General features: G+C 41.5%; 43 protein-coding genes and 1 riboswitch (1 of these 44 running past the window's edge). Of the genes, 10 read left to right on the top strand and 33 right to left on the bottom strand.

What is annotated here, in order from left to right; all coding sequences use genetic code 11:
* From BLV55_RS09140 to BLV55_RS09165, 6 genes are all read right to left on the bottom strand, one after another.
* Nucleotides 1-673, bottom strand: a 673-nt coding sequence (locus tag BLV55_RS09140; RefSeq protein WP_330386602.1) for a hypothetical protein, incomplete at its 3' end; no start/stop codon positions are given.
* Between the two features lie 64 nt (nt 674-737).
* Complete coding sequence (locus tag BLV55_RS09145) at nt 738-2549, bottom strand: glycosyl hydrolase family 18 protein (RefSeq protein WP_093313649.1); 1812 nt, start codon at nt 2547-2549, stop codon at nt 738-740.
* 243 nt (nt 2550-2792) lie between these two features.
* A complete protein-coding gene (locus BLV55_RS09150) occupies nt 2793-4730 on the bottom strand; it encodes a flavocytochrome c (protein ID WP_093313651.1) in 1938 nt (645 codons plus the stop codon).
* Nucleotides 4731-4916: 186 nt separating this feature from the next.
* A complete protein-coding gene (locus BLV55_RS09155; RefSeq protein WP_176968344.1) occupies nt 4917-5744 on the bottom strand; it encodes a MerR family transcriptional regulator in 828 nt (275 codons plus the stop codon).
* Nucleotides 5745-5829: 85 nt separating this feature from the next.
* A complete protein-coding gene (locus tag BLV55_RS09160; RefSeq protein ID WP_093313655.1) occupies nt 5830-6324 on the bottom strand; it encodes a Gx transporter family protein in 495 nt (164 codons plus the stop codon).
* Entirely contained in the window at nt 6324-6692 is a 369-nt protein-coding gene (locus BLV55_RS09165; protein WP_176968345.1) for a NusG domain II-containing protein, read from the bottom strand. Before BLV55_RS09165 ends, BLV55_RS09160 begins: the two co-directional genes overlap by 1 nt.
* 349 nt (nt 6693-7041) lie before the next feature.
* Between BLV55_RS09165 and BLV55_RS09170 the strand changes: the two genes are divergently transcribed.
* Nucleotides 7042-7941: a patatin-like phospholipase family protein gene (locus BLV55_RS09170; RefSeq protein WP_242870086.1), complete on the top strand. Its 900-nt coding sequence runs from the start codon at nt 7042-7044 to the stop codon at nt 7939-7941.
* A 254-nt stretch (nt 7942-8195) separates the two neighbouring features.
* Here BLV55_RS09170 and BLV55_RS09175 read toward each other — a convergent pair whose 3' ends face one another.
* Entirely contained in the window at nt 8196-10004 is a 1809-nt protein-coding gene (locus BLV55_RS09175; RefSeq protein WP_093313659.1) for a flavocytochrome c, read from the bottom strand.
* 240 nt (nt 10005-10244) lie between these two features.
* Between BLV55_RS09175 and BLV55_RS09180 the strand changes: the two genes are divergently transcribed.
* Nucleotides 10245-10868 (top strand): TetR/AcrR family transcriptional regulator, encoded by a 624-nt coding sequence (locus BLV55_RS09180; RefSeq protein ID WP_242870087.1) that lies wholly within the window; start codon nt 10245-10247, stop codon nt 10866-10868.
* An 84-nt stretch (nt 10869-10952) separates the two neighbouring features.
* On the opposite strand, the gene BLV55_RS09185 is transcribed toward BLV55_RS09180, so the two are convergent.
* The 7 genes from BLV55_RS09185 to BLV55_RS09220 all read right to left on the bottom strand — a co-directional run bounded on the left by BLV55_RS09185 (nt 10953) and on the right by BLV55_RS09220 (nt 20819).
* On the bottom strand, nt 10953-11750 hold the full coding sequence (locus tag BLV55_RS09185) for a DNA alkylation repair protein (RefSeq protein ID WP_207646065.1): 798 nt from the start codon (nt 11748-11750) through the stop codon (nt 10953-10955).
* Between the two features lie 133 nt (nt 11751-11883).
* The gene (locus tag BLV55_RS09190) at nt 11884-12591 is read right to left on the bottom strand and encodes a LiaI-LiaF-like domain-containing protein (RefSeq protein ID WP_143033185.1); all 708 of its coding nucleotides are present in this window, start codon (nt 12589-12591) and stop codon (nt 11884-11886) included.
* Between the two features lie 576 nt (nt 12592-13167).
* The gene (locus BLV55_RS09200; protein WP_093313663.1) at nt 13168-14937 is read right to left on the bottom strand and encodes a hypothetical protein; all 1770 of its coding nucleotides are present in this window, start codon (nt 14935-14937) and stop codon (nt 13168-13170) included.
* Nucleotides 14938-15118: 181 nt separating this feature from the next.
* Nucleotides 15119-16504: an MAE_28990/MAE_18760 family HEPN-like nuclease gene (locus tag BLV55_RS09205; protein WP_093313665.1), complete on the bottom strand. Its 1386-nt coding sequence runs from the start codon at nt 16502-16504 to the stop codon at nt 15119-15121.
* A 159-nt stretch (nt 16505-16663) separates the two neighbouring features.
* Nucleotides 16664-17368 carry a DUF4145 domain-containing protein gene (locus BLV55_RS09210; protein WP_093313667.1) on the bottom strand — a complete coding sequence of 235 codons (705 nt, stop codon included), beginning with the start codon at nt 17366-17368 and terminating at the stop codon, nt 16664-16666.
* A gap of 185 nt (nt 17369-17553) precedes the next feature.
* Nucleotides 17554-19095, bottom strand: coding sequence for a UvrD-helicase domain-containing protein (locus BLV55_RS09215; RefSeq protein WP_176968346.1), 1542 nt, complete (start codon nt 19093-19095; stop codon nt 17554-17556).
* Nucleotides 19086-20819, bottom strand: a complete 1734-nt coding sequence (locus tag BLV55_RS09220) for an ATP-dependent nuclease (protein ID WP_176968347.1) — start codon at nt 20817-20819, stop codon at nt 19086-19088. Before BLV55_RS09220 ends, BLV55_RS09215 begins: the two co-directional genes overlap by 10 nt.
* 643 nt (nt 20820-21462) lie before the next feature.
* Between BLV55_RS09220 and pflB the strand changes: the two genes are divergently transcribed.
* From pflB to BLV55_RS09240, 4 genes are all read left to right on the top strand, one after another.
* Nucleotides 21463-23709: a formate C-acetyltransferase gene (pflB, locus tag BLV55_RS09225; protein WP_093313673.1), complete on the top strand. Its 2247-nt coding sequence runs from the start codon at nt 21463-21465 to the stop codon at nt 23707-23709.
* A 3-nt stretch (nt 23710-23712) separates the two neighbouring features.
* Nucleotides 23713-24513, top strand: coding sequence for a pyruvate formate-lyase-activating protein (gene pflA / locus BLV55_RS09230; RefSeq protein WP_093313675.1), 801 nt, complete (start codon nt 23713-23715; stop codon nt 24511-24513).
* The gene (locus tag BLV55_RS09235; protein ID WP_093313677.1) at nt 24459-25181 is read left to right on the top strand and encodes a Crp/Fnr family transcriptional regulator; all 723 of its coding nucleotides are present in this window, start codon (nt 24459-24461) and stop codon (nt 25179-25181) included. The genes pflA and BLV55_RS09235 overlap by 55 nt, the downstream gene beginning before the upstream one ends.
* Before the next feature lie 94 nt (nt 25182-25275).
* Nucleotides 25276-27318 carry a methyl-accepting chemotaxis protein gene (locus BLV55_RS09240; RefSeq protein ID WP_093313679.1) on the top strand — a complete coding sequence of 681 codons (2043 nt, stop codon included), beginning with the start codon at nt 25276-25278 and terminating at the stop codon, nt 27316-27318.
* 62 nt (nt 27319-27380) lie between these two features.
* Here the strand turns inward: BLV55_RS09240 and BLV55_RS09245 are convergent, their stop codons facing one another.
* The 5 genes from BLV55_RS09245 to cbiQ are packed head-to-tail and all read right to left on the bottom strand — an operon-like array spanning nt 27381 to nt 30972.
* Entirely contained in the window at nt 27381-27794 is a 414-nt protein-coding gene (locus BLV55_RS09245; protein WP_093313681.1) for a hypothetical protein, read from the bottom strand.
* Nucleotides 27795-27812: 18 nt separating this feature from the next.
* Nucleotides 27813-28433, bottom strand: a complete 621-nt coding sequence (locus BLV55_RS09250; protein WP_093313683.1) for a CbiM family transporter — start codon at nt 28431-28433, stop codon at nt 27813-27815.
* Between the two features lie 50 nt (nt 28434-28483).
* Nucleotides 28484-29359 carry a hypothetical protein gene (locus BLV55_RS09255; protein WP_093313685.1) on the bottom strand — a complete coding sequence of 292 codons (876 nt, stop codon included), beginning with the start codon at nt 29357-29359 and terminating at the stop codon, nt 28484-28486.
* Between the two features lie 45 nt (nt 29360-29404).
* Nucleotides 29405-30223, bottom strand: a complete 819-nt coding sequence (locus BLV55_RS09260; RefSeq protein ID WP_093313687.1) for an energy-coupling factor ABC transporter ATP-binding protein — start codon at nt 30221-30223, stop codon at nt 29405-29407.
* Nucleotides 30220-30972, bottom strand: coding sequence for a cobalt ECF transporter T component CbiQ (gene cbiQ, locus BLV55_RS09265; protein ID WP_093313689.1), 753 nt, complete (start codon nt 30970-30972; stop codon nt 30220-30222). Before cbiQ ends, BLV55_RS09260 begins: the two co-directional genes overlap by 4 nt.
* Before the next feature lie 243 nt (nt 30973-31215).
* Nucleotides 31216-31389, bottom strand: a riboswitch (cobalamin riboswitch).
* A 286-nt stretch (nt 31390-31675) separates the two neighbouring features.
* On the opposite strand from cbiQ, the gene BLV55_RS09270 reads away from it, so the two are divergent.
* Nucleotides 31676-32215, top strand: a complete 540-nt coding sequence (locus BLV55_RS09270) for a PDC sensor domain-containing protein (protein WP_093313691.1) — start codon at nt 31676-31678, stop codon at nt 32213-32215.
* 34 nt (nt 32216-32249) lie between these two features.
* Here the strand turns inward: BLV55_RS09270 and BLV55_RS09275 are convergent, their stop codons facing one another.
* The gene (locus BLV55_RS09275; RefSeq protein WP_176968348.1) at nt 32250-33302 is read right to left on the bottom strand and encodes a helix-turn-helix transcriptional regulator; all 1053 of its coding nucleotides are present in this window, start codon (nt 33300-33302) and stop codon (nt 32250-32252) included.
* A 421-nt stretch (nt 33303-33723) separates the two neighbouring features.
* On the opposite strand from BLV55_RS09275, the gene BLV55_RS09280 reads away from it, so the two are divergent.
* Both BLV55_RS09280 and katG read left to right on the top strand, forming a co-directional pair.
* Entirely contained in the window at nt 33724-36549 is a 2826-nt protein-coding gene (locus tag BLV55_RS09280; RefSeq protein WP_093313695.1) for a bifunctional diguanylate cyclase/phosphodiesterase, read from the top strand.
* 135 nt (nt 36550-36684) lie between these two features.
* Nucleotides 36685-38883: a catalase/peroxidase HPI gene (gene katG, locus BLV55_RS09285; RefSeq protein WP_093313697.1), complete on the top strand. Its 2199-nt coding sequence runs from the start codon at nt 36685-36687 to the stop codon at nt 38881-38883.
* A 158-nt stretch (nt 38884-39041) separates the two neighbouring features.
* On the opposite strand, the gene BLV55_RS09290 is transcribed toward katG, so the two are convergent.
* From BLV55_RS09290 to BLV55_RS09310, 5 genes are all read right to left on the bottom strand, one after another.
* Nucleotides 39042-39917 carry a DUF4198 domain-containing protein gene (locus tag BLV55_RS09290; protein WP_176968349.1) on the bottom strand — a complete coding sequence of 292 codons (876 nt, stop codon included), beginning with the start codon at nt 39915-39917 and terminating at the stop codon, nt 39042-39044.
* Nucleotides 39918-39945: 28 nt separating this feature from the next.
* Nucleotides 39946-40383, bottom strand: a complete 438-nt coding sequence (locus BLV55_RS09295) for a hypothetical protein (protein WP_093313701.1) — start codon at nt 40381-40383, stop codon at nt 39946-39948.
* A 187-nt stretch (nt 40384-40570) separates the two neighbouring features.
* Nucleotides 40571-40843, bottom strand: coding sequence for a hypothetical protein (locus BLV55_RS09300; RefSeq protein ID WP_093313703.1), 273 nt, complete (start codon nt 40841-40843; stop codon nt 40571-40573).
* Nucleotides 40844-41039: 196 nt separating this feature from the next.
* Nucleotides 41040-42308, bottom strand: a complete 1269-nt coding sequence (locus BLV55_RS09305) for an FHA domain-containing protein (protein WP_093313705.1) — start codon at nt 42306-42308, stop codon at nt 41040-41042.
* A gap of 40 nt (nt 42309-42348) precedes the next feature.
* On the bottom strand, nt 42349-44148 hold the full coding sequence (locus BLV55_RS09310) for an Ig-like domain-containing protein (RefSeq protein ID WP_093313707.1): 1800 nt from the start codon (nt 44146-44148) through the stop codon (nt 42349-42351).
* A gap of 464 nt (nt 44149-44612) precedes the next feature.
* Here BLV55_RS09310 and BLV55_RS09315 point away from each other — a divergent pair, with 464 nt between their 5' ends.
* A complete protein-coding gene (locus BLV55_RS09315; RefSeq protein ID WP_093313709.1) occupies nt 44613-46025 on the top strand; it encodes a YfcC family protein in 1413 nt (470 codons plus the stop codon).
* A 56-nt stretch (nt 46026-46081) separates the two neighbouring features.
* Here the strand turns inward: BLV55_RS09315 and BLV55_RS09320 are convergent, their stop codons facing one another.
* The 8 genes from BLV55_RS09320 to BLV55_RS09355 form a co-directional block, all read right to left on the bottom strand.
* A complete protein-coding gene (locus BLV55_RS09320) occupies nt 46082-48034 on the bottom strand; it encodes a hypothetical protein (protein ID WP_093313711.1) in 1953 nt (650 codons plus the stop codon).
* A gap of 24 nt (nt 48035-48058) precedes the next feature.
* Nucleotides 48059-49393: an FHA domain-containing protein gene (locus BLV55_RS09325; protein WP_093313713.1), complete on the bottom strand. Its 1335-nt coding sequence runs from the start codon at nt 49391-49393 to the stop codon at nt 48059-48061.
* Nucleotides 49394-49597: 204 nt separating this feature from the next.
* A complete protein-coding gene (locus BLV55_RS09330) occupies nt 49598-51913 on the bottom strand; it encodes a xanthine dehydrogenase family protein molybdopterin-binding subunit (protein WP_093313715.1) in 2316 nt (771 codons plus the stop codon).
* Nucleotides 51910-52407 carry a (2Fe-2S)-binding protein gene (locus tag BLV55_RS09335; RefSeq protein ID WP_093313717.1) on the bottom strand — a complete coding sequence of 166 codons (498 nt, stop codon included), beginning with the start codon at nt 52405-52407 and terminating at the stop codon, nt 51910-51912. The genes BLV55_RS09330 and BLV55_RS09335 overlap by 4 nt, the downstream gene beginning before the upstream one ends.
* Nucleotides 52404-53213: an FAD binding domain-containing protein gene (locus BLV55_RS09340; RefSeq protein WP_093313719.1), complete on the bottom strand. Its 810-nt coding sequence runs from the start codon at nt 53211-53213 to the stop codon at nt 52404-52406. Before BLV55_RS09340 ends, BLV55_RS09335 begins: the two co-directional genes overlap by 4 nt.
* A gap of 3 nt (nt 53214-53216) precedes the next feature.
* Nucleotides 53217-54581 carry a uracil-xanthine permease family protein gene (locus BLV55_RS09345; protein WP_093314083.1) on the bottom strand — a complete coding sequence of 455 codons (1365 nt, stop codon included), beginning with the start codon at nt 54579-54581 and terminating at the stop codon, nt 53217-53219.
* Between the two features lie 350 nt (nt 54582-54931).
* The gene (locus BLV55_RS09350) at nt 54932-55720 is read right to left on the bottom strand and encodes a Na-translocating system protein MpsC family protein (RefSeq protein ID WP_093313721.1); all 789 of its coding nucleotides are present in this window, start codon (nt 55718-55720) and stop codon (nt 54932-54934) included.
* On the bottom strand, nt 55683-57671 hold the 3' portion of the coding sequence (locus tag BLV55_RS09355) for an ABC transporter substrate-binding protein (protein WP_093313723.1). 120 nt of this gene lie beyond the right edge of the window; only the last 1989 of its 2109 coding nucleotides appear in the window; its start codon lies off the right edge, out of view — the gene reads right to left on this strand; its stop codon occupies nt 55683-55685. The genes BLV55_RS09350 and BLV55_RS09355 overlap by 38 nt, the downstream gene beginning before the upstream one ends.

Genomic DNA, 57671 nt, shown 5'->3' on the forward strand with positions numbered 1-57671 from the left:
GTCTTTTTTTGCTTTCTTCTATTTCTCGCCGCATTTTTCTCACTCTGTTCAGAGCTTCTAAATGCTTATACTTTGTTTTTCCTATCACTAAATAAAGACCACCAAACACTAAAATAACCAATATATAGGAAAGTGCCAGGTATAGCATCCCTCCACTTTCAAAAAGAATGTCATACAACCCAAAAGGAAGGGCAAAAAAGGTAATCGCCAGGGTCAGGATAATAATCCCTATATCTCCCATTCCCTGTGGAAAGTACAGAGCAAAAAACAGTCGATTGTTATATAGCCCGGGGATATGTTCCTGTTTGAACACTGATTTTCCGGCTAAATGCAGTTCTTCTGCCTCACTTCTAAAATCAGCCGTTTCTTCATCAGCCCGCTGAAGCATGGCCTTCTTTTTTGCTTTTTCTCTTTTAGATTCAACTTTTTTCAATTTTTCTGTAAGGCTATCAATCTGTTCATCAAAAGTTGCTTCCAACTGTGCCTTCCGTTGTTTCGTTACCTTTTTAATTTCATCTTCTATGGCATCTTCTTTTTGAGAAATGCTTTTTTCTGCTTTTATTTCTTTTTCCTGCAAAGTTTGTTTTTGTTGAGTGCGTTCATTTAACTCCATTACCTCTTCTTTAATCTTCACAATTTCCTGGATGCCACCCTGCAAAATACTCCTTCCCATCGCCACCATCCTTTCTTTAGTTTCCGCTTTTTCACCTCAAGTTTCCATCTTGTGAAAACCCTGCTCATTGATCAGCCCTTTGAAAGACGACATCACGTAGTGCCGGCCATATCTCCTCCGTAGCGAAGCTTCTTTGCCAACCAGCTACACCAGCCAGTTCCAGTTCATGAACCAAATTCGCCCGAATCGAAAGGGTTTCAGCGTTTTCAATCCAGATTTTCACAACGTCTTCCTCATCAATAAAGGAGGCATAATATAATTTTGCTTCTTCATCCCATATAGGCGTAAGTTCATTATTTTCGATAAAGTTTGCCTGTGCCTGCATTCCAATCGCTGTTGATCGATTCACCATCCGATTGGCTCTTTCCGTGGAAGGCCGCTCTCTCCAGACACGAGTATAAAAAGGAAGTCCTAATACCAATCTTTCTGAATCTACCACTTTTGCCAGTTCCTCCATCCCCCGCCTCACCCAAGGGTAAGAAGCCACCGGACCACTGATTGGACTGGAGGCCCAATGTTCATCGTAGGTCATAATGACTAAATAATCCACAATCTTTCCTAAATAAGCATGATCGTAACATTTTGACCAATTATCACTGCCACCCATGATGGTAACGTCCATCGACAGGATTAAATCGTGCTGTCTCATTTCCCAGGCCATTTCGTTAACAAAATGAGTTAGTCGATCTCGATCAGCTTTATAAACATTTTCAAAGTCCAGGTTAATTCCTTCATATCCCTTGGTAAGTGCTTCACTGATCATGTAGTCAATGAAATTTTTTCGAGCTTCGGCACTTTTAAGAAATTCATGGGTTCGGTCAATATCAAATTCATTGGAAACCAATGCCCAGATTTGAAACCCATTTTCTCTGGCCCAACGAATATACTGATCTGATGCCATGGAAGAAACACTTCCTTCCTCATCCGTCAACGCATACCAGGTAGGCGATACCACGTTCACTCCCGGCATTTCCGGCAAGGTATCCACATTAGGATTTCGGCTATATACAGCTTCCCACACCAGCATCAGGGGTTCTTCCAGTGGTGGCTTCCATTCCGGTAATCTGGCGTTTTGTAAGGTCTCCATGGACGCAAGGCGGTTCTCTGTTTCCCGAATGACCCCAAGGGTGCCTTTTTCCGTCACAATGGTAATATAATCTCCCTCTGTCTCGTAGGCCAGCGCCCGTCCACCAGAGGATTTTTCCAGAATGCGGGCAGGTTCCCGAAAGGTGCGCCACTTAAGGTATGGTTCCAGAGATAAGACCCTGCTCCGATAAACATTCATTTTCTCTTCATTCTCAAAAACAAGCTGCCCAGAATCTAATTGCAATGCCTGGTAAGGGAGATAATCGTTCATGAAAATCACATGACCGCTGGTTGTTCCTTCTTTTCTCCGAAGGCCTAAGTCATCAAAAATATCCAAATTCTTCAGGTCTTCGTAAGGTAAGAATGTACTTTCTTCCAGGTGAACTGGTGTTATGGTTGCTTCCTGAAGGGTACCATTAACGGTGATTTCACCTGTATCAGCAACGGTTATAAAAGCATCTGGACCCACCAGATTGGTTTGGCCTATTCCTTCATCATAATGATGGGTATACAGAGAATCCCGAAGCCAAAAAACATTAAAGTATGTTTTTCCTGTTTCGCCTTTTAGGGTTAACAGTTCTTCCGTATGAGGCTCTATCTGAACCCCTTTTTTGCCCAGATACATGACCTGAGGCGATCTCTCGTAAATTTCATAGGCGCCCAAAAGCGGCAGAGACTGTGCCCATCTACGAAGCCGTAAATTCAGTTCCAGGTTAATACTTAATACAGTCGTTACAACTAAAATCAATGCTACCAATACCAGCATCGTTGTTTTCATCCATTTTTTCATCGCTGTTCTTTTCCATCCTTCCCATTTGAAATGTGATCCTACGGGTTGAATCCATCAAGCTAAATGGCTTCTTTTAGATCATACCCCTTTGAACCAGTATTATGCAAGCACTATCTCTATCCCCAAACCCGTCAAAGAAACCTTTCTCTGAGTTAGTCACCTTTAACAAGCAAAAAACCTGCTAGACAATCAGCAGGTTTTCTTCAGTGTATCTATTGATTTTTTCGCTTCACTTATCTTTCTCTATTGTTCTGGAATAAAATTTGGCATTTTACCAGTTACAGCAATTTCTCCGGCAATATAACCGTGTACGGCTGCATCCGGTATTGCATTAGATCCTAATCGGTTAGTCCCGTGAACACCTCCGGTAACTTCGCCGGCAGCATAGAGCCCAGGAATCACTTCGCCCCAGATATCTTGTACTTCTGTTCGTTCTGTAATGGTCAAGCCACCCATGGTATGATGAACAGACGGCCATTGAGGAATAGCGTAATATGGGCCTTGATCTATTTTCATCATAATTCCTTGATCAATTACTTTGCCAAATTCAGGGTCATTACCATCATCGATAAATCCATTATGTTGTTCGATGGTTTCCACTAATGCTTCTGCCGCCATGTTAACAGCGTGATCAGCATATTGGTGTCCGTTAATCATTTGTGCCAACTCTTCAAGACTGTCGGCCTTAAAAATACGGTCATCCTTAATTCCTCCGGTCAGCTGTTCTTCGGAAATAAACCCACCTTTTTCGACAATTTCCTGATCAAAAATAGAGAAGGTTGGGAATCCGCCACTTTCCTGAGCTGCCCGAGAGCATACATCCCGTCTTTCACCTTCATTCACATAACGCTGTCCATATTCGTCAACATAAACAATCCCGGAACTAGGACCGCTGAAAGGAATAACAGCATAAGCATCCAAAACACCGTTATTAGGGTTTGCAAAAGGATATAGCTGAATATAGGACATATGCATGGTATTTGCTCCCAACTCCTGTGCCATGGTAATGGCCTCACCGGTAGCTCCTACATGATTGGTAGTAGGAATATCGGCCGTTAATGACGGTACATGTTTTGAACGCATTTCCACATTGCCGCCAAATCCGCCGGTAGTCAGAATAACGCCTTTTTCTGCCTGAACGGTTTTAACCCCATCTTTTGTCTTAACTTCAATGCCTACCACCCGTCCAGTTTCTCCGCCTTCACGATAGATTCCAGTCATTTCTGTGTTTAACATAATGGTAGCATCTGTATCTTCCAACATATCCTTCTGTACTTGCACAATATCAGCACCCACTCCATTAATAGTGGTATAGGTGCGATATCCATAATGACCTCCCGGTCGCGTAATGGACTCTCGAACCTCCAGCCCATTTTCCAGCATCATATCAAGAAAGAAAGGAGCACCGTAAACAAAGTTTCGCACCAATTTTTCATCACTTAAATAATCTCCACCAACAATAGTATCTTCAATATGCTTTTCAGCCGTATCGGGTTCAAGTCCTAAAGCTTCATACATTTCATCAGCAATGCTGCTGGTATAGGAAGCATATACGCCACCATTGATTTGTGAGTTTCCACCCAGAACTGGCATTTTATCAATTAACAGTGTCTCTGCTCCATTTTCTGTAGCACTGTAAGCAGCCGCTAAGCCGGCAAATCCGCCGCCTACCACTACAACGTCATAGGTCATATCCCACGTATCCGGAACCTCTCCATGACTCATGCGTTGCCGTACCTCTGTTGAAACTTGCTCTTCTCCTGCTGTCCCCAACTCAAATTCTTCAACGATCCCGCCTGCTTCTTCAATGGCTTGTCGGACAGCATCGATGATTCCCTGGCTTGTCAACGTTGCCCCTGTGATCGTGTCAACGCCTACACTTTGCTGAGCCACCATAGCCTCTGGAATTTCTTCCAGTGCAACATCAGAAACTCCCTGCGTTTCTTCATGTTCAATCACTTCTATTTTCTCGATCTCTTTTTCACCAAGTGTTACTTTAACCTTCATCGGTTTATATCCATCTACTTCTACTACATATTCTCCGGGATTCATCGACGTAATCTCTCTATCCCCACCAACTTCAGTGCCCGCATCCTTATTTTCTGGAGAACCGCATCCTGCCATGGATCCTACAAGACATAATACGAGAAAAAAGGAAAGAATTTTTATTGCCTTCTTCATTGACTGTCCACTCCTTTGGTGATTAAATTCTGTATTTTTTGTTTGATTTTTTGCTTGAACAACAGAGTAAGATGCTGGCCATGTCATCTATGCTTTTATTCAAAAGCGCTTGTCAAACTATTAACACTATACACTATCAAGCAGCTTGATAGTCAATCCCTAAAAAACAACCTGCTTCGATTTGATTTATTTCGATTTTTTCACGGGTATCCACAAGTCAATATATTGTCTATAAACCCTCTTTGCCCCTGGTTTTGATTGTCTGCAATCCGAGAAGATAATCTGTCCCCAGGGATTACCTCTTATCTCCAGACCTATTTCTTCAAAAAAAGATAACGCATCTTTTTCAACATGCAAAGATGCGATATCTTTACTTTGTACCGTCAGCACAACATTAGCGCAAAGCTGTCCGGAAAGAAACTGGGTTGTTTCCAAATGGCGTAAGCCATATTGATCGGCATAAGTTTGTTCAATGGAAAAGCCCTTGTGTTGCCGTTCCATTATAAAATACTGATTGTCTTTCTTAACACGGTAAAAAGCTGTTATTTTTGAAACAGGCAGTGCATCTACCCATGCCATGGTATCCGGTATTCGTTCATCTTGCAGTTGATTATCAGGCTGGCTGTAAAACAGAGATAAAGGCGGTGAGTAGCGAATCGAAAAGACTCCTATCGATTGATTCAATTGCCTTATCTTTCCACGATAATCATCTACCGTATCCGCTAAAACCTTTAAACGTTCTATCTCTTTGCTCATCATCCTATGTTTTTCATCCAAAGTCTTAGCGATGGATTCCGGTGTTGAATTTGTAAATTGTTCTACCACCTCTGTAATTTTATAACCCATGGCCAAATACTTTCGCGCACTGATCAATCGTGCAATATCGTCTTCATCGTAATAACGCCATCCATTTTTATCCTTTGTTGGACTGATAAGGCCTTTTTCTTCATAGAATCGTACCGCCTGACGAGTAAAACCAAAAATCCGAGATACTTGACCAATTGAAAAACTCATCATCCAGCCTCCCTATATGCTTTTCTTTTGAAGGATAAATAACCACCAATAGATGAACCTGCGCACCAGAAGCTACTGTGCCTGCTTATGGGTGACACGTTTTTAATCCCTTCAGTACGTTTTGTGCAATCATTCCTGTTAACATACCAGTAATTGCTCCTGATATGATCAGTACCGGCAGGTACAAAAGAAGTCCCTTCGTCTGGACAACAAGCATGGCCATCCCTATTTGACCAATATTATGAAAAACAGCACCTACCATGCTGACTCCTACAATGCTGAAACCATCGCTCCGTTGTATAAGGATCATGAACATCAAACTTAGCAATCCACCAGAAAAACCATACAAGGCTCCTGACAGTCCAGCAAATAACAAGCCACTCAAAACTACTTTTAATACCATTAATGTCATAGCCTCTTTCCAGTTCATGATGTATAAAGCATATAGCAATACCGTATTTGATAAACCCAGCTTAATGCCTGGCATGGCTGAAAAAACAGGGATTAACCGCTCTACGTAACCTAAAATAAGCGCTACCCCTGTCAATACTCCTAACACAGCTATTTTGTGTGCCCTCATTATTCCTCACCTCTAAGTAACTGAATCGACACCTTGTTATGCAAGCAATAAATCCACGCCCCTAAAAATCGCTGATCCATATTTTCTAAAGTCACTTCTCCCTGTTGCAAACAGTACTGACTTGAACAGTCTGAGTAAAGCATAGAAACTCCCTTTTGGGTCACTTGGATTTCATTTGTTTTGTCTCCTTGATCAATCACTATCACTTGAGGATCTTCCAAAGGAACCCTTACGTATTCTTCATCATTCAAAAAAATAACAGCTTGTGACGTCGCTGCATTTTCACTGGCATTAAGCCTTGCCCCTGCTAATCCTATGATCGAAACAATTAGAATAATCATTAGCAGTTGTATGTCTTTTTTCTTCATCAAATCACTCATTTCAAATAATTTCAGATAATTTCAGATAATTTCAGACAATTTCTTTATTTTACAGGGTGTCGTCAGTGTTTCCAGCAATCAGATTACCACATTGTGATTAGCATGACAAGCGTTGTTCTTACGCTACTATATCCATCAAAGCCTTGACTCTTACCGGCGTCTACCTGTGTCCCAATGGCTATAGCTCAGCCGGTTACGTTAACATACTGCGTTTCATATGCTATACTGATCATAAGGAATATAAACAACCAATAAGTAGCAAGGGAGTATCCTCAAAACACCTAGGCTTGTTCTAAGGAACCTTCTATATCATTAAGGATTAACAGGAGCTGACAATGTGACGATCCCAAATCAACCTCTTAAAAATAACATACAAGATACCGCTCTTATTTTTGAGGGCGGCGGCATGCGTGCCAGTTATTCTTCTGGTTTATTGCATCATTTACTTGAGAATCATCTGTATTTTGATTATGTGGCCGGTATTTCTGCCGGAGCCAGTTGTAGTGTCAATTACCTTTCCAGAGATCAAGAGCGGAGCAAGCGATCCTTTGTGGATATTGTAAAAGATCCTCATTTTGGCGGCTGGAAATCTTTCCTGACAGGCGAGGGCTATTTTCGAGCACAGTATATTTATGAAAAAACACCTTACCCGAACGCCGCACTTCCCTTTGATTTTCAACAGTTCAATCGCAATCCGGCTCAGCTTCGCATTGGAGCTTTTGAAATGAAGACTGGCATGATGAAATATTTCTCACGACAGGATATCCAGTCATTGCAAGATCTGATGAAAATTGTCCGAGCCTCTTCTTCCTTGCCCATCTTTATGCCCCCTGCCATTTTTAAGGAGGTTCCGTATGTTGATGGTGGGCTAAGTGGAGGAATCCCGTTGGAAGTAGCTAAGCAGGACGGGTATAACCGTTTTTTTGTTATCTTGACCCGCCCTAAGGGGTATCGCAAAGCACCTGTGAAGCATAAACGCATTGCCAAAACCTTCTACCGAAACTACCCGCAAGTAGCGGAAGCAATGCTTCATCGACATCAGCTTTACAACCAAACGCTGGAAGAATTAGAAGATTTACAACGAGATGGTAAAGCTTTTTTAGTCTATCCAGACGAAATGCCCGTCTCTAACATGGAAAAAAATTACACTAAGTTAAAACGAAGTTATTCCTTAGGCTACCAACAAGGAAAGCGAGATGTTTCCCTGTGGAAACAGTTCTGCGAACCATCCATTTAAATCTCCGGTTCTGATGCTACTGATCATGCTCCTACTGAATATTCCAGCTATCCAGTCAGTTAGTGTTCCGTTTTTTTGGCCAATGGTGTTGACCGCAACGTGGGATACCGACAACAGAAAACATCACCTCCTGTTTGTAACAGGAGGTGATGTTTTTGTTTTTGCTTATAAATGAATGATATCCGCCAATAAGCATTCACAGGAGATCCTGCAAAAGGGGGAGGAAGCACTAAAAACTTCCATTTTCAACGGTATTAACGTTGATTTGCTGCACTTTCTCCTGCAATTCGCCCAAAGACAAGAATATCGGCCAACGCATTTCCGCCTAACCGGTTACTTCCATGAATTCCTCCGGTTACTTCACCTGCTGCATAGAGACCAGGGATGATGCTTCCGTCAGCACTGATTACCTGCGCATATTCGTTAATTTCCACTCCACCCATGGTGTGATGAACTGTCGGAACTCGTGGTCCTGCATAAAATGGTGGTGTATCTATAGGTGTATCAAAAAGAGTTCGTCCAAACTCATCCGGTCCTCCTTCTTCTACTACCCGGTTAAATTCTTCAACGGCCTTAACTAAGTTTTCAGGATCCACATCAATCTGTTTTGCTAATTCTTCAAGAGTATCTCCCTTAAAGGCTCTTTCCTGAGCAATCAATTCTTCAATGGTTTCATTAAAATTATTCGTGGTTTCCTCTGTAGGATAATTTTTTGCGTCCAGCACTACCCACAACCATGCATCTTCCTGCTCCAGTAAAGCTTTTGTCATAACATCCCGTCTTGCCCCTTCATCGACAAACCGGTTCCCATCTTTATTGACAAAAATTCGATTTTCTACGCCTTGCTCTATATTTCCACTAAGGCTTCCAGAGTTCGGATCTCCAAGAGGAAGTAATTGAAGGTGTTCCATACCAATCAAATTGGCTCCGATGGCTTCCGCCATTACATGACCGTCACCAGTAGCACCTGGATGATTGGTACTCATTACGTCACCAAGATCCGGCCAGCTTTTATTAAACTCATTTAACATCTCATTGTTCATGGCAAATCCACCAGTCGCTAACACAACGCCTTTATTGGCATGAACCACTACCTCTCCATCCAGTCCCTTAGCAATGACACCTACCACAGCCCCGTCTTCCACAACCAATTCCAGGACTTCAGTATCCAGCATTGCTTCAATACCGTCATGTTCGTCAATATAGTTCTGATACGTTTCTATAAATCCGGTTCCCAATGGTTTTGAAGGTTTATGTGCCCGAGGCCATAACCCACCAAGAACGGTAAACACCTCTTCTTCAAACTCCATGCCCATACTCTCCAGCCATTCAACACCAGGATAGGCATTTTCGACAAGGATTTGAACTAAATCAGGATTTCCCAGTTCATCTCCTCCTTCAAAAGTCTGGGTAAAATGAAGCTCCACTGAGTCCTCAATCCCTTGTGCTTCCTGTCGCGGAGATTCAGAAGCATTAAGAGCACCGCCAGATAATATAGTGTTGCCACCTAGACGAGGCATTTTCTCCAACACAAGAACCTCCGAACCATGGTCGTGAGCTGTGACAGCCGCCGCTAATCCAGCACCACCACCGCCAATAACGACCACATCTGTGGTGAGTTCAATCGCTACGCTTTCTTTTGCTTCTCGTTCTCCAGCTACTTGAAGAGTTGCAATATCAGCACCAGCCTGACTTAATGCATCGGTAATCGCTTCCAGAATCGCATCGCTTGTAACCGTCGCACCAGAAACCGCATCAACGGCTAAGGACTGGCTGTCTAACACACCCTGAGGAATTCTTTCCAGAGCGGCATCCGTAATGCCTGCACTCTCGTTGTGGCTCGTAATTTCCACTGCCGTAATTTCAGATTCCGAAACCGTTACTTCAACAACAATTGGTCCGTTGTGACCATCTGCTTCACCGATATAAGTCCCTGCTGTAAATAACGCTTCTGCACCTTCATCACTTTGACCTGATTCGGCTGAATCACTTTGACAACCAATCAGAGTAAAAGCAAGCAATAAGCAGAGCAAAACGGCCAAGCCCTTTCTTTTTGTATACATGGTTATTCCTCCTCATTTCCATTTAATGAATTTATTCACTGAATATATTCACCGAACAAATTCATTATAAATTATTGTTAAACCTACGTCAATATCTCGCATCAATATTTTCTTTTACTCCGGGAAAACAGGCCCTTTCATTTACAGAGTATCTTCTGTTTGCTATAATATAAGTCCAATACACATCCTTTCAGAAAAGCTATTGATTAAACAATCTTTGGCAGAAAAATGAGGAGAATAATGAAAAAGAAATATACGAAACGCCAAATTCAAGCTCAAAATACAAAAGACACGATTTACCGATCCGCTGTTGCTTTAATAGAACAACACGGTTTTGACAACATTACCATTGAAGATATCTGCAAAGATGCTAACGTATCAGTAGGTTCTTTTTATAATGCCTTCCAATCAAAAAATGATATTATGTTCCGTATTTTCAAGATGGCTGATGATTATTTTGAAACAGAAGTAGCAGCAAGATTACAGGAAGGTACTACTAAAGAAAAGATCCTGCTGTTTTTCCATTATTATGCAGCGTATAATACCGAACGAGGAATCGATTTTGTAAAAAGACTTTACTCTGGAAAAAACAATCTTTTCTCTACCAAGGGACGGGCCATGCAAAACGTATTATCTGATATTTTAAGAGAAGGCCAGGCAAAAGGCGACATCCTACCCTCTAGTGATGTTGAAGAAATCAACCGCTTTTTATTTGTAACCATACGAGGTCTGGTTTATGATTGGTGTTTACATGACGGTGAATACTCTCTAACGGAGGCTACTGAAAAATATGTACAGCGCCTCTTATTACCTTTTCTCACAAAAGAAATGAACAAAGAAACTCACGAAACAAAAAAAATCTGATCTCCTGGTAGGGAGGCAGATTTTTTTATTTCTCATTAAACTTCCTAATGGAGTTTTCTCTGGAACAGGCTTAAGCAACGTTGATCAAATAGCTATTTTTCTGGTAGCCCTCTTGATGATCCACTTTGTATGTTTATCCTCTGACTTACGCCATTGTTTTATCAGTTTCGCTGTCGGCTCTTTATTGACCTTAAGCCAATCCGTCAAATGGTTTGCCACCGACTTTTTAACAAACATCACCTGATCTTCTTTTAGCAGTTCCAAGATAGTAAATACCGGTTGTGGATTATCAATAAAAGTATCCAGTTTGGTGGCCCAGGGAAGTTTTGGTCGCAACCCTTCGCTTGCTAATCTTCTTAAATGAAAGTTTTCTGACGTTGCCCATTCTGTCATTGTTTTTATTAATCGATCCGGCTCCTTTCTGATAAAAGGTCTGATAGCATATTCACCGGTATTTCGTTTTGTAATTTCTTCGATGGCCTTCAGAGAAAGATCAAAATGATCCAAACCATACTTTTCGACGTATTTTCCAATCGGTAGTATCCAGTAAAATTCAGAAAACATACCGGTTTCCTTTTCATTTTCTTCCCCTAAAATGGAAACAAGAATGCGAATTGCCGTTTCATAGTCTTTTGGCAGTGCATTGTACAGTTCTTCTGCATGCAGCTCAATACGTTTCGAGTAACTTAAATGCCCACATTTTTCATTAACAGCATTGACGTAAGCTTGCCTAGGAAAATTTTCATAAACACCAAGAATTTTATCCGCCAATAGTTCTGCTAAATCCACACCAACATGCTGGGTAATGGTTTTCTCTTCACCCATTCCTTCCCCTCCTACCATTTTATCACTTCCATGTATAATGACTTTCTCAAAACTCATCCGCTGCCGCCTCTTCCGATGTTTTGACAAAACGCCTTCAAACACGATCCGCCATTCGTTCATCACTTATTTACCGAATTTCATTGTGAAATCAAGACTGTCTTATTTCATCTCTCTTTTGGGCCAGGATACATTATCGACTCTGAATTTCGATGCCGCCCATTGTCACACGGCTGTGAATGTGAATAATGGAAGCATCCGGATGATCAGAAATTTGTTCCACCTTCTGAGTGCCGAATATTCCACCGGTTTCATCACCAAGCATTTCCAAACCACCCAGCACCACCGTGCCCTGACAGTATGCTGTAACATCTTCAGGTAGTGTAATTTCGATGCCACCCATAAAAGCATTGCAGAACAGGTGATACTCTCTTTTCGGTTCCAGTCTGGCCTTATTCAAGTCCAGCTCAACGCCTCCCATGATTGCCCAGTAGGTTCCATCCTCAAAGTCCCAACCAGCTTTGGTTTTTTCAATTCCACTCAAAATTGCCATGTTATTAGTGCCAAACATTCTTGGTCCTTTAATAAAGTTTATTCCAATCAGGATCAAAACCACTGGCCAAAAGAAAGTCCAAAAGATGGAAAAATCCACCTCGAACCAGCCTTGCCGATTTCCCAGAATAATGATTCCTAGTCCACTTAACAGAAGACCTGTAACCAATCCGCCGGTTCCTTTTCTTTCCATGAGAAAGGAAGCTCCCCAATAAATCAGTAATAAGGGCCAAAAGTTTCTGAAAATCCATCCTACAGATATGTCTGTATAGCCAAGATTATTGGCCAGTAACACACCTCCGAGAAGAATAAAGACACCACCTAAAAACCATTGTCTCTTACTATTCATAATATCACCGCTTTCATAGGTATTGTTAACAATATTCTACATAGTCTACGGAGAATGTGGCAAATAGTTTCGCCCCTTTTCTTTATTACAGCTCATTATGTGACCACCTACTAATGAGCTTAACCGTTTACTTGAATAACTTCATACACAAGTCGATGCTGAATGTTTATTCTACGTGCATAAGCCCCCGTAAATCACCAAGGAGCTTTTCATAAGGTGGTGCGACTGATATAGACCCTGGAAGTAACTGGAGTTTGTCATCATTGATTGGTATAGCTGCAAGATCATCGATTACGAGCTGAGCAGCACCCTTGAAAAAGCAAGAGAGTGGACTTTGCCGGAAAGAGTCTGGTTGAACCAGTGAAAAAGGAGGAAGATAAAGCCGTAAAGACATCATAAGCAACCTTTCGTGAAAACTATTTATTTGTATAGGAGCACATCGATACTTAATTTATATTCACTTAAACGCACGGTTTTCTCAGTTAAATTTTAGTTAGAAAATGCGACATCTTTCTTGATAATTACCGTCATTGCAAGGGTCATATTTGGGAGTTGCTGTGTTATCTGAAGTTCTTTTTATGGTTGACATGTAATATATACATTGACGTTTGAATTTTGACAACTCGAAATCAGTGAGGACAATAACCAAAGAATTTGGATTGTCTCATTCTTAGGTTTTCCAATGCCCTTTTTCAATATGTTCACCTCTGTAATAAGATCATTCTTAGATATAAAATCAATAACAAGATATACACATTTTCTGGTATTAGGAGTTGTACTAGTACACACAAAATCACCAGTGAAACTGGATAGATCTCCTTTACGAGTTCTCTCAATGCCAGAACTCACTTTATCCTTATTATATTTTTTCTTCCATTTTTCTTTCTTTCGCTCTAAATCTTGTTGTGTAGCAAATATATTTCCAATATTTTTTTGTGCTTGAGATACAACTTCATGAAAACTTGATGCCCCAGAAGTTAAGTTAGAATGCTTACTATGAAAATAGTTAATTGACTCTCCAACACGTACGCTTATATGATCTGCCCACTCGTTTCCTAGATCATCACAAATAATGTAATCATCATTCACAGCTAATTTTTCTTCAACAAATCCGAACAAACAGTCTGAATCGAATTTGACAGAACTAGCTTTCACTTTTCCCTTCTCTGAAGTTATTGAAGCTAACTCTGGAAACTCTATAAAAACGCTCATAAAATAATCTAGATTACCCAGTAACTGGCTGTCTTTGAATAACTTCCTATTCTTATATACAATGTCAATATTGTCAAAGCAAATAATGAATTCGTGCCTTTTATTTAAATAGTGTAATAGATTAATTTCTTCCCCGTTACTCATCAAAATTATAATGTTTGATAGCTTACTTGAATGAATAGAAATTGATTTACTATTGATTTTTAACCTAAGTGATTTATCTAATTTATTATCTATGTTGTAATACGTTTTCTTTCCTTCAACAGTTTTTGTTATAGGTTTTACAGTTTCAAGTTGATCTAGAATCCGATTAAGAGAAATCTCTCTTTTTTTACTCCCCTTCATATAATATAGCCCATCCACTATATCTTCAGTTTTGAGCTCAGTGACGAGCATAAGTATATTGCTTGGTTCGAGAATACTAATATTATCTTCAAAACTTAGTGGTTTAGCAAAGTGATCTAAGTAATTATTATGATGAACAAATCCAATTAGTTTCTCAACTATTGAAATAATCCATTGACAAAAACCCGTGAAATCCGATTTTTTACTTACTTTATTAATACGCGAAGTATTTAAGGATAACGTATATCTCTCTTCACCTTCCTTAATTCGCATGTTATTTATAATAGCTCTATTTGCGCCAAAAGGCGAATAACTGTTTTTCAAATTTAATGCTTCCACATTGATTCGTCTAATAACATTATCTGACACGTCCATATTATTCATAGTCATTTTTTCAAACATAGTATCATCATCAACAAGCAGTTTTGAGATTACTCCATAATCCAAACTTTCAATTCTGAATTTTAGCAGTTTCTCAAGGCCACTAACGTTTTTCTTTGAAATAACTACATAGTCATCATATTCTACAATTAATGCATATGCATATTTCAATTCTCTATCTGATACACTGTGTAAAAAAGTTGGTAGTTGTTCATACTTGAACATGCAAATTGAAAAAACAATGTCCTTACCATCAATTATTTTTTTCTCTTTTACTAACTTTTCAACATAGTTGCCCGTTCTATTCTTTGAAATCTCCACAAATATGTCATTAACCATCGTCTTACTAATTCTTTTAACGCGATTATAAAAGTATGCACCTTCAATTAAAACTAATTTATCTAACATATGCCACACTCCTTCGTTACTAATAGAAAGAATTTCAGATAACGTTTCGCATTGCCGAAGCCTTTGATCTGGACCCCAAAGGAATACTTCTTGGTGGAGCTTGTTTCCCAGCGAAAAGGTTTGGGTCGGAGCGGAGCCGGCAATGCACTGTTAGACGATGCATTCTATGGAAGCTTTCAAATCACTTTAATAGATAGTCTTTATACCATGGAATTTCAAGACCATGATATTCAAGGTAACCATATATATCCTTCTTATTGCCCCATGGAAATAGTTTTTTATCAACACAAAACACCACAATCTTTCTTGCGAAATTACTTACATCTCTATCGCAGGAATCACAAAGTACCACTGAAATATTAAATAGTTGCTCTGAGTTCTCTACATTATATTCTATAGACAAGTACATATCCTTAATCGCATTACATATCCTTTCAAGGTTAAACTTTCTTGGTTCCTGAACATAGTAGTAAAAAAAAGAATCCCATGTGAAATTGTATGCGTTGCCTTGAAACAATGAATCTACAGATACACCCGTGAATCCCTTTGGATGTTTCAGAAAATTATTCAAAATATCTCTACTTGGCAATAGGAAACTATGACATTCTTCCCATTTTTCCTTCCAAATATCAGTCTCAAAATAACAATCTATTAATCTTGCTGACAAAATACTTAGAGCATCTAAACACTCATAAGAATTGTGCGACAAACTAAAAAATGGTGAGACTGGCCACAACGCATTTTTATTGTATGACTTACGGCCATGTGCAATTGAATTGCGTGTTCCTATTAATTCATCAATAAACGAACTAGTTACATCATCCAGTAGCTCATACTTTGTTAGTACAAACTTACACTTCTGTGAAATGGAAAGTTCACTGTCAATAAACAACTCATTAATTATGTTCCTATTTTTTTTAAGTTTGTCGTTAATCTGAGTAGCATTATAATGTAAATTTTCTTCATAATATGAGTTTATTTGATTGAAGATTCCATCTGTCAATTTGGCCTTCAACTCATCTCTAAACATTTCAGAAATCATCTCAATTATGTGAAAATATCCAAGTATAGCTTCATCATGATATAGATTGGCATCATTACTTTCAATTGACAAATAACTGGCTTTTCGCCATCTATCCAATAATGATATCGATAATTGAGTATCGTCTTTGATTTTCTGGATTAACTTTTCTAAAGCTAATGTATAATCATTGTCATCAAATATAAATTTAGTCGGCTTTAATTCAATACTTCTGGGAATAACGGTACTACAGCTCTCATATCCAGAATACTCAAGAAAAGGTATTCCTGTAATAAAAGTAATTATATTCTGAATTGATAGCACTTCACTTCTTAAATATCTATTCGCTTCATGGACTCCATAAAACTCTTGTAATTCAATTTCTGATACTAAATTGACCACTCTAGAATCATAATGACCATTATCTGATCCCATAGAAACATAATCATTTTCAGAAATTACAATCGTATTATTAAATCTAAAAAATAATTCTAGTGCTTCTTCTGTATTGAATCCATATTTCTTTTCAACAAATACTTTATTCATAGTCAATCACTTCCTCCATTAGCTAGTTACACTAATTAAATATTTCGCCTAACGTTCCCGCTATTACCGAAGTCACTCCTTTTGACCCTTAGGGCAAAAGTAGCGCTGCCCTTGCCCCGCAAGGGCTGTGACATCAGAGTGATTTAGGTAATAGTCGTGTTATCTGATGTTCTCACCGGAAGTATTCTTCATAGCTGGTTTTCCTAATGCCGCTAACTTCTGATTTAATTCTTCTTGCCTTCTTTGCAATTTTAAAGGTTGTACGAAATAAAAATCATATAACATTTCTAATACTTCCAATAACCACTCTGCCTCTCCAACTTCAACATCAATGATTTCCCCTGTATTAGTGTCCTTTAATGGATGTGCAGCAAAATTACCTATATTCCTTATTGCATCAACTGCTTCTAAAAGATATGTAGGTAATGACTGTGAAGTAGTAAACTCTTCAATCTCTTGAGCCAAGCTCTTCTTCCTAATACCTAAATGCTCATGTAAAAATTTTTGAAGTGATCGTCTACTTAATGCAGCACTAGCTTTGGGGCTGATACTTAAAACAACAGAGGCTTCTTCAAAATCGGTTTTGTATTTACTTGGAACTTCTGGTGGTAAAATGATGCCATTTGAATTCATTGGATATATTATTTTGGCATTAATAAATGGCTCTTCAATTTCAGTTCTATATTGGTCCGAAACATATATTCCTTCAACAAACTGAACAATAAGATTTTCACATGAAGGACAAAAACAAGTAGAAACTCCATATCCACTAAGTTTTCCTTTTATTTCCTTGTTTTCATACTGATATGATAATTGACCATACTCTTCATAATGAAATTCAATGCTACAATATGGACATTTCATAATTAACCTCCTACTAGCTCTTAATTTCATCTAACGTTTCCGTATCTCCGACGCTCCTGAACTGGACCCACGAAGCCCTTCTTCCTTGGCGGTGCTTGCACCCAGTGAAGGGGTGTGCGTAGCGAATGGAGATATTTTGTTAGGTGATGTTGGTAACAGAAGTATCCATGGTAATTTATTAAAAGCTACTTGATAACCTTTATAACATTTTCAATCTCAATATCAAAACCTAAACTAGAAGTACTTAATACCGCATGATTGATATGCCCCAAATATCTTTTTTTGATGTATTCATTTTTTGCCAAAATCAAAAGCCTTTCTTCTGGTCTTGAAACAGCTACATAGTGAAGAAACTTTATATCAGGCCTCTCAAAATCATAATTTACTGCATTTATTATAACCTGATTAAATTCTAATCCCTTTGAGGAATGAATCGTCCCTGATGTAAGCTTGCATCTATCTTGGTTATATGTCGCTACATACTTCTCATCTATTACAACATCATATAACAGCTCAACTTCATATTCTATTTTTTCAGTTACAATATCGTACCCCAAATAGTTATATAGACTATAACAACAACCATAAAAAACCTCGTTTTCTTCAATACTGTCCTTAATAATATTCAATTTCGTTTTTAGCATAAATACTTTAAAGTCATCTGGTATTGGTATTTCATCTCTAAAATCGTACTCACTATACCTATGCTTTAATATAAAGTTTGCTATACTTCTAGCTATCCAAATATGCTCACTCTCCATAGTTGCATAGTCAAGAGGCGAACTCGGAATATAAACAAAATCAAGTCCTGTAGCATTAAGTCTTTCGCACCATGATTTCGCATCATCATTACTAAAATTTAACATTGCACATTTCTCGTCTAAATTGAGCCATTCTTTAATATAGTAAGAGGCATCATCTTTATCAGTATACTTATACAGGATTACTTCATTATTAAAATCGATTGGTCGATAATATTCTCTTACTGAATCCATAAATATGTTGGAGTAGTTCTGAATTGCTTTGTTAGAGCGAAAGTTATGTCTTAACACAAATCTTGTAAATCTTTCTTTCTCAAACAATCCAGTAAAGCCCCTACTGTATGCACCTCTCCAACCATATATCGACTGTTTTGCATCACCAACAATAAATAGCGGAATCTCAAGTACGTCACATAAATACATAAAAAACTTATGCATATCAATATCACTATCTTGGTATTCATCTATATATATTCTGTAGTACTTTGCTTTCATAAATCTTCTAGCTGAATGAGAATTCTTCACTATCTCCAATGCTAACTGAAAAGCAAAGTTCTTCTTATTGTCATTGTACTTACACATAAACTGTGTGTTTTGAATCTTTGCAACTCCTTCATTAAAGTCACTAATCTGATTCTCATTGCTGAAGTCAGGTTTAATATCTTTTTTGAAATCAGTGCCATAGATATCATACATAAATGGTTGAATAATTTCTGACCAAACAAAATTATCATTAGTTCCAACAAATCCATCTCCACGATTCGGTCCAAGTCTATTTGAAATTTCTTTAGCTGCTTTTCTGGTAAAAGTTATCGCTGCAAAAGTTTGAAAGGTCTTATTCTCCTTCGAGTCTCTTTTGATTCTCATTACCGTTGTATATGTCTTACCTGTCCCAGCACTAGCACTGATAACAACATTCCCTTCTTGAGTCAGGACTTTTTCTCTAATGTCATTATCTATTGGCAACACAAGCTCACCAACTCTCTAATGCATTCAAAGCGGTCATGATTATAAATAACATCGATATCATTAATGTCCATATATTTGCATAATCCAATCATATGCTTCATTTTGGCTTCTTGAAGGTAATCAATACCATTCTTTGAACTATTATTATAACTCGCAAAATCATCCATCCGTTCTTGGATTGCTTCATATAAATCATTTTCTAGGTCAATTCTAGATAAATAGATATTACTCATTACTAAGTTATCAATTTTCTCTGAATAATGGTCATCATATATTTCCCGCTTAACATCTTTTCGATATTCTTCTTCAGCTTCATATTCATCTATATCATTTATTTGAAGATTATCTACTAAATCTTCAGAGATTAAAGATAAACAACGATTCACTCCAAGTAAATTGACATCACCTCTTGATTTGTTAAATCGCAAATCATTATCAGTGCGAACGATAACCTTAATTCCTAAATAGGTTAAAATATTATAGTATTCACTAAAGTTAATGCCATCTACCTCAAGGATATACCCCCCAAGACTTTCATATCTTTGACATTTATCGTGCAGTACTCTCTCAAATAGAATCTTTTCAGATGGTCCTTCGACTAGCAAAACAACATCTGCATATATGGCTTCAGTCAAATTCTGATTTAGTTTTTGCTTCAGTTTCTTATACTCTTCAGGAACTACATAAGTATGAGATTTTCCAATTACTAAACAGTCTTGAAATAGCTTAATCAAGTTTACTTCATCCATCTGACTAACAATAAGAGAAGAGTGCGTAGTCATAAATAAGTACTTGAATACTTCATCTGAAAAAATCTGATAAGATAGTGCAATCTGCATTGACCTATGCAAATGATTTTCAATTTCCTCAATTAAAAAGATGTTTATTTTCTCTTCTTCTTGCCTTCTGTTTTCTAAAGTTAATAAAGTATATGCTAATATCTTCTTTCTACCATCACCTGCTGTTGGGTATGTTTCACATACTTCATTCAAAATATATGGAGTTAGTTTACTATGTAAGTTACTTACTTCAATCTCTGATTTAATAGTTACGTTAAATCCTTGTTCATCCCTAAATTTTTTATATTCCTCAACTATCTCTTGTTCAAAAGTCTTAATTGCAGATAAATCACCCACACTATCATTAAGTTCTTCTATTTTAGTTGTTAAATCTTCTCTTTCTTCGTCAGTTAAACTAGATTCTTTCTTGAATATTTCTTTTGAATATTTCTTGAAGGTGCTTTCAAGCTGAATGGACGAATCAATATAGACTACATTAATGCATTTATCCAATTCAAAGTACTGTTGTTTACTTGGAATATCTTCCAAATTGTTCAAATCAATTCCCCAGAACAGATTAGGCTCTCCCACTAACTTATTTTTGTCATAGGTAGCATTTAATTGAATGAATACAACCTCAGCATCTGATGTAATTGCACCTTTCATCATCTTGAATATTTTCTTATTATCAGAGTCATCTTCATTGTCATCAATTTGAATTGTAAGTGTTATACTAATTTCTTCCGAAGTATCCTTGTTATAATAATCAGAGTCAACAAATCCATCTCTTCTATAGTTTCTGTCAAGTAAATATCTTAATGCGGCCAAAAAATTACTCTTTCCTATATCATTTAAGCCAAAAATTATGTTACGATTAGTTAAATCAATATCTACTTCTTTAAAATTCCTGAAATTTTTGATGGTTAAATGTTTAAATATCATTATACTCCTCCTAGTTCTCATCCTTTTCGTATAATATCTTTATATAGAACCATATGCTTGTGTATGTTTAGCTCTAGTTGCCAATTTCACCTAACATCTTATTCCCGCCACTCAGTTCGTTTTACCTCCCATTTCAATAGGTATTTGTGAACCTTGGTTCGGTAATATCGACTTCTTTTTGTAACAATGCAGAATCCCGTTGCTTTACTCTTCTCACAACCTATCCAACGGACACCACATTTTTCTAAGAGTCTCATTGCTCACTTTGCTTAAAAGAACAGTTACTTCTTCATTATTCAAAACTTAACAAAACTTACAGGAAGTTTATTCTCTATTAATGTATTCGACAACAAATCATTTTACCCTTCGAATAAATCAAAAAAGTTATACCGCCTATGCCTCTGGAAATTAAGATTCTCCAAGAGGTATACGTTTCCTTCACAAGCCCCTCTAAGCCTAGACTAACTTCTCCTTCTATCTTTTTCGACACTAACCTCCAAAACCCTTTATAATATTTCTAATTTTTCCTCCAATTTAGTCTTTTCCCATTTGTGAGCGCCGTCACAGTCAGTATTCTCTTTCTTCTGTATACTGAAGCCATATCGAATAATCACTTATAAAGTGGATAAAAGGAGTGGATCACATGAAGCCTTGGAGGCTCTTTAAAAATGGCGAGTGGCAAAAAAAGGTGGATGTCAGAGATTTTATTCAACAAAACTATGAACCTTATGATGGAAATGAAGATTTCTTAGCAGAGGTTTCTCCCAGGAGTAAGAAACTGTGGGATCAAGCCGATGCATTGATTCAAAAGGAGATCGAAGCCGGGGTGCTAGATGTCGATACGGAGCATTTTTCTGGGATAGATCATTTTGAACCTGGTTATATGGATCAGGAAAACGAGGTCATTGTCGGTTTTCAAAGCGATGCACCTCTTAAGCGTATTGTGAATCCTTTTGGCGGTTACCGAATGGTGCAGGACTCTCTGGATGCTTATGGGTATGAGATGAATCCGGAGTTGGCGGAAGTATTTCAGCAGGTACGAAAAACTCATAATCAAGGGGTTTTTGATGCCTATACCACGGAAATGAAAGAAGCTCGGTCTGCTGGTCTGTTAACCGGACTGCCGGATGCTTACGGCCGTGGTCGAATCATTGGAGACTATCGGCGTATTCCTCTGTATGGGGTGGATTTTCTGATTGCTGAAAAAGAAAGGGATCAAAAGGAACTCTTAGCAGGAGCAGCTACAGAAAGCCGAATTCGGTTACGGGAAGAAGTGAGTGAACAAATCCGGGCTCTAAAAGCCATTAAGAACATGGCTTCCAAATACGGAGTGGATTTATCAGAACCGGCAACTACGGCTCAGGAAGCCGTACAATTCTTCTACTTCGCTTATCTGGCAGGAGTAAAAGAAAACAACGGTGCCGCCATGTCGTTGGGAAGAAACACAGCCTTTCTGGATATTTACATCCAACGGGATTTGCAGGAAGGTCGGCTGACGGAAATGGAAGCTCAGGAGCTGATTGATCAGCTGGTCATTAAGCTTCGCATGGTGCGTCATCTTCGGACACCGGACTACAACGCCTTATTTGCCGGCGATCCTACCTGGGTAACGGAATCTATCGGAGGAATTGGTCTGGACGGTCGTCATCATGTCACCAAGACGGCTTACCGGTTCTTGCATACTTTAACCAATTTAGGGCCGGCGCCGGAGCCAAATATGACCATTCTATGGGATGAGAACTTGCCGCCTGCTTTTAAGCGTTATTGCATGAAGCAGTCGGAAACCACCGGTGCTTTGCAATATGAAAACGACGAGTTGATGCGCCCTCTTTATGGCGATGATTATGGTATTGCCTGCTGTGTCTCCGCCATGGCTATCGGCAAGCAGATGCAGTTCTTCGGAGCCAGAACCAATCTGGCAAAAGCTTTGCTGTATGCCATTAACGGAGGTATGGATGAGCTGAAATACCGAAAAGACGGAACTCCTTACCAGCTGGTAGAAGCCATCGAACCGCTAAAAGGTGAGGTGCTGGATTACGATCAGGTAATGACTAATTTCAAAAAAGTTATGGACTACTTGGCTCGCCTCTATGCGGATACCATGAGTACCATTCATTATATGCATGACAAGTATGCTTATGAAGCCGGATTAATGTCGCTGCACGACACCTTTGTGCATCGGTTTATGGCTTTTGGAGCTGCCGGTATTTCCATTGTGGCCGACTCTCTCAGCGCCATTAAATACGCTCAGGTAAAGCCTGTTCGAAACCGATTTGGAATCGCCGAAGATTTTACGATTGAAGGTGACTTTCCTGCTTACGGCAATGACGATGACCGAGTGGATCAGATTGCCGTGGAAGTCATTGAATATTTCAGCCAGGCTTTAAAATCCAATCCGATTTACCGAGATTCAGAGCATACCCTGTCCATCCTTACCATTACTTCCAACGTAGTATATGGCAAGAAAACCGGCAGCACGCCGGATGGTCGAAAAAAAGGAGAAGCCTTTGCCCCTGGTGCTAACCCCATGCACGGACGGGATAAGATGGGAGCTTTAGCATCATTAAATTCAGTAGCGAAACTTAAGTATTGTGAGGTTTGCCAGGATGGTATTTCCAACACCTTTTCGATTACACCGGAAACCTTAGGAAAAGAATCGGAAACTCGTTATCAAAACCTGGCCGGTATTTTGGATGGTTATTTCTCCCAGGGAGCTTTTCATCTGAACATCAACGTTCTGTCCAGAGAGATGTTGTTGGATGCAATGAAACACCCACAGAAATATCCGAACCTGACCATCCGAGTTTCCGGATATGCGGTTCACTTTAATCGATTAACGGAGGAACAAAAACAGGAAGTAATTCAACGAACCTTCCATGAGGCGGTGTAGGTCATGAAACTGGGAAAAGTTCATTCTGTCGAAACCTTAGGACTTGCGGACGGACCAGGTATCCGAACGGTTTTTTTCCTGCAAGGCTGCCCTCTTCAGTGCAAATACTGCCACAATCCGGACTCTCAGTCCGGTTGTGGCGGCAATGCCATGTCGGCAAAAGATATCCTTGCCTTTGCCAAACGTTACCGGCCTTATTACCAGAAAACCGGTGGCGGTGTTACTTTTTCCGGTGGAGAACCGCTTATGCAGAGCAAATTTCTTTTAGAAGCACTGACTTTGCTTAAACAGGAAGGTTTTCATACAGCTCTCGATACTTGCGGCTTCGGTCCCGAAAGCTGGATGGACTCCATTTTAGAGGTAACAGACTGTGTTTTAATGGATATTAAAGCAACGGAAGAATCAACTCATTTAGAGCTAACCGCTAAGCCCATGAACGGTCGGGATGCTTTCTGGAAACGGCTTTCTAATTATCAGGGCACAGTATGGCTACGCCATGTTCTGGTTCCCGAATTTACAGATCATCAGGAAAACCTTGAAAAACTTTTTCATTTAGCTTCTCAGCTTCCATCGGTTGAAAAACTTCAGCTATTGCCTTATCATAAGAAGGGAATTGAGAAATATAAAATGATGGGCCTTAGAGATCCGCTGGCTGGCATACCGGAAATGGATCCTAAGCAGGCAGCGTTGTGGGAATCCACCCTGATGCAACGCTTGAAAGCCTTTCGTGAGAAAGAGAGGTTATTACTGTGCCAAAAAAGCCAGAATGCCGATGCGAAATATGTAAAGGAACCACTTGCTTAAACCAGATCCCACTCCTTTCCAGTCTTACAACGGAAGAAGCAAAGAAAATATCAGCGGGAGTTTCCTTCCGAACCTTTCAAAAGGGAGAAATCCTTTTTCGGGCTGGAGAAACCGCTGATAAGCTTTTTATTGTTTGTAGCGGAAAAGTAAAATTAGTAAGCCATACCCCGGAAGGTCGGGAACAAATACTTTATATCTTAAAAGGCGGCGATTTTTTCGGTGCCTTTAATCTATTGAAAGAAAACCAATTTGACGCTACCGCCGAAGCGTTGACCAACAGCCAGATAAGCATGCTATCAAAAGCTGAGTTTGACCGGATTATTCTCTCTCACCCGGAAATCACCTTGAAAGTTTTTGAAAAAGCCTATGAACGAATCCGAAAATTAGAAACCCTTATTGAACGGTTGTCCACTTCCAGTCTGGATGCTCGGGTAGCCGGCCTCCTACTCAATATGGTGCCAGATTTTGGAACTCATACTTCAGAAGGTGTTTTGCTGAAGCTGACCATGAGCCGGGAAGATATGGGCAGTTATTCCGGTATCGCCCGGGAAACCATGAGCCGCAAACTTCATCTCTTTGATGAGCTGGGATATATCCACTTAAAAAGCGCCCGCCAAATTCTGATTAAGGATTTGGAAGCATTACGTAAAATCTTAAACGAAGAATAGTGGGCTTTTGCATTTTTCAAATTTTCTGATTATTATTCTTGTCTTCGGGTATAAAGTCCTTATTAAAAGATTCTACCTAAAAGGAGGCATACCCATGATGACTTGGATAAAATCAGGCTTGGCAAGAAAGCTAGTAGCAATCTTATTAATCGTTATTCTTATTACTTTTGGAGCTTATGGTTTTACCTTAAACCACCAGGTAAGTCAGTTTTTCGAATCACAGGCACGTATTCAGATGGAGGGAGATGCGGCTCATATTGCCACAGAGTTAGACTTGTTTATGGAACGTTATCTTACCATTGTCCAGCAAATGGAAACCAATCAGGATTTTGTGGACTATATGAGAGAGGTCACTACCAGAGAGGAAAAAAGAGAGCATCCCTTAACCCGAAGAGTTCATCGCCAGTTGCAAAGCATCAATGAGATGGACGAAGCCATCGGTTTTGTTTTTTTAGGCTTAGCAGAAGCCAGCGACCTTTTTGCTGATGCCTATGACTATGATTCTGCACCAGACTATGTGCTAAGAGGGCGTGGGTGGTATCAAGAGACTTTACAGGCAGAAGGTCCGTATATATCTGCTCCTTATCTGGATGCGGTCACCGGTGGGCTGGTAGTAACCGCAGCAGCACCGGTTATGCAGGGATCCAGAGACCTTGGTTCCGTATCCGTCGATATCTATATTGATCAAATCCAGCGAATCATGAGTGAATATCAGGTGGGAGAAACCGGCTATGCGTTCTTGATTGATCAGGATGGGTTAACGGTTTATCACCCTGACGAAAGCATGATCGCCGAAACCAACATTCTGGATATGGGTGGAGCTTTGCAAGAAGCTGGTACCCGTATGATTGCCGGCGAATCCGGCTTTGCCGAATATGAGTTTAACGGAACCGACCGGATGATTTTTTATACCCCGGTGGAATCTGTTGGCTGGTCCGTCGCCACCATGATTCCCCGAAACGAAGTAATGGCACCTGTCCGAGCTTTTATGTTTGTAAACCAGTCTATTTTAATTGGTACGATCATTGTATTGTTAGTAGCCATGGCTATTGCTGTAAAACGCTCTCTCCGACCAGTTCCTAAAACTCTGGAAGGGGTAAAAGAACTGAGCCAGGGTAACTTAACCGTAAACTTTGACACCAGTTCTTCTGATGAAATTGGTCAGATCAATCATGGCCTTCAGGAAATGCGGGACAGCCTGTTAGAGCTAATTAAGGATATTATGGACCGGGCGGATCAACTGGCTGCCTCTTCCGAAGAATTAACAGCCTCTACGGAGCAAGCTTCCGGTGCCGCATCCGAAGTAGCCGGAGCCATTGATGAAATTGCTAAAGGTGCCGAAAGCCAGGCTTATGATACCTCCAGTGGATCTGAAAATATTCAGCAGATCAGTCAGCTTATCGAATCTGACAAACAGCATCGTATCCGGTTAAACCAATCCGCCGACACCATCAGCCAGATGAAGGAAGCAGGCGTTGAGACCGTCGGTAAATTGGTGGAACAAACAAAATCCAGTAATGCGGCTGCTCAGGAGATTCAAGATATTATTCATCGCACCAACGAAAGTGCCAAAGAAATACAGGCGAAAAGTACCAGCATTAAAAGCATTGCAGAACAGACCAATCTACTGGCTCTGAACGCAAGTATTGAAGCTGCCCGAGCTGGTGAAGCCGGAAAAGGATTTGCCGTCGTTGCTGAAGAAATTCGAAAACTGGCGGAAGACTCCAATTCCTTTACTGAAGAAATTAATCATATTATTGCCACTCTTAACCAAATCACTAGCCATGCCGTCGAAAAAATGGATGAAATCAACCGGTTTAATCAGCTTCAAAATGAGGGTGTCCAGTCTACCAATGCTAATTTTGATGGTATTGCCGACGCATTAAAAGAGATGCTAGCGATTATGAACGATCTAAATAAGTCTAGTGATGACATCGAAAATAAACGGAATGAAATTGTGCTTGTTATGGAAAACTTGTCCGCAATTGCTGAAGAAAACGCTGCCAGTACAGAAGAAGCTACGGCTTCTGTTACCGGCCAATCCGAAACCATTACCGGAATTTCCGATGGTAGTCGAGACTTGGTAAACTTAGCGGAAGAAATGCAAAAGAGCATTCATCATTTCAAGGTATACTAATCTTTGCTGAAAAAAGCCACCAGCTTCTTATGAAGAAGCTGGTGGCTTTATAAAAAGGGGGGTTATGCTGATTGCTGTTTTTTCGACCGCTTCTTAAAGAAGGCAGCGCCCGCTCCAAACAGTAGTAACACTCCAACAATGGTTGGTACTCTCGGCAGAGGTTTGCTTGCTTCTTCCCCTACCACATACTCCGCTCGATGACCAAAGTTGTCCTGAGCGATCAGTTTAACGGCTTTTTCTGAATCATAATCAAAATATCCTTCATCGTCTACATCACCACGATCTATTTCCTGATCTGCCTCATCGAAAACAGCAACCTCCGCATGGCGGTTTGGCGAACCATCATCAAAGATAACTCTTACTCTTCCTTCTTCCACCGTCTCCACCAGCATGGCATGAGCAAACGCACCAATACTTGTTAATGCCATGGCCAGTAATAGGATGATTGCGATGGAACCTAGATTTTTGCTATTCATTGTCTATCACCTCTTTCTCTATTCTGTCACCAGCATTGCCGGTTTTGCTTTTTGAATTAGTTGAAGGGCAGATGCCGTCACCAGTGCCTCTATCAGAACCAGAGGGATATGTCCTACAATCAAAATATTAATAACGGACATAAAACCTTCTCCAAAACGTGGATCGGTTAAAAACAGTAACACAATCAGTAATCCTACCGTAATCGTTACGGATAACGCTCCTACCAAAGCACCTCTTAGAAAAACCGATTTATCGGTCATTCTGCAAAAGATCTTATGCGAAATAAGAGCGGGAATGGAAAGCATCATTGTATTCGCACCCAGAGTCGTCAATCCTCCATGCTGAAAAAGCACAGCCTGAAGCAATAACCCTACAAAAATAGCAAGTGGTGCTCTTCTTCCCAGCATCACGCCCAATAATCCAGAAAACAAAGGATGAATGGTGGAAGGGCCTACCGGTATGCTGATAAGGGATACGGCGAAAAAAGCGCCTGCCATCAGACTTGTTTTTGGTATTTCTTCCTCTGTCATTCCCTTTACGGAATAGGCGATGGTAGCTGCTGTAATGGCTGTCGTTCCCACCGCTACAGGCGTACTTAAGACACCATCAGAAATATGCATTGTATCTACCTCTTTCATCAAAGCTAATGTTACTACTAATGAAATTTCTTTTTACCTGACTCCTGCTTCTACTCTACGATTACTTCAATGGATCCTGTTTCAAACGCTACTTCTCCCTCATGAAGAAATTGGAACACCACTTGAGTCGTTCCTTCCTCCACGCCTTTTACATGAACATGATCGCCATGCATATCAAAAGTGACGATTCCATCTTCAGCACCTTCTGCTAAGGCAGCACCTAATGTATAGTGGTTTCTATCCAAGGCTACTTCTTCACCATTTCCTTCTAGATAAGCACCCAGAGAAACGTGCCCTTCCTTCTCTATCACAGGAAGGCTTCCATGCCAGTGATCATCATGATAATAAGCAATTACTTCATCTTCGCTACGGTTTATAATTTCAAATAAGCTGATCTCCGTAACTTCTTCAGACGCTTCTGTTTCTGTTTCTTCTGCCGCTTCTCCTTCTCCTGCAAGTACCTGTACTTCAATTAAAGATGTTTCAAACTCGACTTCTCCATCATGAAGAAATTGAAATACCACCTGAGTGATCCCTTCCTGCTCGCCTTTTATATGGACATGATCGCCATGCATATCAAAGCTGACGATTCCATCTTCGGCACCTTCTGCTAAGGCAACAGCTATTGCGTTATGGTCACCATCCAGTTCAACGGCTTCTCCATTTTCTTCTAAATGTGCACCTAGGGACATATGACTGCCTGCTTCCACCTCTGGGATAAAACCATGCCAATGGGCATCATGATAATAAGCTACTACTTCATCTTCACTGCGATGAATCACTTCATACAAACTAATGTCTCTTACCTGCTCCTGTCCTTCACCAGCTTCAGCTTCTGGTGCTGCATCTCCTGAGCACCCAGATAGTATGAGCAGTGCTGCGAGTAAAACAATTCCTGCCAATCCTTTTTTCTTACTTAACTTCATGATATAATCCTCCTCTTTTCTCTGTACTGTTTTTATGATTTATTGTCAGCCATTAAATGGCTTGCAATCAAAAATATGATTGATCAGTGTATGTGCTTCTTCCACAGAGCGGGGTTTATGGTGCGTATCCCGAAAAAGCTTTGCCAAGGCAGGGATTGGTAACGAAGCCGCCTGTAAAATACTTTCGTCACGAAGTAAATCGTACTCACCACAGGCCAGCACTTTTCCTTTTTTCATCAATATTATTTCATCTGCCCATTCGTAAGCCATGTCCACATCATGAGTGCTGTATACCAAGGTAGCTCCTTCTCCCACCAACCGGTCCAATAATTCTCGAAAATGAGAGGCTGCTTCCGGATCTAGTCCGGAAAAAGGTTCGTCAAAGGCAAAAATAGGTGGTTCCATCGCCAGCAACCCAGCAATGGCTGCCCGCTTTTTTTGTCCTAAACTCAAGCTGTAGGGAGGTCGCTCTGCCAAACAGGAAATCCCTACTCTTTCCAAAGCTTTTTCTACCCGCTGCTGAACCTCGGCTGGGTTTAGTTTTAAATTTCTTGGCCCAAAAGCAATGTCGTTAAAGATAGTCGTTGAAAAGAGCTGATCGTCCGGATTATCAAAAAGAAGGCCTATCTTCTTTCGTATTTCCTGTAAATGAGCCTTCTCTACCGGCAAACCATGAATTTTCACTTCTCCCTGCTGAGCAGGAATAATACCGTTAAAGTGATATATCAAGGTTGTTTTTCCACTACCATTAATTCCCAGAATGGCGGTTTTTTTACCTGCTTTGATTTGGAGGTTAACCTTTTCAAAGGCTGGTGTTGTATCTGGATAGACATAACTTAATCCAACGGTTTCGATAGCAATCATCCTAGCACCCCCTGTTCCAACATAATAAGCGTTATGATAAACATAACGGGAATTCCTGATCGAATCCAATCTTTCCCTGTGATTTTTCTCGGTTTTCCAATCGGCATTTCTCCTTGAAATCCTCGGGAACTCATCGCTCGGTAAACTGTTTCGGATCGATTAATGGATTTGATAAACAGTCCGCCAAACAGTTCGCCGTAAATCCTTAAGGAATATCGGCTAAGCTGTGCCTGAAAGAGCCTGGATTTCAGTGCTTTTAATGTAGTTTGCATATCCTGAATAAAAAGAAACCCATATCGGTAAGCAAGATAAATGGTTGTTGTAATAATTCTGGGCATTTTTAAGTGTTCCAACGCTTCCAGCATTTCTTCCACTGGTTGATTGATAAAAACAAATAAGGTGAAGGTCATTGCTGTCAGGGCTTTCAGTACAATCAATGCGGCAAACTCTATCCGATCCGGAGTCGGCGGAATCCCTGCTCCAAAAATCAGTGGCAGGCTCATCAATCCAAGAAAAGGAATCAATACGGCCAGCTTCTTCATGAGTTGCCCCAAAGATAAACCACCCCATCCTGCATAAAGGATGGCAAAGATAAAAGCTACCCCTAGAAATTTCACTTCCGCCAAACTGATAACCCCAAAAACATAGATAAGGCCTGAAATCAATTTCGTTCGTGGATTCCAAGTAGATGCTTTCCATCCACCGCTTTCTTTTTCAATACACTGAGACATAGAGTGATGATCGCTCATTGATAAACCCCTTTACCTATCAACAAAACCTATCAACAAAGACGTTTGGCGTCTGCTGTCATTGAGAATTTCAAGTTGATAATAAATCATTCCATTCAAAATAAAAATAATAAGTGCTCACTAACAAAAAAACAATTCCGGTCTTCGCTTTTGAAGACCGGAATTTCTCACACAAAAAACACTTAACGATGACTGAAGACAAAGCAAGTGCATGAGTAGCGACCAGCCCTTTCACTCGAAGGGTAACGCACAAACATTCAGGCAGGTCTCCTGGCTTGCACTCCACACTCTCCCCATCTTCCCGGCTTTTGCCAGTGATCTATCGGGGACAGCTCCTGCTTACAGTGACGGGATCGCACCGGACTTTCACCGGTTTCCCTATTCTCCCTTACGGGCACCTGAACGGTTTTATTAAGTTTCATTGTTTTTTCATTTCTTGATTCAGCTAAATTATCACACTAAACCTTCTGTTTGTCAAGTAATCACTCCTTGAACTATGCCTAAGGACCCAACAAAACCCTCTATGAGCAGCAACAAAAACCCATGGAAAAACTTTTTTAATCCTGTAAAATCATAGGTGATGTTAAACCAATAACAACGTATCTTAACAAAATCCCGGAAATAACCATAAATCCGAAATGAGGTGAATCCGACGAATCCCCTACTAATTGGTCTTAACGCAATTCGAAAAGGAGTGTTTATAATGAAATCAACCAACCTTAAAACCACATTATTATCTACTGCTGCCATCTTAGTACTGACTGTCTTAATGACGTCGACCAGCTTGGGTGCTTCCATCGGTGAAACTGTTAATCTTAATCTAACCAGCCAAGCTCATGGGCAACATGCGGTTCCCAACGAAACGCAGCGCCACCCGGTATCTTCCTTCGATGCGGCCGAACTTATTTATCTGGAAGCTGTCTCTGTTCATCCTATTATTTTAGACGATTATGTTACTTATGAAGATAAGATGGCTTTTTTTGAAGCAGAAGCCGAAAAAGCCGGCTATATTGGTTTTCGCTTTGCCGACCTGCAGGGTAATGCAGTGGCTTTAGATCAGCAAGGAAAAGAATTTGATGTTGCGGATCGGAAGTATTTCCAAAACGCTTTAGCAGGCGAACCAAATGTTTCTGATGTATTAGTAAGCAAAGAAACAGGAGAATCGATTGTAGTTTATGCAACGCCGGTATATCTTAACGAAAACCTGGCAGGCGTGTTGTTTGCTTCCAGAGTAGCAAAGTAATCTAAAAATCTGACGAACCTTCGTAAAAGGGCCGTCAGATTTTTTTTATTCCTTCAATGGAAAACCGTTCTCTATAAACGGTTACATATTCACTAGGCGTCATGCCTGTATATTTCTTAAAGGTTTTTCGAAAATGCCCATAATCTGTATAATTCAAGTAGTCCATCACGTCATAAACACTTCGCTTTGAATCCAGGAGCAGATAACGGGCACCATATATTTTAGTACGCATCATGTATCGGGTCAGACTGACCCCGCTTTCCGTGATAAAAGTTTTACTTAAGTGACTTCGGTTAACAAAAAGCTGATCGGCAATATCCTGAACGGTTTCCAGATCGAATTCTTTATCCAGATAGATCGAAATCGCCCGTCGTACCAGCGGATGTTGAGCATGAGGCAAAAAGATGTCCCGGTAGGCCTGCTGAATAAAAAGCAAGGTGGCAATAAACTGTTCCTGCGGATACTCAGCTTCTTCAATCCACTCAGCGGCACCCTGGGCAAAATCAACCACTTTTTCACGAATAGAATGTAGTGGCAAAAACTGTATGATCCTTTCTATGGCTTTCGCATAGTTCGGAAACTGATCCTCCGCCCCTTCTTTTCGCTGGTTCATCAACGTCCAGTAACGAAAAAACAAAGGCTCTGATTTCGGATAGGGAGCCGCAATTTCCTCTGCAATTTTTTTTGACATCTGAATGAGATCTCTTTCATTTTGAAGGAAATAACCGGATAATCGCACAAACAACTCTTGGATTTCAGTAGCAGGGATCATAGCTTCCATATAATCAAAACAACCTTCTAAAAAAACCCTTCTTACTCGTCGATAATCTTTGCTATTTCCAGAAATAATGGTGATGCTTTCCTGCACCATTGATAATCGACACGGTCGCTCCAAGGAAAAGTAAATTTCTTCTTCTATCAAAAGCAAATCATAGCGACTCGCAAGATGCTTTACCAGGAAATCATCTTGCTCTTGCCTTGTCCAGGGAATCACATCAATCGATACTCCCAGGTTTTTATGATGAGAAGACCACTCATCCAGCCAGTCTGTCCAAATATTCCCTATGATACCGCATCGAATAACCATCGTAGTCCTTTCCTGTCGCATCTGATATAATCATTTCCTGCAAATTCATCATCTGTCACAAAATCCATCATCTGTCACAAGATTCATTGCAAGATTTCCAAATATTTTCTATCTTTCCATTATAAACCTTATACCCTATGATGACAACGAAACTCACCTTTTCTGTCTTTCGAATCAAAGGAAGCGCCGCCATGCAAAAAGAAAGATAACCTCTCTAATTTTTTGAATACTTTTTCATTTCTGTCAAAAATCGTTGTATTCTTTTCAGGATGGGTATGATTACTAATATACGGATTTCAAAATATGGATTCCAAAATATCTTTAGCCTAAATAAAGTTCTTCTTTCATTCCTTTTGAGAGGACATTCCCCCAAAAGCATGCTTCAGTGGCTTTGAAACAGCAACCTAAAGGCGGTGTTCCTATGAAATGGTTTCATAAGCGTATTTCCAGAAAAATGGCAGCCTTGACAATGGTTTTATTGCTTGGTTTTTTACTCCTGGCAGGTACTATTCTAAAACAGCAGGCCGCCGATGAGTTGCGTGAAAGCAATCATCAGCGTCTTATTACAGAAGCCAATCATCTGCAAAAAGATTTGGATGCCTGGTTAAAGGAATATATCACATTGGTGGATGCCATGACGACCAATCAAGATTTTCTCACCATCTTGCAGGAAATTGATGACCCCTATACCAAGCACCTCCACCCTCTTTATCAACAGGTTGTTCAGCAGCTTCAGGCAATCCGGCGCCAGCGTCCTCATATTTCTTTGGTTACCGTAGCCCTTGCGGAAGCCAACGATTTAATCACGGATCGCTATCATTACTATATCCATCCAACCTTTGATTTAGAAAACCGAAATTGGTATCAGGAAAGCATTGAATCCTCCGGAACCATCATCACTTCTCCTTATTTAGATTTTGTTACCGGCGAAATGATCGTTTCGGTTTCCCGAACACTTCGAACGGATGGTCGAGAAATCGGTGCCGTCGCCTTAAATGTAGAAATGAAAAGCCTTTATGAGGTCATGGATGCTTTTCAGATAGGCGAGGAAGGATATGCCCTTATTTCCACCAACCAGCAGGAAGTCATTTATCATCCTGAGCTACCGGTTTTATCCATGCCCGGCCAGTACCATTTACCAGATTTTTATCCGCCGGGTTTCCTTTCCGGAGAAAGCGCTGATCAGGAAGCCCGCCAGTTTGATAAAAATGGTGACATCTGGTATTTTTCCACCACTTCTCTTCAGAATTTACCTTGGCAGATTACTGTTATCATGCCAAAGGACGAAGTCATGGCTCCCCTTGAACAGTTAAAAGTCCGGTATTATCAGTTGATGAGCGGAATGATGCTCTTCGCTGCACTGGTAGCTTTATGGATCAGTAGAAAGCTTTCAGCCCCTATTACTTCAATCACAAAAGAAATAAACCAGTACGAGCACGAAAAGCAAATGATGGTATTTCCTGCCACGTATTATCAACGGGAAGATGAACTGGGTGACTTAGTGCGCGGCCTTCACGAGATGAGCCATACCATCAGCCAGTATACAGAAGAGTTACAGGCACAAAATGAGGAGCTGATCGATGAAACCAGACAGCGGAAGGAAATTCAGGATCGTTTAGAACTAATTCTAAAGCTTCTAGCCGGTACTCAGGAGGCTACTTTCATTTTAACCCGAGAAGGAAGGTTGCTTTACGGAAACGAAGCTTTTTATGAAGCCCTTCAATCTTCTGCTGACACACTGGAAAATCAAGAAGTGCTTGCCACCTATTTTCATACGGATATTCATCATCTTTCGACAGTCACCAAAGGCGATTCTCATACTTATCAAACCCATGTCGTATTTGATATCCCAGAAACCTATGAACAAACTTTATTCCATATGGGCCTTCGCTCTTTAACCTTAATGGATCAGGTTTATTATTTGGGTTATTTAGTTAATATTACGCAAGAACAGCAACAGGCACAAACTATTTTCCGGCTGCAAAATATCGATCCATTAACCGAGCTTTATACCGCTTCCTATATCCAAACCAAGGCTATTGAATACTTAGAAAAGAAACCACACCAGTCTTTTGCCTATTTATTGGTTAACATCCGTGAGTTCCGACACATCAACGAAGCCAGAGGTCATCATTACGCTAATCAGGTATTAATTCAGGTGGCTAATTACTTAAAAAAAGCTATTACCGACACCCACGTTGCTGCTCGGGTAGGCGGAGACGAATTTGCTTTATTTATTGATGAAGCGGATCAAAAGGACAAACTATTCCGTCGGGTAAAAGAAATCAGCGACGGACTTCAAGAGCGTTTTCTTATCAATGGCGAAACCGTTCAATTAAAAGTCGCCATCGGGGTGGCTGTCTATCCGGACGACGCCAGACATTACAGTGGGTTAGTAGCCGGAGCAACTTCCGCCCTCAATTATGCCAAGGAAGTAGGTTCCGAATGGGTTCAGTTCTTTAACGAAAACTTAAACAAGCGTTCTGTCCGCCGGTTTGAAATGAGAAATAAACTGGCTACCGCTTTGGAAAATCAGGAGTTTTATTTGGAATATCAGCCTTTGGTGGATATGCATACCAACCAGTGGGTAGGATTGGAAGCCTTGGTTCGATGGAAAAGCGATGTCGGCAAAACGCCGCCAGACGTTTTTATTCCTCTGGCCGAAGAAACAGAAATTATCCTGCCCCTGGGAGAATGGATATTAGAAAAAGCCTGTGCCTTTTCCAATAGCCTTCGTCAAAAACAATTTCCTGGTACTATCAGCGTTAATTTATCGGCTCTGCAATTTTCCTATCCTTATCTGATCCAAATGGTGGATAAGGCTCTGGAAAAAAGTGATGTTTCCATGACCGGTATCGAACTGGAAATCACCGAAAGTCTGTTGATGAATAATGAACAGGAAGGGGTTAAGCTTCTGGATGAGCTAAGAAGCAAAGGCATCAAAGTGTCCATCGATGATTTTGGTACAGGCTATTCTTCCCTTTCTTATTTAAAGAAGTTCAAAGTGGATAAAATAAAGATTGACCGATCTTTTGTGAAAGATATCCCTGATGACGACGATGGAACCATTGCCAAAATCATTATTGAGCTGGCCGAATCCCTCCAAATGGAAGTTGTTGCTGAAGGGGTGGAAACAAAAGCTCAGGAAGCCTTTTTAACCCGGGAAGGATGTCGCATTGCACAAGGCTATTACTACTCAAAACCTTTGTCCGAAAAGGAAGTGCTTCAAGCCTTAGAAACACGCTAGCTTTTCCCAGTTTTATTTTTTGTTTCTTCCCTGCCATTAAGGGGTAATATACTGATAACTGTGCATTATTTTTAACAAACACTCTTATCAGCGTTATTATTCGTTATTGGCCTAATGAAAAAGGAGGATCATTTCATGAGCGAAGAAAAAAAATGTCCTGTTACCGGCATGACAAATCCTAACGTCACTAGCGGAGGTACCAGTAACCGTGACTGGTGGCCTAATCAGTTGAATCTTAAGATGCTTCATCAAAACCCGCCTGCCAGAAATCCTCTGGGGGAAGATTTTAACTATGCACAAGCCTTTAAGGAATTAGACTTAAAAGCAATAAAAGAAGACTTGTTTCAACTGATGACGGATTCTCAAGACTGGTGGCCCGCCGATTATGGTCATTATGGCGGTCTTTTTATCCGTATGGCCTGGCATAGTGCCGGAACCTATCGGATGGGAGACGGACGAGGAGGTGCCGAATCCGGCTCTCAACGCTTTGCACCTCTTAATAGCTGGCCGGACAATGCCAACTTAGATAAAGCCAGACGATTGCTCTGGCCTATTAAACAAAAATATGGAAATAAGATTTCCTGGGCAGATCTAATGATTTTAGCCGGAAACTGCGCACTGGAATCCATGGGCTTTCAAACCTTCGGTTTTGCCGGAGGACGGGAAGATATTTGGGAACCGGAAGAAGACATCTATTGGGGTTCCGAAAGTGAATGGTTAGGCGATAAGCGTTACGAAGGCGAGCGGGAAGATTTAGAGAATCCTCTGGCCGCTGTCCAGATGGGGCTGATTTATGTGAACCCGGAAGGTCCTAACGGAGAACCAAATATCTTGGAATCCGCCAGAGACGTTCGAGAAACCTTCGCCAGAATGGCTATGAACGATGAAGAAACCGTCGCCCTGGTGGCTGGTGGACACACCTTCGGAAAATGCCATGGTGCCGGTGACCCTTCCCATGTAGGTCCAGAACCAGAAGCCGCCCCTCTTGAAGAACAGGGCCTTGGCTGGAAAAGCAGTTATGGTTCCGGCAAAGGAGACGATACCATCACCAGCGGAATTGAAGGTGCTTGGACTCCTACGCCCATCCAATGGGATACCAGCTACCTGGATGTATTGTTTCAGTATGACTGGAATTTAGAAAAGAGCCCGGCCGGTGCATGGCAATGGGTTCCGGTAGATCCGGATGAAAAACATATGGCTCCTCAAGCCCATGATCCATCTAAAAAAGTAAAGACCATGATGACTACCGCGGATATGGCCCTTCGGATGGATCCAACCTACCGAAAAATCGCGAAACGCTTTCAGGAAAATCCAGAAGAATTTGCTGACGCTTTTGCAAGAGCCTGGTTTAAACTGACTCATCGTGATATGGGACCCGTCAGTCGCTATTTAGGCCCGGAGGTTCCCACAGAAGAACTTATCTGGCAAGATCCGGTTCCGGCCGTAGATCACGAACTGATTGAGGAAAAGGATATTGCTGAGCTGAAAGAAAAAATTCTTTCTACAGGCTTATCTGTCTATGAACTGGTTTATACGGCTTGGTCTTCCGCTTCCACCTATCGGGGTTCTGATAAGCGAGGTGGCGCTAATGGAGCCCGTATTCGTCTGGAGCCACAAAAGAACTGGGAAGCCAATCAGCCAGAACAATTAGAAAAAGTGATGACCACTTTAGAAAACCTCCAAAAGGAGTATAATGCTGCTCAGTCTGGCCGTAAAAAAATATCCTTAGCTGACCTTATTGTTCTAGCCGGTGCCGCCGGTATTGAAAAAGCAGCAAGAGATGGGGGCCAAGAAATCACTGTTCCTTTTGCTCCTGGCCGAACCGATGCAACAGAAGCACAAACCGATGCGGATAGTTTCTCCGTCTTAGAACCCTTAGCCGACGGTTTCCGAAACTTTACAAAAAAGAAATATTCAGTCCGTCCAGAAGAAATGTTGGTAGACAAAGCTCAACTTCTTGGATTGACAGCCCCTGAAATGACGGTACTCATCGGCGGTCTCCGCTCAATGAAGATTAATTACAACCAGTCATCCCATGGCGTCTTTACAGATCAACCTGGAAAATTAACCAACGACTTCTTTGTCAATCTTCTGGATATGAGAACTGCCTGGAAACCCAGCAAAGATGAAGACGGGGTTTTTGAAGGAAAAGACCTTGAAACTGGCGAAGTAAAATGGACAGGTACCCGAGTAGATCTGGTCTTTGGATCTAATTCCGAACTACGAGCCATCGCTGAAGTCTACGCCAGCAAAGATGCACAAGAAAAATTTGCACAAGATTTTGTGGCCGCTTGGAACAAAGTAATGAATGCCGATCGATTTGATTTGTCTTAGCCTTTTTTCAAATGAATCTCATACTGTCTTACTGTTTTTTAGATCTATCATCACAAAAAGTGGTCCCCAAAAAGGATAAGAATCAATTTACTTAAAAATATAATGCTTGAGAATGGATTCTCAAGCATTATATTTTAATTTTCCATTGACAAATTTAATTACTTATCAATATTACGCATGCTCTTTTTTTTCGTAAACACTAATGTAGCCGCAACCCCTAAAAACAATCCTATAACTCCAGGAAATATCATATTTGTGCTGGAATTACTTGTATTAATTATACTTTCATCAGTAGCAACTGCTTCAGAATTAGTATCTGTTACTAACTCCTCTTGCTCTATATCAAACACTAAAGTTGTCGTTCGGCTTACTTGAGTATACGCTGTTTCCTCCATTTCCCCTTCTTCTTCTGTTGCTATGTTAGCCTTCACTAACCAACTGCCTGCTTCTCTAATGTCTACTTCAAAGATTCCTTCCGCATTACTTTCAGTCATAACTGTTGATTCTCCAGGTCCATAAACACTAACTGATGCACCTTCGACTGTTTCACCTTCTAACAAAACCTTCCCCTTAAAGTTTCCCCTATCAATATTACTTAATGGGATAATTTCCAGCGGCATATCCGTAGGCTGTTCTAATGTTGTATTTCCTTCCCCAAATCTAAACACATTTTTTGCCATTTGTACACTTAAAGTTGTTATATCCTCTCGTGTAAAAGCGCTTGGCTTTCTTTCGGCCCAAAATACATATTCACCCTTTTCTGTAGGTACTATAAAGCTTCTTGGTTGTACTCCTCTTCTTTCTAACTCTAATTCTTCTACTGTATCATTCGGATATCTCACAAATAATCGATAGTTTTCATGATCTGCATTATCTAAAAAATCTCCTCTGTGTCCCCAAAGCACTTCAACCTTTATTTCTTCTCCATCTCCAACTTCATTTGTTTCGATCCATAATTCGTGTGCAGAAGCTGTAATACTAAAAGCCATTACTAATACGAACATCATGATCAATATTTTTATTTGTTTTTTCATTTCCAACATCTCCTTTGAATGCTATGTTTTATACTTTACTTTTGTAAGAAGGAGTTTTCCTTCCTTGATTACTGCGATAATGAATGATCGCCGCAATTAATAGAAAAAAGGATATTCCTAATAATGTACTCATCCAAATAGGCACACCATGCAGCGACTCCGTCTGCCCGTCTCGCCATCTAGCACGATGACCTAGCCCATCGTCTGCTACTAACCGATAAAACTTTATCGCTGTGTCATACTGAAAATAACCATTCTCATCGGTCTTTCCTTCTAAAAGCAATTGATTATCTTCATCGAATAGCTGAACGTCTGCAAAACCAGCTGAAGTATTGTCATCGTATTTTACTTTTAATAAGCCTTCATTTTCAATCTCTATCAACATACGATGAGCAAACGCAGTTGATGTCAGTAATAAAATAAATATTAAACTTAAGATTGGTATCAATTGTTTTTTAGCCTTCATAAACATACTCCTTTTTTAGCCTGAGTACACTCATCACCAGTGTTCCTATCAGAATCCCTTTAATTACTGTGGATTTCTTGCCTCACTTTTCCTAACCTTCCAATCAATCTGTAATTTCCTGTTTCTCCATCCGTATATCTATGGGTACTTACCTGTACCAAAACCTTAGAATTATTTATAATGACTCCTACTTCTTTTTGTACTCCATGTATTGAACTACCAATTGACCTGCTAAAACAACTAAAATCCCAAAACTAGCAATCATCATTAACTGAAGCCATTCTTCCACATGCTCTAGCTCATGGGCTATCTCCTCCAGCTCATGAATGATTTCTTCCCCTTGGTCAAAGGTTAATTGAGCATATGCTGAAGGGGCTACTACCATCATAAGAATCATACCCACCAATAGTAGGCACACTATTCTTTTACCACTTACTTGTTTCTTTACTAGTGCTTTCATTCTATCCATCCTCTCAAATGTGTTATTGATTTTCATTATCAATAGCACGAATTATATCTCTTCGGGTGTCCCTTGTCTATCCAATCTTGGACAACTCCAAAAAAAAGAAACCTTTCCAATCCGCCTGTCCAAAATTTTCATAATGGATTCACTGGATCTTTAAGGTTTCCTTTTCTCTTTCATAATGAGATCTGGTTTATGGTAGGTATTGCTGACTAAGGCGATAGAGATTTCCAAAGAGAATACCGGAAAAAACCATAAGAAAGAAAGAACTTACGACCAACAATACGGCTCCAAAATAGGGAATCCAAGAGAGCATACCCATGATTATTAACATCCCTATCACCACTGCTACTCCTCTCAGGTAGTGGGTAGAAACCGCTCTAATTCCGTTTATTATTTCCGTAAAACGAAAGGCATCTCCAAGCTTTCCACTATCTACATAACGACCCCATCCCATCGGCAGCATCAGCCCCATGCCAAGGCATGCTAAACTCCCTGGAATAATAGCAATAATAAACCTTGTTGTCGTAAAGTCTACTCTACTAGCGGCTATATAGGTCATGGCGAGTAATAAAAGGGTCGGTGGCAAAAAATAGAGAAACTTGATAAGAGAAAAAAAGAATCCAGTCACAAAAAGATTTTTCCAGTCGTTCCATTCTGGCATCTCAAGAGAACCCTTCATACCATTTTGATAGAGTTTGTATCGATAACCACTAACGAAAAAAGAAATAATGGGAATCATGGACAGCAGACATCCGATTCCCCACTTTAGCACGTCTGTTGCTTTAAAAGGTATTGCCATAATCTCTGAAAACATCAACATCTCTGAGGAAGAACGAACCCTAGGATTCAATACCGCTACTGTCTCTCCTTTTTCTGTCATCAATTTTTCGCCATCAAAATAGTAGTGGTACTTCTCAATGCTGATCCATGATGCCATGGGAAGTAGTACAGTGCCACTTATTTTCTTTCCATTAAGGCTGGTACCATAAGTGCTGTTGCTATCCGTCAAGTAATAGCCTTCTGGTCGGCATTCAATACGGGCATGACTTCGAGATACTTTTGGATCATCAATCACCAACTGATTGGATGGATCACGTCCAATCAGAAAAACATCTAGTGGAGGATTCTGTCCTCCTTCTGTTCTTTCTGTTTCTACGGATGATTCCCAAACTAATCCAATGCTGCAGCCCCCCAGAACCAGAGAATCTTCCGCTGTAATAACCCTTGGTTCATGAATTTGCTGCCTATTCACATGGGTTCCATGAGTACTTCCTAAATCTTCAATTACAATACTCCCAGCAATATCCATTGTCACTCTGGCATGTACTCGTGAAATATTCTCATCCGAAAGAATCAGGTTGCATCGACTTTGATCTCTGCCGATGACCACGGGTCCATTGTTTAATGTAATTTTTTTTCCTTGATCAAAGCCTTCCCTTACCTCTATATACCAGCTCATGGATGATCCTCCTTTCCCTCTTCCCTGTCTGGGTTTACATCTACTCCAGGGTCATGGCTTCATCAGCCTCTGGGACCCTTTCTACTTCTTCCATCATGATGCAATTAGCCCGAATGGCATATTCCCAGGCGGTTCCTGATTCAGGTCCTATTACCGTTACGGTAAAATGATTTTCTTGGTTTTTAGCAAACATTCCCATAACACTGCCAGAGCCAGGTCCTGAGACTCCTCCAGGATACAAATCCGGCTTAGAGGCTGCTCTGTTTGGATTCCCACGCCAACCAGAGTTATATACTTCTGCTCCTTCGTATTCCACAATAAACCGATCTGGAATTCCATAAGCATTAAATCTCATATCAAAACTGGCTCCTACTGGCAACATACTAATATCGTAATTGGTTCTTGTTGTACCTGCTCCACCACTGCCAGACTCATACCACTCATTGCACCTTTCGATGGCATCCTCTCGGTCTTCAAATTCATCGTCTTCCTCATCCAGAAGGATATTAATGGGTACCAAATCGCTGCCATAAACTTCTTCTGGGTTCGTTCTACTCTTAAGCCTGACCTGTAAGTATAAGATCGTACTTTGATCAAAATGATCATAATCATAGGTTACGGTCCCACTAGAATTCGCCCCAACTCCTGGACTATGGCTCCAGCTTCTCCCATCACCAAAATCCCAATCATAGGTGTAATCACCGCTAATATTGGCCTGAGCTGCAAAAGAGTGTTCTACCACATCTCCTTCTTCCAAATTATGTCTAATTTCCCTTTCGCCCAGTATGATGGGATAAACTCTATTGATCCGAATGACGGCCTCTTCTGAATCCAGCACCTCTCCATCTGCAGACCCTTTCACTTGAAGGGTCAAAAGGACTTCGGCTCTATTGGAAAGGACGGATACATGATTGCTAAAATCGATGTCTACGGAAGAGCCGCTATATTCCCGATCTCCTATCCTCCAAATATATATATAATCCTCTCTAGCTGGTGTAGCAGAAGCCGTATAGGTGTATGTCCCTTCTAACTTATTTATTTCTCGCTCGCCATGAATGCTGACCGTCGGATTTGCATACTGTTGCAGAAATTGTTGGATCATTTGACCAACGTAATCCATTTGATCCATTATAACGGTATAGGGCATCGCAAACCAATCCTCCCCAACCGTAATTTGAAGGACATGATCCAAGAACGTTCCTGCTGCCCCTAAAAGACCAAAGCCCACCTCTTTCACCGCATTCAAAAGCCGAACTGGCAGCGGAACATCGTCTCTCCATAACACTTCCTTAAATGCATTGAATATGTTTTTGTAAGGAATCAAGTAATCTGCTACTTTATCGTCAATCCAATTGGCTCCTTCTCTTGCCTCTTTGTCTACTCTGAAGGGGCGATCCCAAGGAGATGGTCCTTGAACCCATTCTGGCCCGCCGCCCTGCTCTATTTCTTGAATTTCAGCCTGGCCTATGCCTTCGTATCGGATCACCATAACATCAATCCGTGTAACAACACTCCTGTTTTCTGCTGAAGACACAGTAATTTGTGTTTGTCCTGGTGTCATTCCCCATACATATCCAACACCACCAAGGGTATCCACCCTAGCAACCCTTTCATCTGCTGAAGCGTAGATGAACTGTTGTGAGCATCTATCCACCGGCAAAGCTGTAGCTCTTAATTCCGTGTGCAAACCTTGCATCACAATGATCGAGCCAGCATCCAAGCTAATTCTGCAATTCATTCCAGGTTGGTCTGCATTTGCCCACGTAAAGCCTGGAAAGATTGCATGACTCATTATGCTCATCAGTAATACCAAGACCAACGCTTTCTTGAAACCCTTCATAACAGCACACCCTTTCCAGGCCCATCTCTTTTGTTTTGAGCACCGTATCTCTTTTATTTTACTGTTATTTTCGTTAAATTGCAATCTTTCAGAAAATTATATCTTGTTTTTTCTAAAATACATTCAAAAATGCTTGTTAAAGCCATAGACATTTTCCAAAGAAAGATGGTAGAATAGGATTTGTGTGTTAAAGCATCACTTCAATTATAGACATTTTTTGAAATGTGACAGTAATAATTCCTGTTCCTTTCTTTTCTTGTTCTATTGGCATGGCTTTGCTTTATTCTATCCACCATGCTCCCCTAAGGATCCTGCTGTATGTAGAATTTTCTTTATATTCTATTATTGTAACCCATTGAATCCAATGGCTTACATAGTATGCATCAATTTATTATATCCAAGGCTAAAGGAGGGACATCAGAGGCATTTTTGGTTTAAAATCTAACTAATATAGGAGGCTTTTCATGACGACATCTGTAAATGAACCAAAAAAGAAAGAGAGTCTACATCCATTTTTACCACTTATTATCATGGTTATTCTAGTGGCCATTGCAACTCATTTTATTCCAGCAGGAGAATTTGAGCGAACAGAAGTCAATGGCCGAACCATCGTGGAACAAGGCAGTTTTCAGTATGTAGAAAGCAACCCTACTAGCATCAGCGATTTTTTCCAGTCTTTTTATTATGGTTTTGAAAGAGGCGCTGGCGCTATGGCGCTCATCGTCTTTATCGGAGGAACCTTTGGTGTGTTAAGAAAATCCGGACTACTCGATTTAGGAGTCCAGGGATTGACTGAAAAACTGAAAGATAAGGGAATTGGTGTGCTGGCTTTGGCGGTCATGACGGTTATTGCTATTAACAGTGGTTTTACTGGCATGAGGGAACTGGATATGATTTTTATTATGCTGCTGATTCCTATTATGTTAAAACTTGGCTATGACTCAATGACAGCCCTTGGTATTGTCCTAGTTGGATCCGCTGCCGGTTTTGCTCCTGCGGTGGCTAATCCGTTTTTTACCGGTATTGCTCATCAAATTGCTGAGCTGCCTATTTATTCTGCTATTGCTTATCGAGGCATGATTACCATTGTTTTTCTGTTTACCGGATTATGGTATGTTAGTCGATATGCAAAAAAAGTAAAAAAAGATCCTTCCTTAAGTTTAGTGGCTGACGAAGAAATAAATTTTGACGCATCTGAACACGAAAATTCTATGGAAGTTCAAACCATGACCCCACGGCTAAAAGCAGCCGGTATTGCCTTCCTTCTTTTATTCGCACTCATGATTATGGGAACTTTAAAGTTTGGATTTGGCTTCCCGCAAATATCCGGAGTATTTGTAGCAAAAACCGTTATTGTTGGATACATTGCTGGCTTTAATACAAATAAAATTTGTCAGGCTTTTCTTGAAGGGGCTCAGCATGTACTAGGAATGGTACTGATCATTCTTTTTGCAAGATCCATTTTGGTAGTATTAGAAGATGCCATGGTTATCGATACCATTATCCACAACCTTTCTTACTTAATTATGGGAACTTCTAAAAATGTATCGGCTATCATGATTTATGTGGTACAGACCATCATTAACGTCGTCGTACCTTCCGGCAGTGGCCAGGCGATGATTACCATGCCAATTATTATTCCGCTTGCTGATATGGGTGGCATTACCCGTCAGGTAGCTTGCCTGGCTTCCCAATTAGGAGATGGGATTACCAACTACCTATACCCAACCAATGGAATTCTAATGGGAGTGTTGGCTGCTTCTGGTATCTCTTGGGGAAAATGGGCCAGATTCTTTTTACCTCTGTTTGCTTTTTGGACCGTTTTGGCCGGTGTCTTCATTGTTATTGCACAAATGATTGAATTAGGACCATTCTAAACTATTTACTTCAAGGCAAAAGCGCCAGGAAAGCTCTGGCGCTTTTGCTATTTTTATTATTCTGCTGGTGTGGCGCCTTCTTCGGTTTCCAGCATTTCCGGACAGTTAGCACGAAGTGCATATTGCCAGGCTGTTCCTGCTTCCGGTCCAATAACAGTTACCGTAAAATGCTGGGCTTCGTTTTTCGTAAAGATATTTGAAACGCTACCCGATCCAGCTCCCGAAACTCCGCCAGGATACAATTCTGGCTTTGCTGCCGCTCTGCTTTGAGAACCTCGCCAGCCAGAGTTATATACTTCGGCTCCCTCGTACTCTACTATAAACCGATCCGGAATGCTATAGGCATCAAACCGCATCTCAAAACTGGTTCCTACAGGCAAGCTACTGATATCATAAGTGGTTCTGGTAGTACCAGCACCACCACTGCCCGATTCGTACCATTCGTTACACCGGGCCATGATGTCTTCTCTCTCTTCTAACTCTTCCGGATCTTCATCTTTCACCACATTAATGGTCATTTGATCCCTTCCCAACACCTCACCCTGTTCATCTTTCAAGCGAACGCCCAGGATAAATGAAGCATTGTCGGTAATCTCTTCGTAAGTGATGGTTCCGCCTGAAATTCTTCCTTCTCCCGGCGTCTGACTCCAGCTTCTACCGTCACCAAAACTCCATTCGTAGGTGTAATTTCCCGACTGACTGGCTCTGGCCGAAAAAGAGTGCTCCAGATAATCTTCATCCTCTTCTAGGAAATAGATCCTGACCGGATCTCCATCAATAGTGACCGCCACCTTGTCCTCTTCATCAAAAGTGATTCGAATCGCCGCTTCTCCGGAGGTCAGGACTTTTCCTTCCTGATTGGCTACCCGTACCCCCAGGGTTACTTCTGTGTTTTCCTTCAGATGATCATAGCTGATATTAATGGTTGCGCCGCCGGTTCTGGTGCTTTCTCCAAATCGCCATTCATAAAGGTATTCACCCGCCGGGCTGACGGAAGCCGCATAGGCATAGGACCCTTCCGGATCATTAATATGACGTTCCCCGGCAATGCTAACCCGAAAAACCGGATCGGTCGTTAAAGGAGTGACCAAATTGGAGCCAGGATCTTCCAACCCTCTGGCAATCGCCGGCATTCTTCGGTTATCAAGTTCATTATTATAATCATAAAGATTCCGGATGCGAATCGCATCTCCAGCATTATCGGATACAATAGTATACTCCCGTCCCCAGCCTGACCGCTGCAACAAAGGAATGGTTCCAATATTGTCAGAGCTGATAAATAATCCCTCTGCCTGTTCTTTATCAATCACATAATGAGTAGCATGAGATCGGTATTCATACTGTCTGTACCCTTTGTTATTCATTTGCTGACTCCAATCCTCCACCGGCATCCCTATATACCGACTATTGTCCACATCTCCGTATACATCATGTCGTTCCGGCGGTCTTACCGTCAAAGAACCTCTCCTGATAGCCTGCATCACTCTGGCATCTTCTCTGTCATTATGTTCCTCTCTTTCTTTTGCATGAATCCAGACATCGTAGGTTCGATAAACATTATCATCTCCCAACACTGTAATGGTTCCATGATTCCGATTCACATCAAAGAGATTCGTTCCCCGGATCCCGGTTTTTGTCGCTTCTACCTGCCCCATTCGTCGGTCGTCAATTCCAGCGGTTCTAAACAATTCGCTTAAATTCAAATAATGAGTGGAGCAGTTAACCATCCTATCCGTAGTACCTGTAACCGTTCTGGAAAAAGAATCGCCATAGGTGCTATCCAGCGGTGCATTGTCTCTTTGAAGTTGTTCCATATATTTCCGGGTCATAAAATCCGCTTTGTCCTGAGGAGACGCATTTCGAATGTCCGGGTTTTCGTTAAGCCATTGTTCCGCCAATTCCCTCAGCTTTGCATTGTTTCCCTCATAATACTCCGTCGCATGAGCAACCATCGATACCGAAAAGGCCAGTAAAAGCATCATTATGACAAGGATTTTTCTTCTTTTCATCAAAATCACCTCCTTCTACCTCTTTCACCAGGATCTATTCTGATCTGCCATGGTTTTCCAAGAGCTGTAATATTCTCCAAAAAGCAAAGAGGCAACACTATGAATGTAAAAAGCGCCAAAGATAGCTGCCACCGCACCGGCATAAGGAAAAAACAAGATAAAAATTCCTAGGATCAACCATAAACCCGCCAATAAACAAAGAACTGAAACGTATTGCTTGGGGTTCCAGCGAATCATGGTGATGGCTTTTTCTATTTTTCCTGCCTCCCGAAGCATTCCAGTATCTGCAAAAATAGCCAATGCCATCGGTACAATACTGGCTGCTACCAAGATACTAACCACTCCTATCAACAACAACCACCCTCTCAGATACCCCAGTAATCCTAGCCAGCTTTCGACGGGAGCCGGCGGAGCAAAGAATAGTACCAATAAGAAAAAAAGCATGGGCAATAAATAGTATCCTACTCGTATCACAAAAAAGGGGATACCTGTAAAGAAAAGAGACGACCACTCCTGCCAGAAAGGAAGTTGAAATTCCTGCCCTTGTCCATTTTTAATTATTCGACACCGGTAGCCGTTGGATAAAAACCCAACAATAGGAATCAATGCCAGAATACTTCCAATTAGCCACCGCAGGATTGCAACTCCCTGAACAGGAGCCTTTAGTGCCTTTGAGAAGGAGGCTTTTCCATCATGGACAGGTTGAATCGACACAATGTTTGCGACGACTTCCCCCTGACAATTCAGCAACGCTTTTCCATCAAAATAGTACTGGTACTCTAAAATCTGGATCCATGCGGAGGGAGGAAGTATCGTAGGTTCCGTAACAGGCTTTCCATTAATGCAGGTATTCATATGACTGCTGAGATTCGTCACATAACAGGTGCCGGAATAAACGTCAATCCTGGCCTGTTCTCTGGAAACTTTCGGGTCATTAATCACCACATGATTCGTAGGGTTCCTCCCTATTAAAATGCTGCCCTCACTTTTTTTCATCGCCCCAATACCATCCGACCCCCTCTCAGCGACTAAAGGCGAAGCAGGCGAAAGATCAGTGGCAGCTGTTTCATCGATTTCAAAGCGATTGTTCCCTATTCGCAGCCTATCCTTCTTGTTTATTTTTCTTGCTTCCTGTATCGGTTTTTCATTCACATAAGTTCCATTGCGACTGTCTAAATCCTCTACCCATAGAGAGCCTGTCGGATCTCTTGAAAATCTGGCATGTTGTCGTGAAGCTTCTTCATCAGTTAAAATCAAATGACATTGAGTAGCGTCCCTCCCCACCAATATCGCCTGTTCAGTCAGGGAAATCACCTTCCCCTGATCCGGTCCTTCAACAATTTTTATTTGATGATTCATAAGCTCATCTCCTTTGGACAGTGGCCTTAGAAAAAACAGCAGCCAGAATCAGCTTACTCTAATCATACCCAATTTGTCTCAATTTTCAATCTACTTTTTTCTTTTTTATCCTCCAGCTTTTGCTCAAAAAGAAAAATCCGATGCGCTATCGGATTTTTCTAGGCTTTCGTCTCTTGTTTTCGTTTCTTGTTTTCGTTTCTTGTTTTATTCCATTTGCTTTTTTATTTGTTTAAACACCTTTTCTGAAGTGGCTGGCAGTTCTCTTATTCGAACACCACAGGCATTGTAGATAGCATCCGTAACGGCTGGGGCTACGGTATTCACCACTACTTCGCCAATAGACTTGGCCCCGTAAGGACCGGTATCATCAAACCCTTCCACTAACTCTACCCGAAGATTTCCTATTTCTCCCCGTCCCGGTATTTTGTACTGCATCAGGGTGTCCTGTACTAGTTTGCCTTTCTCTGTGTATTCCGCTTCTTCGTAAAGGGCTAAGCCAATGCCCTGCACAATGCCACCTTCTGCCTGGACTTTTGCCAGCATAGGGTTGATGGGTGTGCCACAATCTACAACGCCTACAAAGTCTTCGACTCTGACCTGACCGGTTTCCAGATCTACTTCTACTTCTGCAAAGCCGGCCATAAAAGGTGGAGCTGCTTTCTTCGGCACAAAAGATCCGGTGACGGATAGTTGCTGATGAATCGTCTGATAGGTGATTTTTTGGGAAAACAATTCTAAAGAAATGCTTTCGGAAGAGTGCCGACAAATGATCTTTTCTCCATCAAAGTCAATGTTTTCTTCTACGGTTTCAAAATACAAGGCAGCTGTTTTAATGATTTCTTTCACCATTTTTTCCGCCGCATCTAAAATAGCATTGCCAGTGGTATAGGTTGTGCTGGAAGCGTAAGCTCCACTGTCATAGGGGGTAATATCAGTGTCTGCTGTATAGAGAATGATCCGATCCATGGATACGCCCAAGGCTTCTGCCGCTATCTGGGTCAGGATCGTATCTGATCCGGTGCCAATATCCGTAGCCCCCAGCGTCAGGCTGAAAAAGCCGTCATCATTCAGCTTTAAACTAGCGGCGGCCATATCAATATTGGGCAATCCGGATCCCTGCTGAGAAATGGCCATGCCCACTCCCCGCACCCGGTGATGATCTATCTTTCTTCCCGGATATTTAGCTTCCCAGTCTATCAGTTCTTTTCCCCGTTCTACACAGGTTTCCAGCATACAACTGTTCATGAGCATTGGTTCTTTCCCGGCGCCCTTTGTCACCATATTATACAAAGGAGTAGTTTCCCCCTGACGAATCATGTTTTTTTCCCGAAGGCTTACCGGATCCATTTCTAACTGATGAGCCAGTTCATTCATCGCTGATTCCAGAGCAAAGATTCCCTGGGTTACCCCATAGCCTCTTAAAGCGCCTCCTGGCACATGGTTGGTGTAAACCGCTTTCCCTCTAAAACGACAGGCTTCTACCCGATTGTATAAGGTCAGTACTTTTTTACCTGCACTTCCTAAAGTGGTGGAGGCATGTTCTCCGTAGGCGCCGGTGTCCCATATTCCGTTCATATCAATAACTTTTACCATGCCGGCTTTGGTAGCTCCTAAGGCGATCTCAAAGGTCATACCATGCCGAGAGGTGGTGCCGCAAAAGACTTCTTTCCGACTATAAACTATTTTTGCCGGCCGGCCGGTTTTCATAGTAATCAACGCCGGATAAAACTCGGAATGAACCGTTTGCTTTGATCCGAAACCACCGCCTATTCTCGGCTTTATTACCCGAATTTTTGAAGCAGGCATATCCAGTGCATTCGCTAAAATTCGCCGTACATGAAAAGGAATCTGGGTAGAACTGACCACCACCAGCCGGCCATAATGGTCTAAATAGGTAAAGCTTCGCTGGGTTTCCATCATAGCCTGAGCCTGACGCTGAGTTTGGTAGGTATGGCGGACCACTACCTCACAATCCGCTAAGACGGAATCCGTCTCTCCTAACTCGAACTGAACTACTCCGGCAATATTTCGTTGCGGTTCAAATCCAAAATTAACTTTTGCCAGGATTTCCGGTTCCGGGTGGATTGGTGGCATTTCTTCCGCTTTTTCCATATCTAACACTAAGGGTAAGGCTTCGTAAGTCACCTTAATCAATTTCAAGGCTTTTTCCGCTGCCTGTTGATTTTCAGCCGCTATAATAGCCACATCATCGCCTACGTGCCGCACCGTGCTGTCCAGTAAAAATTTATCATGAGGCGAAAGCTCCGGATAGCTTTGTCCCGCCCTTGTAAACGGTTTTCGGATAACGTCTTCATGGGTAAGAATACACACCACCCCCGGCACTTTTTCTGCCCGGCTTTTGTTAATGGCCAGAATCTTAGCGTGAGCATGAGGGCTTCGTAAGACCTTCACGACCAAGGCGTCTTTGGGTGCCATATCATCGGTGTAGACGGCTTTTCCTGTCATCAGGCTCATACCGTCCATTTTAGGAAGGCTTTGTTTTACGATTTTCAAACTCATCGACGCCCCCTCCCTTCTTCACCAGGGATTTCTTCCTGTCTGTCAGCCTTCCCTTCAAAGTAGGATTTGATGGCTCTCATCTGACTGACATAACCGGTACAACGGCATAAATTTCCTTTCAAATGATGAATGATATTTTCTTCCGAAGGCTGAGAATGAAGGGATTCCAGATAAAGAATACTCATTACCGTTCCACTGGTACAATAACCACACTGATCCGCTCCTTCTTCCAGAAAATAACTGGCAATCCTTGCTGCCTTTTCCGGTACTCCTTCAATGGTGGTAATTTCTCTGCCTTCGGCTTTAACAGCTAACAGGACACAGGAAAGGACGGCTTTCCCATCTAAATGAACGGTACATACCCCACAGTTGCCAGTATCACAGCCTTGTCGCACCCCCAGGTACCCATTTTCCCGCAGTACCTCTACCAAGTAATCCTTTGGGTCTATTTCCAAGATTTTTTCCATCCCGTTGATTTTGGTATTTAGTTTCATTGCTGTCCACCTCCTGCCATGGAATCCCGAAGTACTCTAGCTACCAGTGACTGGCATAATTGTTTCCGATATTCCTTGCTTCCCCGCCGGTTCGTTCCAAAATTCAATTCCTCCGACGCAATCACGGCGGCTTTTTGAAGATCAGCATTCTTTTCTGCTTCTTCCTGCAGAAAAGCCATGGCTTCATGAGCTAAAGAAGCCCTTCCCGGTCTGGCGCCTACGCTAATTCGTAGCCTTCCTCCAGTGATAGCTGCCGCTGTATTAAGCACCGCATAATCTCCAGAGGTTTTTCGAAGAGAAGAAAAGCCAGCCTGACATTTTCCTTTTTCAATAAGGATGGCTTCCAAAATATCTTTTCCCTCTACCCCATTTTGTAGAAAATGTTCCAGACTTACTTCTTCTCCTTGATATAAGCGAAGTTTTACCGGCAAGGCCAATAATCCGGTAATCAGATCCGAAAAGCCATACCTAGCATAAACACTAGCTCCCACTGTCACCACATTGCGTAGCGCCACGCCTACGATTTCTTCCACCGCCGCCGCCAGCAGTCCATCATACTGGCGATTTAACTCCTGATGCCTTTCCAATTCTCCTAAGGTCACCATTGCTCCAATTTCCCAGTGGTCTTCCTGTTCTTTTATCCTGTCTAATCCACAATCTGAAAGATCGATCAAGGTGGTAATATTTTTACTTCCCATTCGCAGAAAACCGCCGCCGCCCAACAAGGTGGCGAAACGATTTTTCTGCAATGCTTCAAAGGCATCATCTACCGTAGCAGGCCTTATGACTTTTTGAACAGAAATCATTCCTTACCCCTCCTGTTCCATTTCTTTTCGTTCCTGTTGTTCATCAGCTAAGGTCTTTTGAGGCAATATCAGATTAAGGGTAAAAGCCACAATGGTTGCAATTACTACCGCCGACTGACCAAAAACCATCATGACCCAGTCAGGGAAAAGTGCTAAGGATTCCGGTACCTGAGTAATGCCAATTCCTAAAGCTACAGCCAGTCCAACAATAGACATATTGCGGCCAGAGAGTTCATCCTGAATAATAAGTTTAATCCCGGTCATAGTAATCATGGCAAAGACCGTAATGGTTGCTCCTCCCAGTACACTTTGAGGGATGGTTGTCATCACAGCTCCAAATTTTGGTACAAATCCTCCCAATAAGATAAAAGCGGCGGCAATGCCAAGCACAAATCGACTGACTACTTTTGTCATGGCTACAATCCCTACATTCTGGCTGTAGGTAGCTGTCGGCAATCCACCAAACAAAGAAGCGGCAATACTGGCAACTCCGTTACCGATAATCCCTCCGGAAAGTTCTTTTTCTGTCACTTCTCGACCCATGCCACCTACCGTAGTAGCCGATAAATCGCCTACGGCCTGCACTGAGTTAACGATATACATAATCACCATGCTAAGAATTGCCGGTGGATAAAATTCAATCCCAAAATGCAGTGGTCTCGGTGCGGCAAACCAGGAAGCTTCGGCTACTGGTGCAAAACTGACCATGTTAAAGAAAAAAGCAATGATATAGCCAGCAACAATCCCCATTAAAATAGAAGCCAGTTTGAAATAACCTTTGGTAAACTGATTGCAGAACAATACTACAGAAAGGGTGATCAGTGCCACCACCCAGTTGGCATAAGAACCGTAGGTTGCTGAGCCAACACCACCCGCAATATAATTAATCGCAACGGGATATAGAGAAAGTCCAATGGTAAAAACAACGGTACCAGCTACTAAAGGCGGAAAATATTGTCGGACGTGTTTGATAAAGATCCCTACCAAAACAGCAACGCCACCACCTACCAGCTGAGCACCAAAAATACCAGCAATTCCGTATTGAGCGCCAATGGCAATAATGGTTGGCACATAAGCAAAGCTTACCCCCATGATCACTGGTAAACCGGACCCTACTTTACCAATAGGGTAGAGCTGTAGCAAGGTGGCAATTCCAGCAATAAACATGGCACACTGAACCAACAAGGTTCGGTCTGAAGAACTAAGCCCTACCACACCGGCAATAATAATGGCTGGCGTTACATTCCCGACAATCATGGCCAAAACGTGCTGCAATCCCAAAGGAACCGCTTTTCCCATGGTGGGAATTCCATTGACATCAAAAACAGAAGTGTTGCGGGGTGATTGGTTGTTAACGGCTTTTTCCATTTGTTTTTCCTCCTTTTTTTCTTCTAGTTCTGTTTCCATCTTTTCCATCTTTTCCATCTTTTCCATCTTTTCAAAAGCTTTGTGTTGCTTCCCTCCCTCGGTTTTTTGGACATACAAAAAGGCCAGCACAAACCGAGGGAATTTCCCTCATTGCGCCGGCCACCTAAAGCGTCATTTTCTAATGATCTCCAGTTGTTACGGTCTGTCTATGAAATTTTTACTGCCTCCTACTCAAGAAGAACCTAGCAGGCTTTTCATCCCGCCAAGGTGGAATACTCTTAAGTTTCTGAATTTATTGTATCATACTCCTTTTTCCAACGCAAGAGATTCCAGGAAAACCTTTTCATTCATTATGGGATTTCCAATACCAGCTTTTCCTGATCTTTCCGGCTATCACAGACCACTTCCCGAAGCTTTACCGGACACCCGGTGACCTGGGACAGACAGGTTGTTAAGGTCTGTTGATTTTCCGTATAAAACAAGCGACGGTGATAATCGACCAAGCTATAATGGCGACGATTGACCAGAATACCTTCTTCCAGCCGGGTAAGACATCCTCGGGCACGGATTTCAATCCTGCCTGCCGTCAAGGAAACATGAAGGTCTCTGGGCCCTTTCCCCGTTGTTGTTTTCATAAAATGAGTCACTTCTTTTTTGATTTTAATCTCCATCTCCGCTAACTCATCAGCCGTTTCCAAACATTGCTCCCCTAACACCACCAAACATTTTTCTTTTTTGATAATTTCCTGCGCTACCTGATTCATCTGCTCTAACAACTCTTCTAACTCAATGGGTTTAACCACATACCGGACAATTCCCACTCCTACGGCTTCGATAATGGTTTCACTGTCCGAAAGAGCCGAAGTGACAATAACAGGCATCTCCCATCCCTTCTCCCGAAGTCTTTTGATCATGGTAAGGCCATCCATCTCTGGCATTTTCAAATCGGTGATGATTAGGTGAGGTGGCCGCTCTCCAAGAAAACGAAGGGCTTCTGTTCCATTGGATGCCAGCCTCAGCCGTCCGACCCGCCGTTTCAGATAGATGGCCAGTTCCTGCCGTGTCTCCGGATCATCCTCTACATAAAGAACATTCAGCTGTTTAAGTACGGTCATGGGTTCTGTTTTCTTTTCCGTCATCTAGCTTCCCCTCCTTCTTTTCGGGCATTCTTATGATCATGGTGACTCCCTGTTGATGGTTTTCCCAGTGAATCTGACCTTTTAAGCTGTTTTCTATGATGGTTTTGGTCATGTAAAGCCCTAGTCCAGTCCCTTGTTTTTCTGGTTTTGTACTGAAATAGGGTTCAAAAATCTGTTCAGCAATAGATGGATGTATCCCACCACCCGTATCAGATATGGATAAAATAATCCAGGGAGGATCTTTTTCAATGCCAACCTTTATACTTGGGTCTGATGGCTGATGCTCCGCTAAGGCATCCATCGCATTGGCAATCAGATTGAATACGGCCTGAGAAAAATGGTTGCGATGCCCATAGGCGGTTATCTTGTCGTCCCCTTCCAAGGAAACCTGGACTCCATAAGCACGAAGCCGGGCTTCCATTAAGTCCAATACTTCCTGAACTGCCAGCTTCACTTCATAATAATCAGGCTGAAGGGTGGGATTCGCAAACTGCATAAAATCATCTATCGTATCAGACATTCGCTTCATTAATCTTCGACTGTGATTAACCGATCGATTCATCTGATCTTCATCCAACTCATCATACCGAAAGGCATCTTCCAAATTCGCCAGTACCAAACCCAGATTATTGAGAGGTTGCCGCCACTGGTGAGCGATATGGGCAACCATCTCTCCCATAGCCGCCATTCTTGCCTGATAAATCATCAAAGCCTCTTTTCGACTATTCTCTTCCCGTTCCTTTTGAAACAATTTTTCCATCCGGTGAGCCTCACGGCGAGAAGTAGCCGCTACCAACAAGAATCCTATAAGTAGCAAAAGGCCCAGTCGTAATAAGAATAAAAGCCGCTGCTGCCGTTGTTGCTGTGTTTCCTGTTCCAAAGTTTCATAATCAAAGATAAAGGAGTTCATCTCTAAGGGCTTAGTGATTAATCCAAGCCGACTGAGTGCCTGATGGGTTTCTTCCCATCGGAAAGGATGAAGATTTCCCAGTTCTACCACCGGATAATAGGTTAATTCCATGACCTGCTGTGCCTGAAATTTGTTATATTCCAGAAATTCGCTGGGATACATGAAGTAATCATCCCCCTCATGACCGCTGGCGTAACCTTGATCAATCCTGGTATGCTCAAAGCTTTCTGTAATGAGGGTTGCCATTTCCAAGGGATTTTCCAAAGCATAACGCCATCCTTGCAGCGTAGCTTTCCGAAAAGCTTCTACCATTTCCGGATCTTCCTGTGTTAGCTTTACCGTTGTAAACACCGAGTCTCCATAAAAATCGATTCCATAGTCCAGTGGTCGAAGGACCGAAACCGCCACTTCCGCTTCCCGAGCCTCCAATAAAATGCTGTCTAGATAGGATGGCACAATCTCATAGCGACGACTGGTCAGATCTTCCAGCGTAAAGCTTCTTTTTTTATCCGTATAGGGCAACTGTACCGGATCAATGCCTTCAGCGATCAACATTGCCTGAAGTTCTACATCCAACAGGTCTAAATGACGCCGGGCTACCTTCCGATCTAATAAATCCACCACGTTATTGACTTTAGTTTCTTCCAACCGATAGTAAGCTACGGCACTTCGCTGAAAAATAGCGGCTACCACCGACAACGGTTTTCCGTTCTCGTTGGCAAACAGAATATCCACAGCTCCTACACCAAAATCCGCTCTTCCAGCTTGTACTTCTTCTGTAGCTTGTCGGATATTGCCTGTCTCATCAAAAGCAGAACGAATGGTAACATCCAAACCAGCTTCTTCGTAATACCCTTGCCACAAAGCCGCATAATAGCCAGCAAACTGAAATTGAGGCTCCCATCGAAGTTGCAGAACAACGGATTGTTTATTTGCAGAAGGTGACGGATGTTCCTTGGTTTCTTCTGCGCTCTCTCTGGTTTCCAATTCATAGCCATGTGGTATTTCAGGATAAAAGCCAAAGGCTGTCTCTGTAGATAC

The sequence above is a fragment of the Tindallia californiensis genome, from assembly GCF_900107405.1.
Classification (GTDB): domain Bacteria; phylum Bacillota; class Clostridia; order Peptostreptococcales; family Tindalliaceae; genus Tindallia; species Tindallia californiensis.

Bases quoted from the DNA above. Each gene is read 5' to 3' on its own strand.
- BLV55_RS09325 (WP_093313713.1), bottom strand. From the start codon at position 49,393: ATGAATCATCAAATAAAAATTGTTGAAGGACCGGATCAGGGGAAGGTG.
- BLV55_RS09275 (WP_176968348.1), bottom strand. From the start codon at position 33,302: ATGGTTATTCGATGCGGTATCATAGGGAATATTTGGACAGACTGGCTG.
- BLV55_RS09320 (WP_093313711.1), bottom strand. From the start codon at position 48,034: ATGAAAAGAAGAAAAATCCTTGTCATAATGATGCTTTTACTGGCCTTT.
- BLV55_RS09270 (WP_093313691.1), top strand. From the start codon at position 31,676: ATGAAATCAACCAACCTTAAAACCACATTATTATCTACTGCTGCCATC.
- BLV55_RS09210 (WP_093313667.1), bottom strand. From the start codon at position 17,368: ATGAAATGTCCATATTGTAGCATTGAATTTCATTATGAAGAGTATGGT.
- BLV55_RS09155 (WP_176968344.1), bottom strand. From the start codon at position 5,744: ATGAGTTTTTCAATTGGTCAAGTATCTCGGATTTTTGGTTTTACTCGT.
- BLV55_RS09350 (WP_093313721.1), bottom strand. From the start codon at position 55,720: ATGACGGAAAAGAAAACAGAACCCATGACCGTACTTAAACAGCTGAAT.
- BLV55_RS09330 (WP_093313715.1), bottom strand. From the start codon at position 51,913: ATGAGTTTGAAAATCGTAAAACAAAGCCTTCCTAAAATGGACGGTATG.
- BLV55_RS09220 (WP_176968347.1), bottom strand. From the start codon at position 20,819: ATGATATTTAAACATTTAACCATCAAAAATTTCAGGAATTTTAAAGAA.
- BLV55_RS09250 (WP_093313683.1), bottom strand. From the start codon at position 28,433: ATGAAAGAGGTAGATACAATGCATATTTCTGATGGTGTCTTAAGTACG.
- BLV55_RS09290 (WP_176968349.1), bottom strand. From the start codon at position 39,917: ATGAAAAAACAAATAAAAATATTGATCATGATGTTCGTATTAGTAATG.
- BLV55_RS09185 (WP_207646065.1), bottom strand. From the start codon at position 11,750: ATGAGTTTTGAGAAAGTCATTATACATGGAAGTGATAAAATGGTAGGA.
- pflB (WP_093313673.1), top strand. From the start codon at position 21,463: ATGAAGCCTTGGAGGCTCTTTAAAAATGGCGAGTGGCAAAAAAAGGTG.
- BLV55_RS09305 (WP_093313705.1), bottom strand. From the start codon at position 42,308: ATGAGCTGGTATATAGAGGTAAGGGAAGGCTTTGATCAAGGAAAAAAA.
- BLV55_RS09345 (WP_093314083.1), bottom strand. From the start codon at position 54,581: ATGGAAAAAGCCGTTAACAACCAATCACCCCGCAACACTTCTGTTTTT.
- BLV55_RS09145 (WP_093313649.1), bottom strand. From the start codon at position 2,549: ATGAAAAAATGGATGAAAACAACGATGCTGGTATTGGTAGCATTGATT.
- BLV55_RS09200 (WP_093313663.1), bottom strand. From the start codon at position 14,937: ATGTTAGATAAATTAGTTTTAATTGAAGGTGCATACTTTTATAATCGC.
- BLV55_RS09310 (WP_093313707.1), bottom strand. From the start codon at position 44,148: ATGAAGGGTTTCAAGAAAGCGTTGGTCTTGGTATTACTGATGAGCATA.
- pflA (WP_093313675.1), top strand. From the start codon at position 23,713: ATGAAACTGGGAAAAGTTCATTCTGTCGAAACCTTAGGACTTGCGGAC.
- BLV55_RS09175 (WP_093313659.1), bottom strand. From the start codon at position 10,004: ATGTATACAAAAAGAAAGGGCTTGGCCGTTTTGCTCTGCTTATTGCTT.
- BLV55_RS09245 (WP_093313681.1), bottom strand. From the start codon at position 27,794: ATGAATAGCAAAAATCTAGGTTCCATCGCAATCATCCTATTACTGGCC.
- BLV55_RS09340 (WP_093313719.1), bottom strand. From the start codon at position 53,213: ATGATTTCTGTTCAAAAAGTCATAAGGCCTGCTACGGTAGATGATGCC.
- BLV55_RS09205 (WP_093313665.1), bottom strand. From the start codon at position 16,504: ATGAATAAAGTATTTGTTGAAAAGAAATATGGATTCAATACAGAAGAA.
- BLV55_RS09335 (WP_093313717.1), bottom strand. From the start codon at position 52,407: ATGAAACTAAATACCAAAATCAACGGGATGGAAAAAATCTTGGAAATA.
- BLV55_RS09280 (WP_093313695.1), top strand. From the start codon at position 33,724: ATGAAATGGTTTCATAAGCGTATTTCCAGAAAAATGGCAGCCTTGACA.
- BLV55_RS09190 (WP_143033185.1), bottom strand. From the start codon at position 12,591: ATGAATAGTAAGAGACAATGGTTTTTAGGTGGTGTCTTTATTCTTCTC.
- BLV55_RS09300 (WP_093313703.1), bottom strand. From the start codon at position 40,843: ATGAAAGCACTAGTAAAGAAACAAGTAAGTGGTAAAAGAATAGTGTGC.
- BLV55_RS09165 (WP_176968345.1), bottom strand. From the start codon at position 6,692: ATGAAGAAAAAAGACATACAACTGCTAATGATTATTCTAATTGTTTCG.
- cbiQ (WP_093313689.1), bottom strand. From the start codon at position 30,972: ATGAGCGATCATCACTCTATGTCTCAGTGTATTGAAAAAGAAAGCGGT.
- BLV55_RS09295 (WP_093313701.1), bottom strand. From the start codon at position 40,383: ATGAAGGCTAAAAAACAATTGATACCAATCTTAAGTTTAATATTTATT.
- BLV55_RS09180 (WP_242870087.1), top strand. From the start codon at position 10,245: ATGAAAAAGAAATATACGAAACGCCAAATTCAAGCTCAAAATACAAAA.
- katG (WP_093313697.1), top strand. From the start codon at position 36,685: ATGAGCGAAGAAAAAAAATGTCCTGTTACCGGCATGACAAATCCTAAC.
- BLV55_RS09240 (WP_093313679.1), top strand. From the start codon at position 25,276: ATGATGACTTGGATAAAATCAGGCTTGGCAAGAAAGCTAGTAGCAATC.
- BLV55_RS09150 (WP_093313651.1), bottom strand. From the start codon at position 4,730: ATGAAGAAGGCAATAAAAATTCTTTCCTTTTTTCTCGTATTATGTCTT.
- BLV55_RS09160 (WP_093313655.1), bottom strand. From the start codon at position 6,324: ATGAGGGCACACAAAATAGCTGTGTTAGGAGTATTGACAGGGGTAGCG.
- BLV55_RS09315 (WP_093313709.1), top strand. From the start codon at position 44,613: ATGACGACATCTGTAAATGAACCAAAAAAGAAAGAGAGTCTACATCCA.
- BLV55_RS09260 (WP_093313687.1), bottom strand. From the start codon at position 30,223: ATGATTGCTATCGAAACCGTTGGATTAAGTTATGTCTATCCAGATACA.
- BLV55_RS09255 (WP_093313685.1), bottom strand. From the start codon at position 29,359: ATGAAGTTAAGTAAGAAAAAAGGATTGGCAGGAATTGTTTTACTCGCA.